Annotated in this window: 39 protein-coding genes (2 of these 39 cut by a window edge); 31 read left to right on the top strand and 8 right to left on the bottom strand. The window is 52.1% G+C overall.

Going from position 1 to position 57671, the window contains the following annotated elements:
* From J3P35_RS21110 to J3P35_RS21045, 14 genes are all read left to right on the top strand, one after another.
* A protein-coding gene (locus tag J3P35_RS21110) for a RagB/SusD family nutrient uptake outer membrane protein (protein WP_210466696.1) crosses the window boundary here: on the top strand, nt 1-369 show its final stretch. Its footprint begins 1188 nt before the window's first position; 369 of the gene's 1557 nt are visible here — the last part of the coding sequence; its start codon lies off the left edge, out of view; it ends in the stop codon at nt 367-369.
* A 93-nt stretch (nt 370-462) separates the two neighbouring features.
* A complete protein-coding gene (locus J3P35_RS21105) occupies nt 463-1944 on the top strand; it encodes an arabinan endo-1,5-alpha-L-arabinosidase (protein ID WP_210466695.1) in 1482 nt (493 codons plus the stop codon).
* Between the two features lie 157 nt (nt 1945-2101).
* Entirely contained in the window at nt 2102-4465 is a 2364-nt protein-coding gene (locus J3P35_RS21100) for a glycoside hydrolase family 127 protein (RefSeq protein WP_210466694.1), read from the top strand.
* Between the two features lie 72 nt (nt 4466-4537).
* A complete protein-coding gene (locus J3P35_RS21095) occupies nt 4538-6574 on the top strand; it encodes an alpha-L-arabinofuranosidase C-terminal domain-containing protein (RefSeq protein ID WP_210466693.1) in 2037 nt (678 codons plus the stop codon).
* Between the two features lie 286 nt (nt 6575-6860).
* Complete coding sequence (locus tag J3P35_RS21090; RefSeq protein WP_210466692.1) at nt 6861-8861, top strand: glycoside hydrolase family 97 protein; 2001 nt, start codon at nt 6861-6863, stop codon at nt 8859-8861.
* 97 nt (nt 8862-8958) lie between these two features.
* Nucleotides 8959-10017 carry an arabinan endo-1,5-alpha-L-arabinosidase gene (locus tag J3P35_RS21085; RefSeq protein ID WP_246850399.1) on the top strand — a complete coding sequence of 353 codons (1059 nt, stop codon included), beginning with the start codon at nt 8959-8961 and terminating at the stop codon, nt 10015-10017.
* A 124-nt stretch (nt 10018-10141) separates the two neighbouring features.
* Complete coding sequence (locus J3P35_RS21080) at nt 10142-11296, top strand: aldose epimerase family protein (RefSeq protein WP_246850397.1); 1155 nt, start codon at nt 10142-10144, stop codon at nt 11294-11296.
* 362 nt (nt 11297-11658) lie between these two features.
* Nucleotides 11659-12366: an NUDIX hydrolase gene (locus J3P35_RS21075; RefSeq protein WP_210466690.1), complete on the top strand. Its 708-nt coding sequence runs from the start codon at nt 11659-11661 to the stop codon at nt 12364-12366.
* Between the two features lie 367 nt (nt 12367-12733).
* A complete protein-coding gene (locus tag J3P35_RS21070) occupies nt 12734-14521 on the top strand; it encodes a ribulokinase (RefSeq protein ID WP_210466689.1) in 1788 nt (595 codons plus the stop codon).
* 6 nt (nt 14522-14527) lie between these two features.
* On the top strand, nt 14528-15226 hold the full coding sequence (locus tag J3P35_RS21065) for an L-ribulose-5-phosphate 4-epimerase (protein ID WP_123127855.1): 699 nt from the start codon (nt 14528-14530) through the stop codon (nt 15224-15226).
* Nucleotides 15227-15299: 73 nt separating this feature from the next.
* On the top strand, nt 15300-16799 hold the full coding sequence (araA, locus tag J3P35_RS21060; protein WP_210466688.1) for an L-arabinose isomerase: 1500 nt from the start codon (nt 15300-15302) through the stop codon (nt 16797-16799).
* Nucleotides 16800-16885: 86 nt separating this feature from the next.
* Nucleotides 16886-18583 carry a sodium:solute symporter family transporter gene (locus tag J3P35_RS21055; RefSeq protein WP_210466687.1) on the top strand — a complete coding sequence of 566 codons (1698 nt, stop codon included), beginning with the start codon at nt 16886-16888 and terminating at the stop codon, nt 18581-18583.
* 259 nt (nt 18584-18842) lie between these two features.
* A complete protein-coding gene (locus tag J3P35_RS21050; protein WP_210466686.1) occupies nt 18843-19562 on the top strand; it encodes a 3'-5' exonuclease in 720 nt (239 codons plus the stop codon).
* Nucleotides 19559-21466: a DUF294 nucleotidyltransferase-like domain-containing protein gene (locus tag J3P35_RS21045; protein ID WP_210466685.1), complete on the top strand. Its 1908-nt coding sequence runs from the start codon at nt 19559-19561 to the stop codon at nt 21464-21466. Before J3P35_RS21050 ends, J3P35_RS21045 begins: the two co-directional genes overlap by 4 nt.
* 473 nt (nt 21467-21939) lie before the next feature.
* On the opposite strand, the gene J3P35_RS21040 is transcribed toward J3P35_RS21045, so the two are convergent.
* The 3 genes from J3P35_RS21040 to J3P35_RS21030 all read right to left on the bottom strand — a co-directional run bounded on the left by J3P35_RS21040 (nt 21940) and on the right by J3P35_RS21030 (nt 24730).
* Nucleotides 21940-22617: an HAD family hydrolase gene (locus J3P35_RS21040; RefSeq protein ID WP_210466684.1), complete on the bottom strand. Its 678-nt coding sequence runs from the start codon at nt 22615-22617 to the stop codon at nt 21940-21942.
* Between the two features lie 125 nt (nt 22618-22742).
* Nucleotides 22743-23711 carry a transketolase family protein gene (locus tag J3P35_RS21035; RefSeq protein WP_210466683.1) on the bottom strand — a complete coding sequence of 323 codons (969 nt, stop codon included), beginning with the start codon at nt 23709-23711 and terminating at the stop codon, nt 22743-22745.
* 155 nt (nt 23712-23866) lie between these two features.
* Nucleotides 23867-24730 (bottom strand): transketolase, encoded by an 864-nt coding sequence (locus J3P35_RS21030; RefSeq protein ID WP_210466682.1) that lies wholly within the window; start codon nt 24728-24730, stop codon nt 23867-23869.
* Between the two features lie 257 nt (nt 24731-24987).
* Between J3P35_RS21030 and J3P35_RS21025 the strand changes: the two genes are divergently transcribed.
* A complete protein-coding gene (locus J3P35_RS21025) occupies nt 24988-25443 on the top strand; it encodes a GNAT family N-acetyltransferase (RefSeq protein WP_210466681.1) in 456 nt (151 codons plus the stop codon).
* 162 nt (nt 25444-25605) lie between these two features.
* On the opposite strand, the gene J3P35_RS21020 is transcribed toward J3P35_RS21025, so the two are convergent.
* Nucleotides 25606-26991, bottom strand: a complete 1386-nt coding sequence (locus tag J3P35_RS21020) for an aldehyde dehydrogenase (RefSeq protein ID WP_210466680.1) — start codon at nt 26989-26991, stop codon at nt 25606-25608.
* A 281-nt stretch (nt 26992-27272) separates the two neighbouring features.
* On the opposite strand from J3P35_RS21020, the gene J3P35_RS21015 reads away from it, so the two are divergent.
* Nucleotides 27273-27749 (top strand): hypothetical protein, encoded by a 477-nt coding sequence (locus J3P35_RS21015; protein ID WP_210466679.1) that lies wholly within the window; start codon nt 27273-27275, stop codon nt 27747-27749.
* A gap of 224 nt (nt 27750-27973) precedes the next feature.
* On the opposite strand, the gene J3P35_RS21010 is transcribed toward J3P35_RS21015, so the two are convergent.
* Together J3P35_RS21010 and J3P35_RS21005 are read right to left on the bottom strand one after the other, a co-directional pair.
* Nucleotides 27974-32272, bottom strand: a complete 4299-nt coding sequence (locus J3P35_RS21010) for a YDG domain-containing protein (protein WP_210466678.1) — start codon at nt 32270-32272, stop codon at nt 27974-27976.
* An 811-nt stretch (nt 32273-33083) separates the two neighbouring features.
* A complete protein-coding gene (locus J3P35_RS21005; RefSeq protein ID WP_210466677.1) occupies nt 33084-39425 on the bottom strand; it encodes a T9SS type A sorting domain-containing protein in 6342 nt (2113 codons plus the stop codon).
* A gap of 639 nt (nt 39426-40064) precedes the next feature.
* Between J3P35_RS21005 and J3P35_RS21000 the strand changes: the two genes are divergently transcribed.
* From J3P35_RS21000 to J3P35_RS20990, 3 genes are all read left to right on the top strand, one after another.
* The gene (locus tag J3P35_RS21000) at nt 40065-40436 is read left to right on the top strand and encodes a DMT family protein (protein ID WP_149092063.1); all 372 of its coding nucleotides are present in this window, start codon (nt 40065-40067) and stop codon (nt 40434-40436) included.
* 55 nt (nt 40437-40491) lie between these two features.
* The gene (locus J3P35_RS20995) at nt 40492-41484 is read left to right on the top strand and encodes an AAA family ATPase (RefSeq protein WP_210466676.1); all 993 of its coding nucleotides are present in this window, start codon (nt 40492-40494) and stop codon (nt 41482-41484) included.
* A gap of 282 nt (nt 41485-41766) precedes the next feature.
* Nucleotides 41767-42108 carry a hypothetical protein gene (locus tag J3P35_RS20990; protein ID WP_210466675.1) on the top strand — a complete coding sequence of 114 codons (342 nt, stop codon included), beginning with the start codon at nt 41767-41769 and terminating at the stop codon, nt 42106-42108.
* A gap of 233 nt (nt 42109-42341) precedes the next feature.
* On the opposite strand, the gene J3P35_RS20985 is transcribed toward J3P35_RS20990, so the two are convergent.
* Both J3P35_RS20985 and J3P35_RS20980 read right to left on the bottom strand, forming a co-directional pair.
* Nucleotides 42342-43676: a T9SS C-terminal target domain-containing protein gene (locus tag J3P35_RS20985; protein ID WP_210466674.1), complete on the bottom strand. Its 1335-nt coding sequence runs from the start codon at nt 43674-43676 to the stop codon at nt 42342-42344.
* A gap of 59 nt (nt 43677-43735) precedes the next feature.
* A complete protein-coding gene (locus J3P35_RS20980) occupies nt 43736-46549 on the bottom strand; it encodes a TonB-dependent receptor (protein WP_210466673.1) in 2814 nt (937 codons plus the stop codon).
* A 498-nt stretch (nt 46550-47047) separates the two neighbouring features.
* Here J3P35_RS20980 and J3P35_RS20975 point away from each other — a divergent pair, with 498 nt between their 5' ends.
* The 12 genes from J3P35_RS20975 to porZ all read left to right on the top strand — a co-directional run.
* On the top strand, nt 47048-47689 hold the full coding sequence (locus J3P35_RS20975; protein WP_210466672.1) for a heme exporter protein CcmB: 642 nt from the start codon (nt 47048-47050) through the stop codon (nt 47687-47689).
* The gene (gene ccsA, locus J3P35_RS20970; protein WP_317195412.1) at nt 47677-48387 is read left to right on the top strand and encodes a cytochrome c biogenesis protein CcsA; all 711 of its coding nucleotides are present in this window, start codon (nt 47677-47679) and stop codon (nt 48385-48387) included. The genes J3P35_RS20975 and ccsA (J3P35_RS20970) overlap by 13 nt, the downstream gene beginning before the upstream one ends.
* Nucleotides 48374-48652: a CcmD family protein gene (locus tag J3P35_RS20965; RefSeq protein ID WP_210466670.1), complete on the top strand. Its 279-nt coding sequence runs from the start codon at nt 48374-48376 to the stop codon at nt 48650-48652. Before ccsA (J3P35_RS20970) ends, J3P35_RS20965 begins: the two co-directional genes overlap by 14 nt.
* Nucleotides 48653-48792: 140 nt before the next feature.
* A complete protein-coding gene (locus tag J3P35_RS20960; protein WP_210466669.1) occupies nt 48793-49218 on the top strand; it encodes a cytochrome c maturation protein CcmE domain-containing protein in 426 nt (141 codons plus the stop codon).
* A 149-nt stretch (nt 49219-49367) separates the two neighbouring features.
* The gene (gene ccsA / locus J3P35_RS20955; protein ID WP_210466668.1) at nt 49368-51974 is read left to right on the top strand and encodes a cytochrome c biogenesis protein CcsA; all 2607 of its coding nucleotides are present in this window, start codon (nt 49368-49370) and stop codon (nt 51972-51974) included.
* Between the two features lie 118 nt (nt 51975-52092).
* Nucleotides 52093-52947, top strand: coding sequence for a Rossmann-like and DUF2520 domain-containing protein (locus J3P35_RS20950; RefSeq protein ID WP_262897574.1), 855 nt, complete (start codon nt 52093-52095; stop codon nt 52945-52947).
* Between the two features lie 95 nt (nt 52948-53042).
* Nucleotides 53043-53372 carry a 2Fe-2S iron-sulfur cluster-binding protein gene (locus J3P35_RS20945; RefSeq protein ID WP_210466666.1) on the top strand — a complete coding sequence of 110 codons (330 nt, stop codon included), beginning with the start codon at nt 53043-53045 and terminating at the stop codon, nt 53370-53372.
* A gap of 147 nt (nt 53373-53519) precedes the next feature.
* Nucleotides 53520-53759, top strand: coding sequence for a Fe-S cluster assembly protein IscX (iscX, locus tag J3P35_RS20940; RefSeq protein WP_210466665.1), 240 nt, complete (start codon nt 53520-53522; stop codon nt 53757-53759).
* 79 nt (nt 53760-53838) lie between these two features.
* Nucleotides 53839-54333, top strand: a complete 495-nt coding sequence (locus tag J3P35_RS20935; RefSeq protein ID WP_210466664.1) for a KdsC family phosphatase — start codon at nt 53839-53841, stop codon at nt 54331-54333.
* Between the two features lie 110 nt (nt 54334-54443).
* Entirely contained in the window at nt 54444-54638 is a 195-nt protein-coding gene (locus J3P35_RS20930; RefSeq protein ID WP_062543874.1) for a cold-shock protein, read from the top strand.
* A gap of 112 nt (nt 54639-54750) precedes the next feature.
* Nucleotides 54751-55596 (top strand): geranylgeranylglycerol-phosphate geranylgeranyltransferase, encoded by an 846-nt coding sequence (locus J3P35_RS20925; protein ID WP_210466663.1) that lies wholly within the window; start codon nt 54751-54753, stop codon nt 55594-55596.
* A 100-nt stretch (nt 55597-55696) separates the two neighbouring features.
* Nucleotides 55697-57671, top strand: the 5' portion of a protein-coding gene (gene porZ, locus J3P35_RS20920) for a type IX secretion system anionic LPS delivery protein PorZ (RefSeq protein WP_210466662.1). Its footprint extends 341 nt past the window's final position; the window shows 1975 of its 2316 coding nt (coding positions 1-1975); it begins with the start codon at nt 55697-55699; the stop codon falls past the right edge of the window.

Here is a 57671-nt window from a genome sequence, read left to right as displayed (position 1 = left end):
GCCGATATCCTGTTGATGTACGCCGAAACGCTGAACGAATTGAACCGCACAGCCGAGGCTTACCCTTACATCCAGCAGGTGAGATCAAGAGCCAAGCTTCCAGATCTGGCCACCGTGAAGCCTAACATGAGCAAAGAGCAGATGCGCGACCAGATTGCCCACGAGCGGGCCCTGGAGTTTGCCATTGAAGGTCAGCGAATCCATGACATCATCCGTTGGGGTTGGTTGTATGATCCGGCCAAACTGGCCATGTTGAAAGAGCATGACAGTGACTTCAACACTTGGACCCCGGGCAACGAGTACCTGCCTATTCCGCAGTCTGAGTTGGATAACAACGCGAACCTGCTTCCAAATTCTGCTAATAAATAAATTAATTCCGCCGCCGCAGGGGCTTTGCAAAAGAAGCTCCTGCGGCAGCGGATTGAAGCTTGGTTGAAAAAAAACAGTTTAAAAACTGGTATTATGATGAACATCTTCAGAAGAGTTTTAACCTTTACGCTGCTGTCAGCGACCCTGCTCACCTCCTGCCAAGAGGATGATGAGCCATTGACAGAAATAGACCCGGAGATTTTCGCGCCCAAGCCGTTCAGTCTTGATGCGCTCAATGATACTTATCCGCAGCTGGCCTCCAACGCCTTCGCGCTGCAGTGGGGCCCCTATAACCTCCATGATCCTTCTATTGTGAAGGACGGGGATTGGTATTACTGCTACAGCACGGATGTGGCTTACGGCGGAACCGCCCGGGTAGGAATCATGGTGCGCCGGTCCAGAGACCTGGTAGACTGGCAGTACGTGGGCTGGGCCGTGAATAGCCTGCCTGCTTTGGGCGCGCAGCACATCACCTCTAACGGAGGTACCCCGGTACAGGGTCTTTGGGCTCCTTACATCATGAAAGTAGGCAGCGAGTTCAGGCTTTATTATTCCCTGGCGGCTACCCAGGGCCGGGTGAGCGCCATCGGGTTGCTGACCTCCAGCTCTCCTGAAGGGCCCTGGACCGAGAAAGGCCTGGTGGTCACCTCGGTGAACGAAGGCCCCGGAACCAATGCCATCGACCCATCGGTGGTAGTGACCCCGGCAGGGCAGCACTGGATGGTGTACGGATCTTCCTGGGACGGTCTGTTTGAGTTGCAGCTGAATCCTGCCACTGGTCTGCCCCTGAACTCTGGTGACAAAGGAGCCCGCATTGCCAGGAGAGGAAACACCGGCGGCCAGCCCAACGGTAACCTGGAAGGCGCCGAGATTGTCTACAATGCGCAAACCAATATGTACTACCTGTTTGCCTCCTATGACTGGCTTTCCACGAAGTACAACGTGCGGGTATTCCGGTCTTCCAGCCCCAACGGTCCTTTCCTGGACTGGAATGGCGTGGACGTGGATAACCTTGCTGACAATGGCCCGATGATCTTATCCCCTTACAAATTCCAAAACCATGGCGGCTGGCAAGGAGTGGCACACCCATCGGTGTTCCAGAGCACCGGTAAGTTTTTCATGGCACACCAGGGCAGACCAGGCGTGAACCCCGGCTTTATGGTGATGCACGTGCGTGAGATTTTCTGGACCCCGGAAGGATGGCCCATGGTTTCTCCCGAGCGTTTCGCCAACGTGGAGCAGACCCCAATCACTACTGAGCAACTGGCCGGCGAATACGAGCAGATCGTGCTTACCCAAACCGTGGTGCCTGGTTTTGGGAACGAGCAAACTGATCCTAACTTCTCTGTGGCTTTCAACACCACCTTAATGGCCAACGGAACCATCAACGGTGATCCTAACAATACCTGGGTCTATGATGCGCCGTGGCTGACTTTAAGATGGGCCGGCGGCATGTTCCTTGATAAAATGCACGTGTCCAGGGAACGGGACTGGGAGAATAAGAAACCATCCACCATCGTGATGACCGGTCTTAACGGCGGTGGCTTGGCGATCTGGATGAAAAAGAAACAATAGTCAAAACAGGGAATTGCCCAGAGACACAAAGAAGAAAAACTTCTGGATGGTGTCTCTGGGCAAACCCCGTTTTAGCCGTATTTTAGAAAAAAGAGGGCTAAAACAACTTGTAAGATTAAGCAGGCCAAGTGGCCCGAGATTAAAAAAACGAGTTCTGATGATTTCAAAGGCGTTAAAAGTTCTGGTATTGGCTCTGGTTCCGGCGGTGACGTTTGCCCAGGCTGGTAAACTGCAAAGCTTCCCATTGTCTTCTGTGCGGCTGCTGGAAAGTCCTTTCCGGCAAGCGCAACAGACCGATCTGGCGTATATGCTGTCTCTGAACCCAGACCGTTTATTGGCCCCTTTTCAAAAAGAGGCCGGAATCCAGCCCAAGGCACAGAACTACGGCAACTGGGAAAACACTGGCTTAGACGGGCACATCGGGGGGCACTACCTGTCGGCGCTGGCGCTCATGTACGCGGCCACCGGAAACCAGGAAGTCTTGCAGCGCCTCAACTACATGGTAGATGCGCTGGAGGCCTGCCAACAAAAAAGCGGTGATGGTTACCTGGGCGGCACGCCCGGCGGCAGGCAGATGTGGCAGGACATCAAGGCCGGCAAGATAGAGGCCGGCAGTTTCTCCCTGAACAAGAAATGGGTTCCTCTTTACAACATCCATAAAACCTATTCGGGGCTGCGGGATGCTTACCTGTTTGCCGGAAACGAGAAGGCGAAGCAAATGCTCATCAAGCTTTCTGATTGGGCAGTGGACCTGACCGCCAACCTCTCCGATGCTCAGATTCAGGATATGCTGCGCAGCGAGCACGGCGGCATGAACGAGGTCTTCGCGGATGTGGCGGAAATCACCGGTGATGCCAAATATCTGACGCTGGCCAAGCGGTTCTCCCAGACCTCGGTGCTCAATCCTTTGCTGCAGGGCAAGGATGCCTTGAACGGCATGCACGCCAATACCCAGATCCCAAAGGTGATAGGTTACCAACGGGTGGCGGAACTCACTAAGGACCAGACCTGGAGCAACGCGGCGGCTTTCTTCTGGAAAACGGTGGTGGATAACCGCACGGTGTCCATTGGCGGCAACAGCGTGAGCGAGCACTTCCATCCGGCCAACAATTTCACGTCCATGCTGGAAAGCAAGGAGGGGCCCGAGACCTGTAATACCTACAACATGCTCAAACTCACGAAGCAGTTGTACCTGTCCAGCGCCTCGGCAGATTACCTCAATTACTATGAGCGGGCCATGTACAACCACATCCTCTCTTCGCAGCACCCCGAGAAAGGCGGTTTTGTGTATTTCACCTCCATGCGGCCGCGGCACTATCGCGTGTACTCCCAGCCCCAGGAAGATTTCTGGTGCTGTGTGGGTTCGGGGTTAGAAAACCACGGCAAGTACGGCGAGTTGGTGTACGCCCATTCAGACAAAGACCTGTACGTGAACCTGTTTCTGCCCTCCACCCTGGACTGGCAGGAGAAAGGCCTGACCGTAACGCAGAATACCAAATTCCCTTTTGAGGAAACCTCGGCTATAAGCCTGAAATTGAAAAAAGCGCAGAAATTCACCCTCTACATCCGTCAGCCAAAATGGGTGCAGCAAGGCAAGTTCACTGTGCAGGTAAACGGCAAAGAGGTAGAAACCACCGCGGCCAATGGCTACATGGGCATCAATCGGAAATGGAAATCAGGGGACGTAGTGACCGTGTCATTGCCCATGACTACCAAAGCCGAGTCCCTGCCCGATGGCTCGCCCTGGGTTTCTTTTGTGCGGGGCCCTATTGTGCTGGCCGCCGTAACGGATTCCACTGATCTCACCGGCCTCCTAGCCGATGGAAGCCGGATGGGGCACGTCGCCAACGGGCCGCTCTATTCTTTGGACGAGGCGCCGGTGCTGGTGTCAACCAGTAAAGACGTGGTGAGTGGCCTGCAGCCGGTGGCCGGCAAGCCGTTTACCTTTACAGCCTCGGGTTTGATCCAGCCGCAGAAATACAAGGGGGTGCAGCTCGTGCCTTTTTACCAGATCCACGATGCGCGCTACATGGTTTACTGGCCCGTGACTACGCCCGAAGGCCTGGAGGCGAGAAATGCCGCTCTCAAGGAAATGGAAAAAGCGAAACTGGCCTTGGAAGCTCAGACGGTGGACCAGGTAGCGCCCGGTGAACAGCAACCAGAATCGGACCACGGTTTTGCGGGTGAGAAGACCGAGACCGGCGTGCACAGAGACCGGCACTGGCGGCTGGCCCGCGGCTGGTTCAGCTATAACCTCAAAAACAAAGGGCAAGGCCCCCGCAAACTGCGCCTCACTTACTTCGGTGCTGACCGCGACCGGAACTTCACCATCTCCGTGAACGGCACCGTGCTGCAGACCGTGCGACAGGACGGCAGTCTGGGAGATAAATTCGTGGAGGTAGACTATGAGATACCCGCGGCGGTGCTGGCAAAAGCGAAAGACAACACTCTGAAACTTACCTTCACGGCACTGGAGAACTCCTCCACGGCGGGCATCTATTACGTGCGCCTCCTGAAATAGAAAAGCAAACGGCCGGCCTACCAATCCGGTTTTGAGATAACCATTTGTAGTACCTGATTTTTTGTAGAACCCATGACACACAAACCCTTTTCCTTTGCTGCGTTGGTTGCAGGATGCCTCCTGTCCTGGAACGTATCTGGGCAGACGGCTGCCTCCACCAAGACCTTTACGGTAAAAGCAGATAAAATCTACGGCGAGATTGCCCCCACCATGTACGGCGTCTTCTTTGAAGACATCAACCTGGGCGCCGATGGCGGTATCTACGCCGAACTGGTGAAAAACCGCTCTTTTGAGTTCGATACGCCTATGATGGGCTGGGTAGAGCAGAAGCAGAACAATGAGCAGGGCAGCCTGCTGGTGATCAACCAATCCAGCGTGACCAGTAGCCCCAACCGCCGGTACCTGCGCCTCACCTCCAAAGTAGACGCGGGCTACGGCTTGCTCAACGAGGGCTTCCGCGGCATGGGCATCAAGAAAGGCGAGCAGTACAACTTCTCTGTGTTAGCGCGTCAAGGAGCCGGTAGTAACCTGCCACTGGTGGTGGAACTGGTCACCGTTAAAGGGGAGAAGCTGGGTTCGGCTACTTTTACCCCGTCCGGCCAAGAATGGAAAAAGTACGAGGTAAGCCTCACCGCCAATGCAACTGACCCCAAAGCCCGCCTGCGGGTGCTGGCCCAGGGCAAAGGCGTGGTGGATTTGGACATGATTTCCCTGTTCCCTAAAAACACCTGGAAGCAGCGCCCCAACGGCCTGCGCGCCGATATGGTACAGTTGCTCGCCGATATGAAACCCGGCTTCCTGCGTTTCCCGGGCGGCTGTATTGTGGAGGGCCGTACCCTGGATGAGCGTTTCCAGTGGAAGAAAACCATTGGCGACGTGGCCAACCGGGCTACCCTGGTGAACCGCTGGAACACCGAATTCAAGCATCGTCATACCCCAGATTACTTCCAGACCTTCGGGTTGGGCTTCTTTGAGTACTTCCAGTTAGCCGAGGACATTGGGGCCGCGCCGCTTCCTATCCTGAACTGTGGCATGGCTTGCCAGTTCAACACCGGTGAGGTAGTGCCGCTGGACCAATTGGACCCGTACATCCAGGATGCGTTGGACCTGGTGGAGTTTGCGAATGGTCCGGTTACTTCTGAGTGGGGTAAAATAAGGGCAGAGATGGGCCACCCTGCACCGTTCAACCTCAAGTATCTGGGCGTGGGCAACGAGCAGTGGGGCGAACAGTACGTGGAGCGTTACAAGATTTTCGAGAAAGCGCTACGCAGCAAATACCCAGACCTGAAACTGATCACTACCACCGGTCCTTTCCCCGATGGCCCTGAGTTCGATTACCTGAACAAAACCATGCGCAGCCTCAATGCCGATATCATTGATGAGCACTACTACCGTGCGCCTGAGTGGTTCCAGGAGAATGCCACCCGCTATGACAACTATGACCGCAAAGGACCAAAGATCTTCGCCGGTGAATATGCCGCCCAGACGGTAGCCATCGCCAGCCCTGAGAACAAGAACAACTGGAAAGGCGCCCTTTCTGAGGCCGCTTTCATGACCGGTCTGGAGCGCAACGCCGACGTAGTGGCCATGGCTTCTTACGCGCCTTTGTTCGCCCACGAGGAAGGCTGGCAGTGGACCCCAGACATGATCTGGGTTAACAACCTGCAGTCTTACGGCACGCCTAACTACTACGTGCAGAAACTGTTCTCCACCAACGTGGGAACGCACCTGGTGCCGATCGAGCGTAACAATACCAAGGTGACCGGACAGGATAACCTGTTCGCCTCGGCCAGCATTAACCAGAAAACCAATGAGCTGATCCTGAAAGTGGTGAACACCTCAGGCAAGGCACAGGACGGCGAGTTTGTGCTGGAAGGCGTGAAGAGCGTGCAAGGCAAAGGCACCCTGCAGAAAATGAGAAGCAACAACCTGGAGCAGATGAACTCCTTCAAAGAACCCATGGCGTTGACCCCGGTGCAGCAGTCTATCTCGGTGAAGAACAACCGCGTGAAACTGTCTTTGGAGCCTTATTCTGTGAACGTTATCAAGGTGAAGGCTTCTTCCTTGGGTTCTGTGGTGTCTAAGTACGCAGCCAACCCAGGAAAATAATCAGGGATAGTAAGGGGTAGGTCGTTTCGGGGTTGTTTTTACAGAAACAGCCCCAAAACGTTTCCTGCTTTTCCCTCAGGAGGAAAGTTTGCCCAGGAAGAATATGTTGGTTTGTGGGGTAGTTCTTTCCTGTTTGTCGGTTTGAATAAAATTGCCGGGTTGCTCCGTTCAGGCGCGCATCCGGTCTCAATCAATGTTATACAACTTCTGCGGTGCGTGTTTCAAAGCCGTTTTCCTGAAAACAGCCCCCAAATGCCTGACGCAGAAAATCGCTTAACTAACCAACATGCCATCACTTTCTAAACAAAGCAATCTGCGGACTGGGGTTTACCGGTCCCTCATCTTTATGGTAGGAATCTTGGGTTTGGGTGCCTGCGCCCAGAAAACCAAAGTCAGCAGCAGTTCTGCTATGGAAAAAGAGTATACCGTTGAAAGCCCCGATCAAAGCATCAAGGTGCGGTTCAGCCTCACGCCGGGGCAAAGCGCCACATATGCCGTTTCCCGAGGCGGAACCACCGTGCTGCAGGATTCCCGCTTGGGCGTGATCATGGAAGACGCGGACCTTTCGCAGGGTTTGACGCTGGCGTCTGTTTCTGGCGTGGAGTCGGTGAAAGACAGCTACGAAATCCTTACAGCCAAGCGCAAGGAGAATACCTACCGTGCAAACAAGCGCACTTTCCACCTCAAGAATGCCCAGGGGCAACAGTTGGACGTTATTTTCCAGGTGTCTAATGACGGGGTGGCTTTCCGGTACTATTTCCCGGGGCAGGCGTCGGGGAAGAAGGCCATTACCCGGGAAGTGACTTCCTTCAAATTGCCCGAGGGCACCAAAGGTTGGATGCAGCCCATGTCTGATGCCAAAACCGGTTGGGAGCGCACCAATCCTTCGTATGAAGAATACTACCTCAAAGGCATCCCGGTAGGTACGCCTTCACCCATCAAAGCAGGCTGGGTTTTCCCGGCTTTGTTCCAGACCACGGGCGACAACTGGGTGCTGCTCTCCGAGACCGCGTCTTACGGCGATTACTGCGCCTCGCGCCTGGGGCAGAACTCGCCGGGCGGAGAATACAGTCTCGCGTTTCCGCAGGACGTGGAGCATAATCCCGGCGGCGGCGTGAACCCAACCTCAGAATTGCCTTTCTACTCGCCTTGGCGCCTGGTGGCCGTGGGCCCCCTTAAAACTATCGCGGAGTCAACCTTGGGTATTGACCTGGCCAAACCTGCCGTTGACATGGACAAAGGCTTCATCAAGCCGGGTAAATCGTCGTGGAGCTGGGCTATTCTCAAAGACGATTCCACGGTGTACGATGTGCAGAAGCGGTTCATTGACTACGCCTCCCGCATGAAATGGAGCTACACCCTCATTGACGCCGACTGGGACAAGAAGATCGGGTACGAGAAAGTGAAGGAGCTGGCAGACTACGCCAAAACCAAGAACGTAGGGCTGCTGCTGTGGTACAACTCGGCTGGTCCCTGGAACGGTGCGCCTTACACGCCCAGAGACAAAATGCTCACCCACGAAAGCCGCATGCAGGAGTTCAAGCGCCTGCATGACATGGGCATCAAAGGCGTGAAGATAGATTTCTTCGGGGGCGATGGCCAGAGCGTGATGCAGTACTACAATGACATCCTGAAAGACGCCGCTGAGCACAAACTGCTGGTGAACTTCCACGGCTGTACCTTGCCGCGCGGCTGGCAAAGGACTTATCCCAACCTCATGACCATGGAGTCTATCAAGGGTTTTGAGTTCATCACCTTTGAGCAGCAGAACGCCGATGAGGAGCCTGCCCACGCCACGGTGATCCCGTTCACCCGCAACGTCTTCGACCCCATGGACTTCACGCCTGTAAACCTGACCAAGATCCCCAGAATCACCCGGAGAACCACGCCAGCGTTTGAGTTAGCCTTGTCAGTGCTGTTTACCTCAGGGGTGCAGCATTACGTGGAGATTCCTTCGGGCATGGCCAAAATGCCGGCCTACGTGCAGGATTTCCTGAAGGAGGTGCCCAGCGTGTGGGAAGAGGTTAAGTTCATAGACGGCTACCCGGGCAAAGAAGTGGTGATGGCCCGCAAGGCGAACGGCAAATGGTACGTGGCCGGCATCAACGGCGAGAAAACCGCCAAAACCCTGCAACTGGACCTTTCCTTCCTTGATGGTAAAAAAGGCGCTTACATCACAGACGGCACTGATGCCGCAGGCATGCAGCATCAGACCATTGACCCGGCCAAAGGCGGCAAGACCACGGTGGAGCTGAAACCCAACGGCGGGTTTGTGATGGTGTTCTAGAACCCTGGGGCCAGGTTTCTAGCCTTTGGCTGGGCCGCTCTGTTTCAGGTTCATTTTGGCCAAAACGGCTACAAAACGAAAGACTATAAAGATTGATATGATGGTAAGAAGCTTCATCTTAGGTATACTCTTGCTCACGGGCATTGGTTTTGTGCAGGCGCAGCAACCACAGGGGCAACAGGTAGGGGAGGTACGGCCGATGAGTAACATAACGGTGCATGATCCGGTGATGGCCAGGCAAGGCAACACGTACTACCTGTTCAGCACGGGCCATGGCATCTCAGTGTGGTCTTCCACGGATATGCAGAACTGGAAAAAGGAAAAGCCGGTGTTCGCTACCGCGCCGGAGTGGGCGGGGAAGGACGTAGCCGGCTTCAAAGACAACCACATCTGGGCCCCGGATATCAGCTTCTATAAAGGGAAGTATTACCTGTATTACTCTATCTCGGCCTTTGGGAAAAACACCTCGGCCATCGGCCTAGCCACCAACGCCACGCTGGACCCTAACAGCAAAGACTTCAAGTGGGTGGACCACGGCAAGATCATCGGCTCAGTGCCGGGCGTCACCAACTGGAACGCCATTGACCCCAACTTGGTAACGGACAAAAACGGGACGCCGTGGATGGCCTTCGGGTCTTTCTGGGGCGGACTGCAACTGGTGAAACTGAGCAAAGACCGTCTGTCGGTAGCCCAGGACATCAACAAACTTTCCACCATCGCCAGCCGCAAAAAAGGCCTTACCATCAAGACCAATCCGGAGCCCTTGCCGGGCAATCCGGCCGAGGCCGGAGGAAATGCGATAGAGGCGCCTTTTGTTTTCAAAAAAAACGGTTATTATTACCTGTTCGCTTCCATTGATTATTGCTGCAAAGGGGCCAAAAGTGATTACAAGATGATTGTGGGTCGCGCCAAAAACGTGCAGGGACCTTACCTGGACAAGAACGGGGTCGCCATGGACGCCGGCGGCGGCACCATTCTGCTGGAGGGCAATGAAAAATGGAATGGTGTGGGCCACAATGCGGTCTACACCTTTGACAAAACTGATTACATTATTTTCCATGGCTATGACGCGGCGGAGAACGGACGCCCTAAGTTGCGCCTGGAGAAACTGACCTGGGACAAAGACCAGTGGCCGGTGGTGGCAGTGGCCCAGTAAACCCAGGAAAGAAAGAGTAGCGTTGCGCAGCAGAAAAGGAGTAACCTAAAATATTCAGTTAAAAACTAATAACCTGTCCATGAAATACGTATTTAGGCCTGTTTGTACCTTATTGATGAGCTCTATGATGTTAGCCAGCTCCTGCAGCCAGAACTCTGGTAACCAGGAAAACACCACCACCCAAACCGAGAACGCCTCTGAGGGCAACACTGCTTCTGCTGAGGCGAAGTTACCGGCCCGCGCCAGTTTCCAGAAGACTATTGACGGCAAGCAAACCGACCTGTTCGTACTCAAGAACAAGAACAACGTGCAGGCGGCCATTACCAACTACGGCGGCCGTCTGGTGAGCCTGCTGGTGCCGGACAAAAACGGTAAACTCACCGATGTCTCCATCGGGTTTGGGAACGTAGAGGATTATACCAAAGGATCAGACACCTTCTTCGGGGCCACCATCGGGCGCTACGGCAACCGTATTGCTAAGGGCAAGTTCAAGCTGGAAGGCAAGGAGTACACCTTGGTCACCAATAACGGCGCCAACCACCTGCACGGCGGAAACAAAGGTTTCTCACGCGTGGTATGGGATGCCAAACAGGTGGACGACAAAACCCTGGAGTTGACTTACGTGTCTAAAGACATGGAAGAAGGCTACCCCGGCAACCTGAACGTAAAGGTGACCTACACCCTCACCGATGATAATGAGTTGAGAATCGGGTACGAGGCCACCACAGATAAAACCACCATCGTGAACCTCACAAACCACACGTTCTTCAACCTGAACGGCGAGGGCAGCGGCGACATCCTGGGCCACCAACTGCAGGTGAGCGCCGACAGATACAACCCGGTTGACTCTACCCTGATCCCTACCGGCATTGAGCCCGTGAAAGGTACGCCTTTTGACTTCAACCAGTCTACCGCCATCGGAGCCAGAATTAAAGATGAGCATCAGCAATTGAAGTACGGCGGCGGCTACGACCACAACTTCGTACTGACTGGCGGCGGCGGAAAAGAATTGAAGAAAGTTGCCACCGCGGTGGGCGACAAGAGCGGTATTGCCATGGATGTGCTCACCATGGAGCCAGGCCTGCAGTTCTACAGCGGTAACTTCATGGAGGCCGGCCACACCCTGAAAAACGGAAGCAAAGATGCCTACAGAACGGCCTTCTGCCTGGAGACCCAGCACTTCCCGGATTCTCCTAACCAACCTGCTTTCCCTAGCACTACCCTGAAGCCAGGGCAGACGTACGCCACCACCACAGTGTACAAATTCTCTGCAAAGTAGGCGCTAGCCGCATCGGGAAAAAGCATCTTCGGGAACGTTTGGCAAGATCAGTTTCCGGGGATGCTTTTTCCTGTGTTAGGCGTTTCGGGGCTGATTTGGTTAAACCTGGTCCTAAACGCGGGATTGGCTATATCAAAGCCTAAATTTTTCCTGTGGCGCTGCCATCCAATTGTTTTAAAATGGATTTGTATTCCTTTATTTGCTTTGTCTTTAGGCCGGTTTATATTTTTCTTCGGACCTGTTTAAACACTTGACTTAAAAGCGGGTCAAAGCAAAAGCCAAAGGAGCGCCTTTGAACTCAAAATAATCTTGGTTCTTGTTAAGCCATCGTTGGCAGCAGGATTACTAAATATATCAGCGGAATGATGAAGTATTCGGGCCAGACAAGAATTCTTGTTGCGGTGGATTGTATCATATTTGGTTTTGACGGAGAGAACTTCAAGCTGCTGCTGATTCAGCGGGGCTTCGCGCCCCAGAAGCAGAAGTGGAGCCTCATGGGCGGTTTCGTGCAGCCGCAGGAGAGCCTGGAAGCGGGTGCCCAACGCGTTCTGAAACAGCTCACCGGCCTGGAGGGCGTGTACCTGGAGCAGATCCCGGCGTTCAGTGAACCCAATCGTGACCCCGTGGAGCGGACCATCGCGGTGCCGTATTTCGCCCTAATCGATATCCAGAAATATGAGGCCCAGCTGAGCTCTGAGTACCACGCCGAGTGGTTCCTCTTAAGCGAGATGCCCAGCCTGATCTTTGACCACGAGGAGATGGTGGAAATGGCCAAGATGCGCCTGCGCTACAAAGCCGCCCTGCACCCCATCCTGTTTGAGCTGTTGCCCGAGAAGTTCACCCTGCCCAAACTCCAGACCCTCTACGAGAAACTCTACGACACCACCTTTGACAAGCGGAACTTCAGCCGTAAGGTTCTTTCCACGGGCCTGCTGGTACGCCAGGAAGAGAAAGACAAAGAGAGCTCCCGCAAAGGCGCCTTCTACTTCAAGCTGGACAGGGAGAAGTACTATGACAACTTTGAGGCCTTCCTGAAGTTTATCCCCAAGCCCGAGAAGTTCCTGGTTTAAACCAGTTCTTTCTGCCAAACCGGAGATAGAAAGCAGGTTGGTAAGTGACGCTGCAGCTGCAGTTTGATAGGTGTAAAAGGGAGCTCCCGTTTCTTGACTGATTTTACGAAACCAGCCTTGAAGCGGGAGCTCCTTTTGGTTTAGGTGTGATTTAGAGTAGGGGAGAAGCACGCCTACAGTCATAGGCAGGAAAGCAGGAGTATTCTCCTAAAAAATTAAGTGTCAAAACAACATTTTTAGAAACTTTTTGCTATACTTGTAATAGAATACGCTGAGACGAAGCTTTAATTTTTAAATCTGTAAAAGTTGGAGGCCAAATTTTGGTGATAGTGGGAATAAACGTTAATTTGACAACAATAAGTCGACTATGGCACAAGATGTATATGTGATTGGCGTGGACTATGGCTCTGACTCTGTGCGGTCTGTCCTGGTTAATGCCTTAAACGGTGAGGAAGTAGCTTCTTCTGTTTTCAACTATCCCCGCTGGAACAAAGGGGCTTACTGCGTACCCGCGGAAAACCAATTCCGGCAGCACCCTCTGGACTACATTGAGGGTCTGGAGAAAACCATCAAAGACTGTCTGCAGAAAGCGGGCGGCGCGGCCATTGCGGGCGCGGTGAAAGGTATCTCCGTGGATACTACCGGTTCTACGCCGGTGGCCGTGAACCAGCAGGGCACGCCTTTGGCCTTGTTGCCTGAGTTCGCGGAAAACCCCAATGCCATGTTCGTGCTCTGGAAAGACCACACCGGCGTGCAGGAAGCCGCCGAGATCAACGAGCATGCCACTAAGTTCGAGACTAATTACCTGCAGTTTGTGGGCGGCATCTACTCCTCTGAGTGGTTCTGGGCCAAACTGCTGCACGTGCTGCGCGAAGACGCCCAAGTGCGGGAGGCCTGCTACTCTTGGGTAGAGCACTGCGACTGGATTCCGTTCCTGCTTACCGGCGGCTCCAACGTAGACCAAATGAAACGTAGCGTCTGCTCGGCAGGCCATAAATCTCTCTGGGCCGCTGAGTTCGGCGGACTGCCTCCCAATGATTTCTTCGCTTCCCTGGACCCGGTGCTGGACGGATTCACTTCCCGCCTGTTCCAGGATACCTATACCTCAGACCAAGCCGCTGGCCAGTTAAGCGCCGAGTGGGCTGAGCGTCTGGGCTTGTCTACCGATGTAGTGGTGGGCGTAGGTGCCTTCGATTGCCATATGGGCGCCGTAGGCGGCCAAATTGAGCCGTATCATCTGAGCAAAGTGATGGGAACCTCTACCTGCGACATGCTGGTAGCCCCTGTTGAGGAATTCGGGGATACCTTGGTGAACGGAATCTGCGGTCAGGTGCCTGGTTCCATCATCCCGGGCATGATGGGTCTGGAGGCCGGTCAATCTGCCTTCGGGGATACCTACGCCTGGTTCAAAAGAATCTTACTATGGCCTTTGCAGAACCTGCTGGCCAATTCACAGGTCATTGATGCCGCTACCGCCGAGGCACTGGTAGAAGAGGTGTCTAACAGAATCATACCTGAGCTGAGCAAAGCCGCAGACCAGATTCCATTATCAGAGAATAACGAGTTCGCCATTGACTGGTTCAACGGTCGCCGTACGCCAGATGCGAACCAGGTACTGAAAGGCGCCATCTCCGGTTTAGGCCTGGGCAGTGATGCACCGCGCGTTTTCCGGGCCTTGGTAGAGGCTACCTGCTTCGGGGCAAAGAAAATCGTGGACCGTTTCAATGAGCAGGGCGTTCCGGTAAAAGGCCTCATCGGTCTGGGCGGCGTGGCCAGAAAATCGCCGTTCATCATGCAGATGATGGCCGATGTCATGAACATGCCCATCCGGATCCATAAGTCAGAGCAAACCTGCGCCATTGGGGCAGCAATGTTCGCGGCCACTGCGGCCGGTATTTACGCCAAAGTAGAAGATGCCATGGAAGCTATGGGGCAGGGTTTTGACCTGGAGTATTTCCCTAACCAGGAGCGGGTTGCCTTGTATGCCAAGCGTTACCAGAAATACACCGAGCTGGGCGGCTTCCTGGAAATCCACAGTGCGCCGGCTAAACTTACTACTCTGTCTGACCTGCCCGAAACCGGCAGCCCGGCCCAGGAGGGCCAAACCAGACCTGTTACTTCAGCGCAGACGGAGCTGCAGGGCCTTACCAGATAAGCATTCATGAGTTCTTTTCAACACATCAAAGAAGAGGCCTACCAGGCCAATATGCAGTTGCCCAAGTTAGGGCTGGTATTATTCACCTTCGGGAACGTGAGCGCCGTGGATCGGTCGCAGGGCGTTTTTGCTATCAAACCCAGCGGCGTGCCTTACGAGGACCTATCGCCGGAGAAAATGGTGATCGTGGATTTTGACGGCAACACCGTGGAGGGTTCTCTGCGGCCGTCGTCAGACACCAAAACGCATGCTGTGCTGTACAAACACTGGGAAAACATCGGCGGCATTGTGCACACGCACTCTACCTACGCCACCGCCTGGGCCCAGGCTCAACGCGATATTCCCATCTACGGTACTACCCACGCCGATCACCTCACTACCGATGTGCCTTGCGCCCCGCCCATGGACGATGCCATGATCCAGGGAAACTACGAGTACGAGACCGGCTTCCAGATCATGAACTACCTGCAGGAGAAAGGCATGAGCTACGAGGAGGTGGAGATGGTGTTGGTAGGCAATCACGCGCCGTTTACCTGGGGCAAAGACGCCAAGAAAGCGGTGTACAACAGCGCCGTGGTGGAGGAGATTGCCCGCATGGCGTTCCTAACCGAGCAGATCAGGCCGCAGGTACCCCGCTTGCAGGACTCGCTCATCAAGAAACACTTTGAAAGAAAGCACGGACCTGATTCTTATTACGGCCAATAACAAATAAAACAATAGCAGATAACAACGGATCTGGCTGTATTACCAGCGGGTTCCGCCCTTAACCCTCACATCCATGATTGATTTAAAACAATTTGAAGTCTGGTTCCTCACCGGAAGCCAGCATCTATACGGCGAGGAAACCCTAAACCAGGTGGCCGCCCACTCGCAGGAAATTGTAAAAGGTTTAGACGGTGCTGACCAGATTCCGGTGCGCATTGTGTTCAAACCAACCGTTAAAACCACGGAAGAAATCTTCAAGGTTTGCCAGGAAGCCAATGTGGCCGAAAACTGTATTGGCGTGATCACCTGGATGCACACGTTCTCACCCGCTAAAATGTGGATCAGAGGGCTGAAGGTATTGCAGAAGCCTTTGCTGCACCTGCACACCCAGTTCAACCGCGATATTCCGTGGAACTCTATTGACATGGATTTCATGAACCTGAACCAGAGTGCCCACGGTGACCGTGAGTTCGGATTTATGGTGTCGCGCATGCGCATTGAGCGCAAAGTGGTGGTGGGTCACTGGCAGGACCCAGAGGTGATCCAGGAGATCAACAACTGGTGCCGCGTGGCCGCCGGCTGGTATGACTGGCAAGGCGCCAAGTTCGTGCGTTTTGGCGATAACATGCGCTACGTAGCCGTAACCGAGGGTGACAAAGTGGAGGCCGAGCTGAAGTTCGGTTTCGCAGTGAACACCCACGGCATAGGAGACCTGGTAGCGGTGATCAACGAGGTTTCTGAGCAAGCCATTGACCAACTGGTGCAGGAATACGAAACAAAGTACAACGTAGCCGAAGGCCTGCGCGAAGGTGGTGCCCTGCGCGCTTCTCTTAGAGAGGCGGCCAAAATCGAAATCGGTTTACGCACCTTTTTGGAAAAAGGAGGCTATAAAGGCTTCTCAGATACGTTTGAAGACCTGCACGGCATGGTGCAGTTACCGGGTATTGCGGTGCAGCGGCTCATGGCAGACGGTTACGGTTTCGCCGGCGAAGGCGACTGGAAAACGGCTGCTTTGGTGCGCGCCATGAAAGTGATGGGCAGCGGTCTGCCGGGCGCCAACGCCTTCATGGAAGACTACACTTACCACTTTGACCCGAACAACGCCTTGGTGCTTGGTTCGCACATGCTGGAGGTAGATGAATCCCTAGCCGTAGACAAACCTTCCTGCGAGATCCACCCGCTGGGAATCGGCGGCAAAGCCGATCCGGTACGTCTGGTGTTCAACGCTGGCTCTGGTCCGGCCCTGAACGCCTCGGTAGTAGACATGGGTAACCGCTTCAGACTTATCGTGAACGAAGTGGAGGCCGTGGAGCCGCAGAACGAACTGCCTAACCTACCAGTAGCCCGTGTGCTGTGGAAACCGCTTCCAGATATGAAAACAGGCTGTGCCGCCTGGATTCTGGCCGGTGGCGCCCACCATACCTGCTACAGCCAGAACATCAGCGCAGAGCAGCTGCAGGACTTTGCAGAAATGGCCGGCATTGAGTGCGTGGTCATTGGCCGCGACACCAAACTGAGCCAGCTGAAGAACGAACTTCGCTGGAGTGAGATGTATTATCAGAAGAATTGCTAATTTTAAGGGCCTCAATGCTATCGTTGGCATTGGGGCCTTTTCTTTTCCAAACAGACAAACTTTCACTTTCAGGCTAACCCCTTTCCATGAACAAATTTACCACCATTGACTATACCATCTTTATAGTCTACTTCATCATTGTATCTGGGTACGGATACTGGATTTACCGCAAAAAGAAAACCGTTGAGTCAGATAGTAAAGATTACTTCTTAGCCGAAGGGTCCCTTACCTGGTGGGCCATCGGGGCCTCGCTTATCGCCTCCAACATCTCCGCCGAGCAGTTTATAGGTATGAGCGGGAACGGCTTTGTGGTAGGGGTAGCCGTGGCAGCCTACGAGTGGATTGCCGCCGTTGCGTTGATCATTGTGGCTGTCTGGTTTATTCCGGTGTACCTGAAGAATAAGATCTTCACCATGCCGCAGTTCCTGCAGAATCGGTACAACCAGACCACCAGTTTGATCATGGCTATCTTCTGGCTGTTTTTGTACGTGTTCGTGAACCTTACCTCTATCCTGTTCCTGGGGGCACTGGCCATCAGTAACCTGGCCGGGGGCGAGAACTTCCACCTGATCATGGTGTTGCTGGCTATTTTCGCGGTAATCATTACCCTGGGCGGTATGAAGGTAATCGGGTTTACTGACGTGATCCAGGTAACCGTTCTGATTTTGGGTGGTTTGGCTACTACGTACACCGCGTTAACCCTGGTGAGTAACCACTTTGGCCTGGGCAACGACATGATTGCCGGTTTCAACAAACTGCTGCAGGATTCACCGGATCACTTCCACCTGATCTTTGACAAACCGGGTCCGGGAGCAACCCAGCAGGAAATCAATAAATACCTCATGGTGCCGGGCATTGCCATGTACTTTGGCGGTATGTGGATTGTGAACCTGAATTACTGGGGCTGTAACCAGTACATCACCCAGCGTGCCTTGGGCGCCGACCTGCACACTGCTCGTACGGGTATCCTGTTCGCCGGTATCCTGAAACTGATGATGCCAATCATTGTAATGTTGCCGGGTATTGCCGCGTATGTGCTGTACAAGAACGGCGCTTTGCAGGAAGAAATGGCTCCGGGCGGACATTTCAACGCTGATAACGCTTACTCCGCTATTCTGGGCTTCTTGCCGACCGGGATGAAAGGTCTTTCTCTGGCAGCTTTGACTGCGGCCATTGTAGCTTCTTTGGCCGGTAAAGCCAACAGTATCTCCACCATCTTCACCCTGGATATTTACCAGAAATACATCAACAAAGGTGCCGATGAGAAGAAGCTTATCTGGGTGGGTAAAATCACCATTGTGGCGGCCATGTTGTTCTCTATCTTCCTTACCTGGGATGACTTGCTGGGTATAGGTGGCGAGGGTGGATTTACCTTCATCCAGAAATACACCGGTTTTATTAGTCCGGGTGTGTTTGCCATGTTCTTCCTGGGTATGTTCTGGAAGCGCACCACCGGTACAGCCGCTATTGCGGGTCTTTTCACCGGTTTCATCCTGTCTGTAGTATTCAACAACTACGCGCCAACCTGGTTCGGGAATGAGACCTTCCTGTACACAGCGTACCCTAACGGCAAAGGCGGTTATGAGATTCCGTTCCTGATCTGTATGGGATTGGCCTTCATGTTCACCATGATTGTGATGATCTTGTTAAGCCTTGCCGGCCCTAGAGTGAACCCTAAAGCATTTGAGCTGGATACTACCATGTTCAGAGTGTCAAACTCTACTTTGGCTCTTATTGTGGTAACGCTCTTACTTGTAACAGCCCTATATGTGCGGTTCTGGTAGTACAAGATAAAACCTTATAGAACATAAGAAGCGGGCCTGAAACGTCCGCTTTTTATGTTTTTACCGTCTGTTGCAGTACCTTTTGGCCTTTAAGCCGAAGCGGGTTGGCGGGAGTTCTCGTGTACTTATTTGCTTTGCTGTTGATGTATGCCTAGAGATCTGGTAGTTACCCGCTTCTCGTTTTAAAGCCAATTATCTAAAAGCAGCCCTTAAACGCCAGGCGTAACAGACCCGCCTTTACCAAAGTATACCCAACCAAGTGAAAGACCACCTGCTGTTCATAGACATAGAGGCCTCGGGGCTGCCCCTGCAATGGGACGTGCCTTATTCTCAGGATGCCAACTGGCCGCACACGGTGCAGGTGGCCTGGTTTGTCTATACCAAAGAAGGGCATGAGGTAAAGGCTGCGAACCACTACATCCGGCCCGAGGGTTTCGAGGTGAGCCCCTCTTCCATAGAGGTCCACCGGCTTACGCCCGAGTTCCTGCATGCGCACGGCCAAAGCAGCCGCGAAGTGCTGCTGCACCTGCAGGAAGACCTGCAACGCTACACGCCCATGGTCATCGGGCATTTCATGCAGTTTGACTTCCACGTGCTCTCCGCGGATTTCTACCGTGAGAACCTGCCCAGTCCGTTTGACAACCTGCCGGTTTTCTGCACCATGATCGCTTCCTCGGGACTTACCCATTTGCCGCGCAAGAAATACTTGCGCCTGGGCGAGCTCTACAGTCACCTATTCCACCAATCGCTGGAGAACCAGCACAACGCCGTGGTTGATGCGCGGGCCGCCGCCGAGAGTTACTTTGAGTTGCGCAAGCGCCGCGTGATCACAGACAGCACCATATCCCGGCAGCAGGAAAACCGGTATAACACCCAGAAGCAACCGCAGCCCAAGCCTACGCGCCTGCACCTCCCCCTGTGGCTGTTGCTGGCGCTGGGTGCTTTATTTTTAATATTCTTACTTTTCTTTTGGCTATGAACGACCGTCTGCAATTCCTGAAAAGCGTAAAGCCGTTCCATTTGTTAGGAGACGATGTGCTGTTGGAGGTCCTGGACCTGCTGGAGGAAGTTTCCTATTCCAAAGACACGCTCATCTACCACCAGGAAGCCACCAAACTCCGGGGCGTGGACCTCATCGCCGCCGGCGAATATGAGTCGTTTTTCTATGATTCGGCCCAAAACAAACGGGTGCTGGAGCGCCATGGGCCGGGCTATTGCTATGGCGGCATCTCCATGCTGCTCAACCGTAAGAAATCGCTGCGCACGGTCATCGCTAAGAAAGGAACGGTGGTGTATTTTCTGCACCGAAGACATTTCCGGGCCCTGGCCAAAGCCAACGAAGGGTTTCTGCACTACTTCTCGCAGGAGTTTGGTATGCGGATGCTCAACGAGGAGTTCGCCCATTTTGTGAAGCGGCCCACCTCTTTTGAGGAAAACTACATCGCCACGGACCAACTCTATTCCCGGCGCATTGAGAGCGTGGAGTACCGTGACATTGTCACCTGCAGCAGCACCACGCCCATCTACACGGCGGCCCGCATCATGGCCGAGCACAAGACCAGCTGTCTTTTCGTGAAGAATGAGGTGGGGCAGATCTCCGGCTACATCACCGATATCACGCTCCGCGACAACGTGGTGGCGGCCCAGGAAGACGTGCGCGGCCAGGCGAAGGAAATCATGGACAACCCCATCGTTTCCATCCGGAAAGACGCTTACGTGTATGAGGCCATCCTGCTCATGTTCCGCACCAAAACCCGCTACCTGCTTATTGAAGACCAGGGGCAGTACATTGGCATGATCAGCCGGAGCAAGCTGTTGAGTGACCAGGCCCAGTCTCCGTTCGTGTTCATCCAGAGTGTGAAGCTGGCGCGCTCGGGCCATGAGCTGCGTGATAAGTGGAAGCGGGTGCCTGAGATTGTGATGCAACTGTTGCTGCGCGGCGCTAAGCCCGAGATCATCAACCAGGTGGTTACCACCGTGGCCGATACCATCGCGCAGAAAGTCATTGAGGAAGTCATTGCCATCTGCGGACCGGCGCCGGCCAAGTTTGTGTTCATGGTGCTGGGCAGCGAGGGCCGCAAAGAGCAGACCCTCAAAACCGATCAGGACAACGCCATCGTCTACGAGGACAAAGCCAACGAACAGCGTGAACTGGTGCGCGAGTATTTCCTGAAGTTCGCCGATATGGTTTCCGAGAAGCTGGATTTCATCGGGTTCAGTTTCTGCACCGGCGGCTACATGGCCAAGAACCCCAAATGGACGCACTCGCTCTCGCACTGGAAACGCAACTACCACGAGTGGATGCAGGAGATCGTGCCCGAGACCGCCATTCAGTTTTCCACCTTCTTTGACTGCCGCTTCATCTACGGTGACGGCGCCATCATGAAAGAGCTGGTGGCTTTCCTGGACGAGGAACTGCAGAAACCCATGCCGCGCCTGTTCTTCCACATGGCCAACAACGCCCTGCAGTACGAGCCGCCGCTCACGTTTTTCAAGAACATCAGAACGTTCACGGTAGGCTCGCAGCAGGTGTTTGACATCAAGAAAGCCATGACGCCCATTGTGGACCTGGTGCGGGTGTACGCCCTCAAGAACCGTATCTTCAAGACCAATACCGGCGAGCGGATTGAAGCCCTGACGGAGATGGGCGTCTTCAGCGAGAAACAAAGCCAGGAACTCATGCAGTCTTACTACTACCTCATGGGACTTAGGTTGCGCAAACAGGCCAGCCAGATCATGCATGACAAGAGCGAGCCAGACAACTACCTGGATATCCAGAGCCTCACCAAAATAGAGCAGGTCACTCTTAAGGAAATCTTCAAAACCATCAGCGACTTCCAACTGGGCATCAAAGTACAGTTCACCAATAACCTGTTCGGGTAAAATAAGCGTCATCTGTTTTAGGCCTGTTTTTACAAAAACGGCCCTAAAACAGGAAAGGCTATTTGTTGGTGTAAACCACCGCTGGCGCGAGCGTCCCGCTCGTGTTCGCACGCATTTCTGATCCTCTTTGATGAGTTTTGCAATGTGTATTCAGCAAGGGAAGGCATGCGTGCGGACACGAGCGGGACGCTCGCGCCAGCGGAGGAATGTTGCTCAAGAATCCTTTCAATAGGCTAATGCGCTTTCAGTAGGCCGTTAACCAATGCATTTGCCAGTCATTCACCTCCTATTTGTCCTCTTGGTAAGGATCTTGGTAGCGGACAGTAGTAGCGTTTAGTAAGAGCCTTTCTAATTAGCCCACAAGATCTTTCCAAAATGACAAAAGGAGGGGGAGAGCGGCTCATGAGATATTATGGCGCGGAAGTCACATCTGCTTCAAACCTGTTTTCCTAAAAACAGGCCCAAAACAGGTTTTACTTCTGTCCGGTGAAAAGTTGCTCCAGCATAGGATCTGTGTAATCTTTCACAAACCCGATGATGTTTTTGTACTGGGAGAACTCTTCAGGGCCGTGCATGGTGGTGATGACCAGGCAGTCCATGCCGGCATTCTGGGCGGCTTCCACGCCTTTGGGCGCGTCTTCAAACACCAGGCAATCTTTGGGGTCTACGCCCAGTTCCTCTGCAGATTTCAGGAAAGTCTCGGGGTGCGGTTTGCTTTTGGACACTTCATCCGCAGAGATCAGGGCCTGGAAGTAGTGCCTCAGGTTTAGGTTATCCACCACAAAGTCAATGTTGAACATAATGGCCGCGGTGGCAATGGCCATCTTGATGTCGTTTTCGGCGGCCTTTTTAAGAAAGTTGTCTAAACCGTTGATGAGCCGCAGCTGCGAGATGTATTCCTTCTGATAGATTTTCTCTTTCTCAATGGAGAGCCGGTCGGCTTCTTCCTGGGAGAAGCGGTCCTCCCCGAAGAACCGGGCCAGCACTTCGCTGTTCTTGCCGTACATCTGGGCCTTCACCTCGTCCCAGGAAAGGGACGTCTGCAGTTCCTCCTTCAGGATCTTCTGCCACGCGGTGGTGTGGTAATCCATGTCGTCAATCATGGTGCCGTTCATGTCAAACAGAAAGGCTTTGTATTTGGGGGTATTCATGTACGCGTAAGGGTTAGGGGTAAGTAAAGGCATACGGGGAAAACAAAAAAACGGGCTCCAAAAGAGCCCGCCTTTCCCTATATCCTATTTATTTTCTTCTATCGGCAAAGCCGAGGCTGATCAATTTATTTGGCCAGGGCCTTCTTGCGCTCCAATACTTTCTGCACGGCAGCCACAATGTGCTCATCATCCAAACCGTACTTTTTCATGAGCTGCTCCGGCGTGCCGCTCTCCCCGAAGGAGTCGTTCACGGCCACGTACTCCATAGGCAGCGGCGTGTTTTTGGCCAGCAACTGCGCGATGCTGTCGCCCAGACCGCCCAGGCGGTTGTGCTCTTCGGCACTTACCACACAGCCGGTTTTGGCCACTGATTTCAGGATGGCTTCCTCGTCCAGCGGTTTAATGGTGTGGATGTTGATGATCTCGGCGGAGATGCCCAACTCAGCCAGTTTCTCGCCGGCTTTGATGGCTTCCCACACCAGGTGACCCGTCGCGAAGATGCTCACGTCGGTTCCTTCGTTCACCATCCAGGCTTTCCCGATCACGAATTCCTGATCTGCCGGCGTGAACACCGGAATCACCGGCCGCCCGAAACGCAGGTACACCGGGCCTTCGTACTCAGCGATGGCCACAGTAGCGGCTTTGGTCTGGTTGTAATCGCAGGGGTTGATGACGGTCATGCCAGGCAGCATTTTCATCATGCCGATGTCTTCCAGGATCTGGTGCGTAGCTCCGTCCTCACCCAAGGTCAAGCCCGCATGCGAAGCGCAGATCTTCACGTTTTTGTCTGAGTAGGCAATAGACTGACGGATTTGGTCATACACGCGGCCAGTGGAGAAGTTGGCGAACGTGCCGGTGAACGGGATCTTGCCGCCTATGGTCATACCCGCCGCAATGCCCATCATGTTGGCCTCGGCAATGCCCACCTGCACAAAGCGCTCAGGAAATTCCTTGATGAAATCGCCCATTTTCAGGGAGCCCACCAGGTCGGCGCACAAGGCCACTACGTCTTTGTTTTTTCTGCCGGCCTCTACCAGCCCCGCCCCGAAACCAGAGCGGGTGTCTTTAGATTCTGTATAGGTATATTTTTTCATTTGAATGATTCTCAACGGTTATGGATGATTTTTAGCCTCGGCGTTTTAGGCCTGTTTTGTAGAAAATGGCCTCTAAACAGCTGGGCTTTTGATTGGATTAAGCTTAAGGTGACAAGTGCTGTGTAGGTGAAATCCTGGAGACTTGCCGCCTGCTGCTAGTAATCCTGCATGTTGCTGGTCAACTGGTTGAGCGCCAGGGAAAGCTGCTCATCATTAGGTGCCACGCCGTGCCACTTGTGCGAGCCCATCATGAAATCCACGCCGTGGCCCATGTTGGTTTGCATCAGAATCATGATTGGCTTGCCTTTGCGCGTTTTGGCCTTGGCCAGTTCCAAAGTCTGGATCACGTTGCCCAGGTCATTGCCGTTCATTTCCATAACATCCCAGCCGAAGGCTTCCCATTTGGCGCGCAGATTCCCTAAATCCAGGACTTTGTTGGTAGGGCCGTCAATTTGCTGGCCGTTCACGTCAATGGTAGAGATGAGGTTGTCTACTTTGTTGTGCGGCGCGAACAGGGCCGCTTCCCAGATCTGGCCTTCCTGCAGTTCGCCGTCGCCGTGGAGCGTGAACACCAGGCCGGGATCATTGTTCAGTTTCTTGGTCAATGCGGCCCCGATAGCTACCGACAAGCCCTGCCCCAGAGAACCGGAGGCGATGCGCACGCCCGGCAGTTCCTCGTGGGTGGTAGGGTGACCCTGCAGACGCGAATCCAGCTTGCGGAAAGTCTTCAGCTCGCTCACGTCAAAATAACCGGCTCTGGCCAGCACGCTGTACCAAACCGGCGAGATATGGCCGTTGGAAAGGAAGAACAGGTCTTCGCCTTCGCCGTCCATGTTAAACTCCGGGGAGTGGGTCATGACCTTGAAATAGAGGGCCACCAGAAAATCGGTGCAGCCCAAAGAACCGCCCGGGTGCCCCGACTGGCAACCATGCACCATTCTCACAATATCGCGGCGCACTTGCTTGGCCACCTGCTCCAGCTCCTCTAGCTGTAATGTCTCTTTTTCTTCTGTTTGCATATAGATTAATAGTCTGTTGCTTTCAAAAGCCTGGTTCCTGAAGGAGAGCGCAGGCTACCGATAAGGTCTTAACGGATAATAAGTGTAAAATTAACAATTAATTTAGCCATTCAGATTCTTGTTCGCAAAATAAATATATAGACTTTTATGCAAACGTTGGCATAAAAAAGAGGTTTTGTCTTGAGCCGAAGCAGAAAATGGGCGCCAGCGAAGAATAATTGGCGGTTCTGGCAGGGAAAAGGTAGTTTCGCAGCATTATGGAGTTTACTACTATTACCAAAGCTTTTGCAAACCTGTCTCCAAAAGAACTTTATGATCTGTTGCAACTGCGCAGTGCCGTGTTTGTGGTGGAGCAGAACTGCGTTTTCCTGGACCCCGATGGCTTGGATGACCAATGCCATCACCTGCTTTTCTACCGCGGCACCACGCTGGAGGCCTATGCCCGGCTGCTACCGGCCGGCGTCTCTTACCCCGAGCTTTCCATTGGCCGGATCATCACCAGCGCTGCCGTACGCGGTTCCGGCGTAGGCCAGCAGTTGGTGCAGAAAGCCATTGACGAAACGTACCGGCTCTTCGGCAATGGCCCTATCAAGATTGGGGCGCAACTGTACGCAAAGAAATTCTATGAGCGGTTTGGGTTTGTGCAGTCCAGCGAGGTCTATGACGAGGACGGCATTGACCACATCAAGATGATAAAGCCTGCCGTGGTTTAAGCGACCCCGCGTAGTTGAACAGAAAGCCGTTTCGGGGCTGCTTTACAGAAAGCAGCCCCGAAACGGCTTTCGGCTTTTTTCATCCATCAGGTTAATCCTTTGCCTGATTTTGGGCCTGCTTTCTAAAATGGAGATTGAAACGGGGTTCGCCAACGCAATCCGCTACAGCCATTTGAACGCTTTCCGCATCCAGCTGAATTTGTTCTGGTACGGCGGATATCTGAGCGGCACATCGGGTTTGGAGGGCTTCATGAGTACGCTTTTCTGGTGCGAGAAAGCCTCGAAGCTGGCTTTTCCGTGGTAATTGCCCTGACCGCTGGTACCCACGCCCCCGAACGGCAGAAACGGGTTGGCCAAGTGCGAAACGGTGTCATTGACACAAGCCCCGCCCGAGGAAGTCTGCGTCAAGACCATCTCTTTGGCTTTTTTGCTTTTGGAAAACAGATAAAGTGCCAGCGGCTTAGGGCGCGCGTTCACCTGCCGGATGGCCTCGGGCAGCGTTTTGTAGGTGAGCACCGGCAACAGCGGTCCGAAGATTTCTTCCTGCATGATGGGCTGGTCCCAGGTGACGTTGGCGAGCAGGGTAGGGGCAATGTACAGGGAACTGGCATCGGATTGGCCGCCAGCGTAAACGGGAGAACTGTCCAGCAAGCCTTTCAGCCGCTGGAAATGACGTTCGTTGATAATGCGGGCGAAATCGGGGCTTTGGGCCGGATTGGTACCGTAGAACTCCTGGATGGTAGAGGCCAGTTCCTTCAGCAGCGGTTCTTTTACTTTCTCCTGCACCAAGAGGTAATCGGGGGCCACGCAGGTCTGGCCCGCGTTGATGAATTTGCCCCAAATGATGCGTTTGGCCGCTACTGCTAGATCAGCGGTTTCGTCTATGAGGCAGGGGCTCTTACCACCCAGTTCCAAGGTGACCGGAATCAATTGTCTGGCCGCCGCCTGCGCCACAATCCTGCCCACCGGCACGCTGCCCGTGAAGAATATCTTGTCAAAAGGCTGCTCCAGCAAGGCCTGGCTTACCTCGGGGCCGCCCTGCACCACCGTCAGATACTCCGGCGGAAAATGCTCTTTGATCAGGCGGGCCAGGAGTTGGCTTGTGGCGGGTGTGAGTTCTGAGGGTTTCAGGATGGCGCAGCAACCTGCGGCAATGGCCCCCAACACCGGCGACAGGGTGAGTTGGAACGGATAGTTCCAGGCGCCAATGACCAGCGAAACGCCGTAGGGCTCGGGGTAGATATAGTCTTTGGACGGGAAATTCAGAAAGCTGGATTTCACCCGGTACGGCTGTATCCAGCGGCGCAGGTGCTTGAGCAGGAACTTGATCTCGGCCTCCAGAATGGCAATCTCCGTGGCGAAAGTCTCAAAAGGCGGCTTCCTGAAATCGGCGGAAAGTGCCGCGATGATGGCTTTTTCTTCTTTCTGGATGGCTTTCTGCAGACGGCGCAGCATCTTTGTCCGGAAAGCGAGCGGGCGGGTCTGCCCGCTGTTGAAAAATTCCTTCTGGCGTTGCACCAGCGTCTCCGGTTCCTGTGGCGAGGTCATAGTTTTAAGTCCTTGGGATTACCTGCATATACTCTGCTCCCCGCAAAATGGCTGCAGACGGTACAGGAAGTGAAAATAAAAATTTAGGCCATAGCCGCAGGTCCAAGGCAAAAAATAGCATAAATACGATTTTGGGCTATTTTTGCGGAAGCGGCTCCAAAACGCAAATAATAAAGAAAGTTTTACCCAATTGGCGGATACTTTTTAAAACGCACTCGTAAAAAGGAGACCAACCCAAAACAGGCAAACAACATTTTTGACAGCATTTAAAACAAACTGATATGGCACCACGCGGCAGTTACGATGACGAGTATGGCTACGATGACGAGGATTTCAACAACAGCCATTTTGATGATGAGTTCTCCTTTGACGACGACGATGATGACGTTTTAGGGGGCAGAGGCGGCTTTGGCGCAGATGATGACGAGGAAGTGAACCTTCCGTACGAGGGTGAGCTTTTCAACGAGATGCTGAGCAAACTGCACGGTACGCTCATCATGTACGGCGAGGACGACCCCAAACTGATGGATCTCCAGACCGAACTGCTGCAGGTGGACGCCGACAAACTGGGTACCGCCACTGATGACATGTTCTACCTGGAAGAAGCCAGCAACATTGCCAAAATCCTGAAAAAGCACGTGGGCGAGTCACCCAAGATCAAGCAGATCCACGACAACTTTATGAAAGACATCACCCGTTTCAGCGACGACTCGGCCGAGGGCCACGTAGGCGATTACTACCTGGATGACGAGGAGTAAAAACCATTGCTTAACGGTTGCATTATAAAAAAAAGGTGGCTCCTGGCGTTAGGAGCCACCTTTTTTTATTTATTGCTGGAAGTGTGCAAGCCTTTTATGTTAAGAGAAGTAAAGCTATGTTTCTAAAGCATCAATCTGAATTAGGGCGGTTTTGCAGAAAACGGCCTTAAAAAGAAAGGGCGCTTCGTGGGCGCCCTTTCTTTTGCTTGTTGTGTTCGTCCAGGTTACTGTCTCACCACCCGAATAACGGTCTCGATATTATCTCCGGCTACCTTCACTAGGTACGTGCCTACCGCTACATCGGTAAGGTCCAGACGCTGCAGCTTGCCTCCTGTGAGGGTCAACGTTTTCACCAACCGGCCATTCAGGGCAAACACTGCTACTTTCACCTCAGATGAAGTAACTTGCGTCAGATCCAGGTTCACCTCATCAGGAGTTGGGTTGGGGTAAGCATTCACCGTTACTTGTGCGGCGGAAGAGGCCTTAGTCTGAACCGCTACGGTCTTGCTGTACTCGAACTTGCCGTCATAGTCCACCTGCTTGAGGCGGTAGTAGGCGGTGCCCACTGGGGCCTTGCCGTCTAAGAAGCTGTATTCCACCCGCACGTTGCTGTTGCCGTTGCCCTTCACCTGCCCGATGGCGCTGAAGTTCCTGCCGTCCATGCTGCGCTCTATTTGGAAGTAGTCGTTGTCTTTCTCTGCGGCCGTGGTCCAGTTCAGTTGCACACCCTCTTTCTGCGCCTTGGCCGTGAAGCTGGTCAGGCTGACAGGGAGAGGTTGCTCATCAATGTTAGCGAAAGTGAATGGAAGTACCGGTAATAAGTAATTGTTACGGTCGGTGCCTGCCAAACTAGCGTCCCGCAAAGTTACTTTTTTGTTAGTTCCGGGATTAGGGTTGTCAAAAGTAGCTGTGACTCCTGTTAAAGTTAAATCATCTCCATCTATTTTCCCGATTACAGCACGGCTGTTTGGTGTTATGGTTGCATCTGTTGTGCCATCATACTTTTTGTTTTCTGCTCTGAACTCTCCAACAATAGATTTAGGAGTGATGCTGGCCCGAAGCTCTGTTGGCTGGTTTAGGGTATAGTTGGCAGCAGCCGTACCATCCAGACCTGTTTGAGAGAAGTTGATGATTTTGTTTGTGCCAACGTTTTTGTCCGTGAAGTTGTATGTTCCTTTAAGGGTAACGTTGTCAGAGCCAATCACTCCAGTCAAAGACACGGTAGCACTTGTAGTACCATCATAGACTTTGTTTGCAGTGGCAGGGTTGATACTAAGTGCTTTGGGAGTAATGGTGATTTTGGAAGTAGCAGTGGTAAAGGCAAGTTCATAGTTGTCTTTATCTGTAGCACCTATGGATAGCGTTAAAGTTGCGTTCTCATAAACTCCAGCATTTGATGCACCATTAATATATAGTTCTACGTGATCTGGCGGAACAATCCCCTGCAACCCGCCTGATGTTACCAGAAATGTGGTAGTGCCATCATATTCTTTTGTGTAAGAGGTTGCAATAACTGGAGTAAGCGTTTTAGGGGTGATTTTAGCAGAAAGTGCAGGCATGGGGCTGGGTAGAGTAAAGGTATAGTTTCCAGCATTTGCTCCTGCTAAAGCGCTACCATTGTAAGTGACACTAATTGGTAACACTGTACGTGTTCCATTTTGCCGATTCACATCTTCAGAGGCAAATGTGCCCAAGCCGTTCCAAGTAACTACATCCCCAGATATTATGCCATTCAAGGTGCCATCAATTGTAGCGTTTCTGTTGCCATCATAAACTTTGTCGTTTGCGGCAATATTGCTAAGGGTTAAGGCTCTGGCTGTGATGTTCGCTCTGAGCCCTGTTGGTTGGATGAGGGTGTAGTTGCCGGCTGCGGTCCCGCTCAATGTGCTGGTGGATGTCACGGCAATGTTGGTGCCCACATTCTTGGTAGCGAAGATGCCCGTTCTGGTAAATGTGACGTTGCCTATGTCATTAGAGATAACTCCACTCAGGGTGCCAGTAATGGTTGCGGCATCATTTCCATCATAAACCTTGCTGTTTGCTGCAGCATTAGCAATAGTAAGTGCTTTGGCTGTAATGGTTGCAGTCAAGCCTGTGGGTTGGGTAAGGGTGTAATTATTTTTGGCGGTTCCATCTAAGAAACTAGTGGAGGTAACGGTGTGTGTACCTACATCACGAGATGCGAAGGTGCCGCTTCTAGTTAATGTAACATTGTCATTGCCCAAAACTCCAACCAGATCTCCGGTGATGGTCGCGTCTCTTGAGCCATCATATTCTTTATCATTTGCCCGTGCATTTGCTACAGTCAGTTCTTTGGGTTTAATGGTGGCTCTCAATCCCGTGGGCTGAGTTAGCGTATAGTTCACTGCATCTGCTCCGGATATTGTGCTTGTGGAGGTAACTGCAATATTGATTCCTGCATTTGCTGAGGCAAAAGTTCCTGATGTAGTTAATGTAACGACATCTTCTCCTTCGATACCTGCCAAGGTGCCATTCACAGTGGCAGTGTTTGTTCTATCGTAAACCTTGTCACTTGCAGAGGCGTTTGCGATGGTGAGAGCTTTCTTGGTGATGGAAGCCGTTGTGGTGAGGGAGGTTGCATCTGGTAGGTTATAGTTGCCTATATCAGTTCCACTAAAGGAGATACCGGTTACAGTTACTGTTTTACCTGTGCCTACATTCTTGTCTGCGAATGTAGCGGAGGTATATGTTGCCACTACATCATCACTAGAAATCTTGTTGGTGGTTAATGTAACGGTAGCAGTTGCATTACCATCGTATGTTTTGTCCTGACCGGTGGCAGAAACGGTAAGTGTTCTGGCAGATATTGTGGCGGAGAGGCCATCTGGTATAGTAAGTGTGTAATTGCCGGCTCCTGCTCCTGTTAGGGAGATAGAGGTTACGGCGTGAGTGCCCACGTTTTTAGAGGCCAAGATGCCGGAGCCTAATGTAACCGCATCCGGTGAGATAATCCCCTCCAAATTTCCTGTAATTACGACATTAGCTGTGCCGTCATACTCCTTATCCTTTGCACTTGCGCTTGAGAGGGTAAGTGCTTTGGCTGAAATGGTGGCGTTAAGACCTGAAGGTACTATGACGATGTAATTGCCAGCATCATCTCCTGTCAAGCCGATAGAAGTTACTGCATGCGTACCTACGTTTTGGGAAGCCAACGTACCTTTACCGGTTAGAAAGACGTTGTCTGGAGAAACTATCCCGTTTAAAGAGCCTGTAACGTCAACCACATTGGTGCCATCGTACACTCTACTTGTTGCCGTAGCATCCGTTATGGTAAGTGGTTTGGCTGTAATGGTGGCGGTAGTAGTTGCAGTAGCATTTGTATTTGCTAAAGTATAGTTGCCTGCATCGGTTCCACTAATGGTGATTCCACTAACCGTAACAGTTTTAGTTCCTGCGTTTTTGTCGGCGAAGGTAGCAGAGGTAAAAGAAGGTGTTACAATGTCACTGCCAATCTTATCCGTAGTCAAAGTCACAGAAGCATTGGCAGTACCATCGTAAACTTTGTTCTGGGCAGTTGCGGTAACAGTTAGTGGTCTTGCTGTGATAGTGGCAGATGTAGTGGCAGTAGTATTTAATAGATTGTAATTTCCTGCATCTGTTCCGCTGATAGTAATCCCACTTACTGTTATGGTCTTCGTTCCAATGTTTTTATCAGCAAAAGTAGCGGAAGTGTAAGTAGCTGTTACGTTGTCATTCGTTAATTTATCTGTTGTTAAGGTAACGGTAGCGGCTGTTGTACCATTATATACTTTGTCTTGGCCTATTGCTGAAACCGTGAGGTTTTTCTTAGTTATGGTAAGGGACACAGCTGTTCTGGATGCGCTCGTGCAACCCGTCGTGGTATTCCTAGCCTCTGCATAATAAGTGTAAGGACCACCTACAGCTGTTTGGGAGGGTGTATAAGTGGTAACGCCTGTCGCCACTTTTGTTCCACCGGTTGAAGCAGTATACCAGTCAATTGTTTGTCCTGAAGGTACTGTTGCAGATAGACTGCGGTCACCACCGTAAGTAATGGTCTTATTACCTCCGCTAGTAGGAGAAGTCGGAGAGGCATTGATTGTGAAGCTTGGGGAGGCACCTGCTCCGGTACTCCCGTTGAATGCAGGACTTGAGGAGCTTAGCGAGATTTTATATGTACCAGTTGGTAAACTGCTAGGAATGATGATAGTTCCTGTTAGGTTAGATGTGCCTCCATTAGAATTATTAAAACTGTTTGATGCACTTAGAGTTAGGCTACTGTTGTTGATTGTGCCATTTATAGGAGTGTAAGGCGTTGCTCCACCAATAGTGCTTATATACACTGTAAATCCAGAGGATGAACTGTATCTACTGTTACTGCCAGTCCCATTTATTGCATCAAATGTGATTGTTGCAGTTGATCCCGTGCAAATAGGATTTGTAACAGTTTTAACTAGGATAGATTGTGCTTCGGCTGAAAAGCTTGTGATAAGTAAGAAGAAGAAAAGCCAAAAGCTTTTGCCGGGGTGTAGAGAGTTTCCCATACCTGTGCTTATAAAATGGTGTTAATTATAATTTTTTATTGTAAATGTTATATATAATAAGCTTGGTTATAGGGTAGAACCAAGGTTGTAACTCAACTAATAAGGTTTACTTAGATTGCTATCTAAAAACTAAGCCTAGGGGAGGCTTTGATAGTATCCTGTTTATATATTTTATAAATGTTTGCTAATGAATAACAAACTTAGAATTTTAAATTAAAGTTTCCAAGTAAATAATTATATTATAATTAAGTATAGGTAAATTTTAGGTTAATAAATTCATATATGAATAAATAATGAAATTAAATGTGCTTAGAAAAGTATTTTTTAGGCGTATGTTGTTGATTGTGAGAATTTTTAGAGATGGTCTCGCCTGTAGCGCAATGTACAGAGGCGCAGATACAGGGAAGGTGAACCAAGTTTTAAGCCCAGATTTTCTCGAAGCTGTCAAACACACTTTGTGGTAAGCTCCTTATGTATGGCTAGGCAATCGCAAGCAGAAGAAAGAACCAGTAACAGTAGTTCCAGTCTAATCAAACGAACGGGGCGGATACTAATATTACGGTCAACCTTATGAAGCAAGTCACTCCATTGTAGAGTCAAAAAAGATAGGGTCAAGTACTAATTGAGAAAGTAGGGTAAAGAACTGCTGGGCCTACAGCAAGACAAAACGGGAAGCCTCTTAAGAGGCTTCCCGTTTTGTCTTGCTGTAGGGAAAGAAGCCCTGAAACGAAAAGGTAATCCATAAACTACTAAAGAAAAGAAGCGGCTCCTGTTGGGCCGCTTCTTAAGGTAACTGGTCTGAAAAGTTTGCTTACCGCTTCACTACTCTAGTGACTACGTCTACTTCTGCTCCCTTGATTTTGAGGAGGTAAGTGCCCGCTGCGAACTTCGTCAGATCAAGTATTTGCACAACTCCGCCTTCCACTTGCTGGGTTTTCACCAAGTGACCATCCAAAGCATATACACTAATGGTTACTGTTGAACTTGACAAGGAAGTCAGGTCAAGGGACACCATATCGGCGGTTGGGTTCGGGTAAGCTTTCATTGTCACCTGAGTGGCAGCTACTGCTTTGGTCTGCACGACTACGATCTTGCTGTACTCATGCTTGCCGTCATAATCCACCTGCTTGAGGCGGTAGTAGGCGGTGCCGCTAGGGGCTTTGCCGTCCAGGAAGCTGTAGTCCACCCGCACGTTGCTGTTGCCGTTACCCTTCACCTGCCCGATGGCGCTGAAGTTCTTGCCGTCCATACTGCGCTCCACCTGGAAGAAGTCGTTGTCCTTCTCGGCGGCCGTGGTCCAGTTCAACAGCACGTCCTCTTTCTGCGCTTTGGCCGTGAAACTGGTCAGGGTTACCGGCAGTGGGGTTACCATAGAGGCTGAACGGTAAGAGTATTCCCCATTGGTGGTTTGTAAGGAGGCGGCGCGTCCACCGTTTTCCGTGTCAAAAAGGTCTACCATACCATCCTGGTCTGTATCATGGTAATATGCACTACTTGGTGTGAGATAAGCCGGAGAGCCATTGTTAGAGGCCATCCATTTAGGAGTGCCAGTAGCGTCTTTGTCTGAGTTTACGTACCAGCCTTTCTGGTTCACTTCTTCAAAGATCCGGGCGCGCTCCAGTAAGTCATCCATGGAGGTACCATCATTATTGTCATCAAAGGCCTCTACATAGTCTGGGGTGAAATCACCGTCGCTGTCTCTGTCAAGGTAATCGGGCTTGCTGTCTTTGTCAGTGTCTACCGGAGTAATGGCCTTGCCGCCTGATTCAGGATCATGCCCATCTTTTAAGCCGTCAAAGTCGCTGTCTGTTCCCAAGCCGTTCGCAAAAGCCTGGGTAGCCTGGGCCTCGTACACATCCAGGATGCCGTCATCGTCTGAGTCGATGTCCTCGATGTCACGGAATCCGTCTTTATCAGTATCGGGGTTGGGCAGGATGTTCTTGCCATTGGTGTCTAAGATAGCCAGCGGAATACCCTGTGCATTCACCCCACCAGTAAAGGTTCCGGTGGATGGATTGTAGCCAGCTGGTGCGGTGCCCCCGTTTGCCTCAATGGCATTGGTGATGCCGTCTCCGTCAATGTCAATGTCAAATCCTCTGATCAAACCATCCAGATCCAGGTCAAAGGCGTCATTAATATCGTCATGGTTTTTGTCCTGGAAGGCGCCATACACCGGGTGCACAAAGGTTTTGTCCAGGTAGTTGGGGATACCATCTTTATTGTCGTCACCAGTTGGGTCTACCGCGCCTGGTTCCGTGATCACCCCATCATTGTTGTCGTCTAAATCATAGATATCGTCTATCCCGTCTTTATCCCAGTCACCGGAAATTTTGTAGGTGAAGGTGTTCACTGAGATATCACCTTGGGCGTCGGTTGTCTCAATGGTGAGGGTGTACGTGCCTGGTACCAGATGAAATCTATAGTCTACTTCCAGGGTTCCGTCATGCTCTAGGCGCGTTCCGGCCGGTAAGGTGCCGTTCAGGATCCTGGCGTTTTCAATAAGGCCATCTGGGTCTGTGAACTCTACAATATGGTCACCGGTTTTGAACAGGAACATGTGCTTGTCTGTGTTGACCACCTTTGCAATCGCTGGCCGGTCTTCTACATTAAAGCTTACCACGGTACTGTTGTTGCCGTTAGGAGTACTGCCGCCGTTAGGGTCAAATTCGGTTTGGGCTGATTTGTAACCCAAACTGTTGAGGGTACCCGTGGTAAGAGGCTCCACCAGGAAGGTGAATGTCTTTGTTTCACCAACTCCAAGGTCGCCAACGGTCCAAACACCCTGGGCATAGCTTGTGCCAGGGTCTGCTTTTCCGCTGCCTGCTATTGGTCTTAAACCGGCTCCTCCACTTGCGGAAACCGCTACGCCTGTAGCAGGGTCGGGGCCTGCGTTGGTAGCCGTAATGGTTACCTGGTATTGTCCTCCTACATAGTAAGGACCTGCTGCAATAGAACTACCTACCACAATGTCAGCGGTTTTCTGTACGGTTATCTGGGTGGTAGCAGAATTGTTGGTTGAATTGCTTTCGTACTCATTCACAGCTTTCACAAAAGCTGTAGTTGTGAAAGTGCTGCCGGAGGTTGGCTTCACGGTTAAAACCAGGGTCTCGGTGGAGCCAGCCAGTAAGTCGGTGCCCAAAGTCCAGATGCCAGAAGTAGCATCATAAGTACCTACTGAAGGAGCCACGCTCACCAATGTAAGGCCTGCGGGCAGCACATCTTCAATCTTCACTCCGGTAGCGGCATCTGTGCTGTTGTTCTTGACAGAAACGTTGAAGGTAGTATTCTCACCGTTGTAGTAAGGTCCGGCAGCAGCGGTGTTGGTAACCTGTAAATCCACCGCAGGCACCACGTTGATCAGGGCTACCGCTTTGTTGTTTTCCGGGTTCAGGTCCTTCTGGTCAGCAGAAATAATTTCGCCGCCCAGGTTCAGGCGTCCGGTGGTGTTAGGAATGCCTTTCACTACCAATGTTATAGATTGACCAGGTTCTAAGGCATCAATGATCCATTCGCCAGTGTCCGGATTGTAGCCTTTGCCTGGTTCGGCGTAGGTGAATTTGATGGTGCCGGTACGAGTATCGCTTCCTAATAAGTTAGTGATTCTATCGGGACCATTGTTGGTGACTTTCAGGGTGAAAGTAGCTTCCGTCACGCCTTTGTAGTAAACGCTATTCACATCTCCTGTAACGGATATGCTTACGGCAGCATCGGCTGCCTTTTGTACCGTAAAGGTGGTAGAGGCAGTGTTGTTGCCTGGGTTGCCGTCGTATTCGTTTTCTGTCCGTTTGGCAACGGTGAAGGTGTAGTCTTTGTTGCCATTTGTTGAATTATCCACGTTGGGCACTACCACCAGATTCATGCCGGTGTAACTGCCCGCGGCCAAGTTGCCCAGGTTCCAGATGCCGGTAGCCGCATCATAAGTGCCTGCCTTAGGAGAGGCGCTTACCAAGGTGAAACCGGCGGGCACCAATGCGTTAATAGAAACTCCGGTAGCGGCATCAGGGCCGGTGTTGTCTACCCTTACGCCCAAGGTAAGTTGTTTGCCTGTGTAATATGGACCTGCAGACATTCCCGTAGTTACTTTGATGTCGGCTGTGATGGTGCCGGTACCAGAGGTAATGGAGTTAGAGGCGCTGTTGTTGCCGTTGGTGTTGTCGTACTCGGTATGGGTTTGGGTAGCCGTAGTAGTGATGATCGCGCTTTGGTTTACCTTGGCTACTAACGTAAGCGTGGCAGAGGCGCCGTTGGCTAAAGTGCCCACCGACCAGGTGCCTGCTGAGGCATCATAGGCTCCGGTGCCGCTGGAGTTGGTGGCGCTCACAAACGTCAGGGCGGTAGGAAGCTTGTCTGTTACTACTACAATGGTGGCGGCGCTTGGTCCGATGTTGGTTGCCGTTACCGTGTAGGTTACTTCATCGCCATTGGCATAGGTGGTCTTCACTGGGGAGGTGATCACGTTGGTCACGGCTACATCAGCGGTTGCCCTAACAGTGATGGTGCTGCTGGCCGTGTTGTTGCTGCTCTGCCCGTCAAATTCTGAGTGTGACTGGGTAGAGGAAAGAGTCAAGGCACCCGTTGCCGTAGGTTTTGCCGTGATGGTCAGCGTCTGAGAGCCGTTCGTTACGATTGTTCCCACCGACCAGGTGCCAGAAGCCGCATCAAAGGTGCCGGAGCTTGCGGAAGATCCAATGATAGTCAATCCGGCCGGTAACTGGTTCGCTACCGAAACGTTGGTGGCGTTGTTAGGTCCGTTGTTCACTGCCTTGATGGTGTACGTAACCGTTTCGCCCTGGGCAGGAGTAAGATTGGATACCACATTGGTTACCGCGATATCTGCGGCCGGTGCCACCGTGACAGTGTTAGAGGAAGTGTTGTTGCTGCCGTTATTATCAAGTTCATAGCCGGTGCGGCTACCCAAGATGGCCGTACTGGTATATGTGCCAATTTTGGTAACCTGCGCCTGAAGCGTGATGGTTTTGGTTTCATTCAAGGCCAGATTCCCAACATTCCAGGTACCGGTAGAGGCATCGAAACCGGGGGTGGTAGTAGCATTAAGAGGCACAAAGCCATCGGGCAGGTTTGTGGAGACCGTTACCCCGGTAGCCGCATTAGGGCCCAGGTTTTTGGCAGTCAGAGTATAGGAGACAATCTCGCCATTGCTGTAGGTTGATTTGTCTGAGGAATTCAGCACCTGGATGTCTGCAGAAGGCTGTACCTGAATAGTGGCAGTGGCGCTGTTGTTAGAGGTGACGTTATCGGACTCGGTGTGGGTTTGGGAAGCAGTTGTGGAAATGGTGCCTGCCGCCAGTGGTTTAACCGTAATGGTGAGGGTCTTGGAGGCGCCTACCGCCAAAGTACCCACGTTCCAGGCGCCGGTACTGCTGTTGTAACCCGCATCTGACGCGCTAATGAACTGAAGAAGCGAAGCGTCCAGTTTGTCTGTCACGATCACGTTGGTAGCTGGTAGCGGACCGTTGTTGGTTGCCGTAACGGTATAAGTGAATTCTTTACCCACGCCAAAGGGGGCAGTGGAGGCTATGTTGGTAACCGCTACATCTGCGCTGCAGTCATAGGTAAAGGTGGAGGACTGCTGGCTGGAGGAAGTGTAGCCGTACGTCCAGGTGTTCACGGTCTTCAAGTCTCCGGCTGTAGTAGTGGCAGAGCCCCAGGTGTGTACGCCGGTACTGGAAACAGCCCCGAAGAGCTCAGAGCGGGAAGGGAAGGAGCTAGTGGGAAGGTTGTTGTCATCCCAGTAAAGCAATGAATACTCAGGAGACGTTGTGCCGGGAGCAAGCGGGCGTACATCCATCACCCTGAAGCCATCGTTCCATTCCGCATCCCATACCGGGAAGTTCACCGGCATGCTACCGTTCCGGAACATGTAATTGAGGGTGGTATTTTTGGCCACAGGCTGTCCTAAGCCGTTCAAGCCGTTCCATTCCACCGACCGGGTTCCTTTGTCGCCGGAAGATTCCAGTAGTACGTCGGCACCATTGGTTTGGTAACCGGGGGTGCCGTCCAGGTTGATGAGCACCAGGAAGGTGCTGCGCTCTGAGGTGTTGAGGTTGAATAAGGTCTTGCCGCCGCCGGTGGTGGTGTTGCAACTAGAGGCCAGGCTCACGGAGAAGGTGGGAGCCGTAGCGCTGGGCCAGATGGCAGGGTCTGGGTCATTCACAAAGTTGAAGTACTCTGGGTAATCGGTTTGGCTTGTCTGGCTTTTCCGTCTCTCGCTGGCAGTGGCTCCGGCCGTAGTGTTGGACCCGAAACTGTTGGTCACGAACCGGAAAAAGTTCTGGGGCGCAATGCCAGCCAGTTCTATTTTCTTCACGAAGAATTTCCCCGGTTGGTCTTCGCTGGGGACAAGTGGGAACAAGTTGAAGTCCTTGGAGAAAACGTTGGCCGTGCCGCCCGCAGAGAAAGACCACAGCTTGCTGCGCATGCGGCCTTGTCTTTCGGTGCCCGTGGCATCTATCACGGTGAAGTCCCAAAGATCATACACCGAAAAGCGCCGTCCGTCATCGGTCCAGGTGCTTTCCCCGGCTTGGGTGAATTCTACGTAATAATCGTAGTCAGTTCCGGTGTTATTGGTGATAGACAGAGGTGTATAACCATTGGTGACGGCCGCTTTTCCGCCAAGGGCGGGTCTGTTAGGGCCGTTCTCCGCCTCGGTGGCATCATCAATCACCCCGTTCTGGTTGGCCACCAGCAGCATGTCTCTGGTAGATTTTGTGTTGGCCTCTAAGGTGTTGGCTTGCGACCAGGATGCATCATCTATGCCAGTGGCTACATTGGTGCGCCGCAGGGTAAGAGTTAAATCCGCCTGGTTGGCAGAGGTTTGGTCATGGATGGCGCGGTGCACGCCATAGTAAAGCGTTTCGCCGGCCTTTAATCTTATATACAGGCGGTGGTCTTTGGAGTACGTGGCGCCGTTGCGGCTGAATCCGGCCGGTTTCAGGAAACTGAGCGAGGTGATGGCCACCCCAGAGGCGCTGGGTAAGTTGGCGTCATGTGCCAGATACCCGACCTTGTCGTTGAGGGGACTGGTGAGGGCTGAAGAAGATTTGTTGGGGGTAAGCTGCTTTGATCCTTCGGCAAACAAGGTGAGCGGGAAGAAAGCAAAGGCAAAAACCAGAAGGCGTAAAACTTGTGCCATATAGGGGAATGAAATGGAATAATCTGGAGCGTTATTCTGCTAATACTTTATTGAAAACTTGACGAAATCAATATTGCTATAAGCTTCTGCTTTTCTTGTTGTGAATTTTGCTTCAAAATTATGCAATTTTATCCAGGTTGTTCTTGATTTCGATAAAATGCCTGTTTTAACCGATGAATTGATCCTGAATTAGTTGTGAATGGGTTTATTGGCGTTTATTGAGCTTTTTAAACAGGTTTAGCTTGTTGAATTTGTATCTTTTTAGAGGGTGTTTATTCATTGATTTGGATGTGTGTTTATGGGTAGTCTTTTAGTGAATTGAAATAATTATATTTAATTATGAAAATGCTTTAATGTAATTAATTATATATCTTGAAAGGTATATTGTTCTTATATAATGTAATTTATGGTTAATCCCGTAAGAAGCTTTTGATAATGGAAGTGGAAATTTGTCCAGATTAGTATTGTATTGAGGCAGACAGATAGCAACTTTGTTTTCGGGCCGTTTTTAGGAAAACAGGCGCTAAACCATTCGTCCTGGAGCAGGGCCAGCAATAGTTTGCAGGCTGCTGTATCCTGGTTAACCGCAGATCAGAATTGGCGCTCCAGGCGCTTATTGGTTGTTTTAAGTAAAATCACATGAAAGCATTCTATACCATTTTTCTGCTGTGTCTGTCTAACCTCTTTATGACCTTTGCGTGGTATGGGCACCTGTACTTCAAAAGATTCACGGCGCTGCAGAAACTGGGTTTGGTGAGCGTTATACTCATCAGCTGGGGATTGGCGTTCTTTGAGTACATATTCCAGGTGCCGGCCAACAAACTGGGGTATCGTGAGAACGGAGGACCTTTCTCCCTCTTTGAACTCAAGACCCTGCAGGAAGTCATTTCCCTGTCTGTTTTCACGCTGGTGACGGTGTATGTGTTTAAATCAGAGAAGCTGGCATGGAACCATTTGGTGGGTTTTGCCCTGTTGGTACTGGCGGTTTTCTTTGTCTTTAAGAAGTGGTAGACCAAGAGTATCCAACAGAATGGTTACCTTAGCCGATTAGTAATTAAAAGAGTAGATGCAGACCGAAGAACTCTCATACCAGGAAAAGATTCGCGAACACCAGCTGAAGATAAAGCAGGTCTTCAGGGAGATGAGCAAAGTGGTAGTGGGCCAGCAATACATGGTGAACCGACTGCTCATTGGCCTGTTCACGAACGGGCACATCTTGCTAGAGGGCGTACCGGGCCTGGCCAAGACTTTGACCATCAATACGCTGGCCAAAGTGCTGCACCTGAACTTCCAGCGCATCCAGTTTACCCCAGACTTATTGCCCTCAGACCTGGTGGGCACCATGATCTATAACCAGAGTTCCTCAGCATTTGAGGTAAAGAAAGGTCCCATTTTCGCCAACCTGATCTTAGCTGATGAGGTGAATCGCTCGCCGGCCAAGGTGCAGTCGGCGCTGCTGGAGGCTATGCAGGAGAAGCAGGTGACCATCGGCGAGAAGACCTATCGGCTGGATCTGCCTTTCCTGGTGCTGGCCACCCAGAACCCGGTGGAGCAGGAGGGAACCTACCCGCTACCCGAGGCTCAGGTAGACCGTTTCATGATGAAAGTCTACGTGGACTACCTTTCCAAGGCCGATGAACTGGAGGTGATGCGCCGCATGTCTAACCTGTCTTACAGCAGCACGGTCAACACCATCCTCACCAAGCAGGACATCTTCGACATCCGGAACGAGATAAACCAGGTGCAGATCTCCGAGACCCTGGAGCGTTACATCATTGAGCTGGTCTTTGCCACCCGCCGTCCCGCCGATTATGACCTCAATGATTTCGCCCAGTACCTGCAGTTCGGGGTATCACCGCGGGCTAGTATTGCCCTGAACCTGGCGGCCAAAGCCGTGGCCTTCTTTGACGAGCGCGACTACGTACTGCCCGAGGATATCAAAGAAATCGCCTCAGACGTCTTGAGCCACCGCGTGATCCTGAACTACGAGGCCGAGGCTGACAACGTGCAGACGAAGGATTTCGTGGAGGCCATCCTCCGGAAGGTGCCGATCAGTTAAGAAGGAAATGGTATAAGAATAAAGGAAGGCAGTCTGAAAAGATTGCCTTTTCTGTTTTAGGTCTAATTTAGGAAAATCGGCTTTAAAACAGCTCTGAACTCTTTTGTCCGGCTGATCAGGGTATTCAACCTGTACTTCGCGATTTCCAGGAAGAGCGAAGCCTGCTAATCGGGAGAATTTACCCTTTAAACTCTGGTTTGAGGAGGTTGGCCTAATTTAAGAATCCGGCCTGGTTAAGACCGCTACCTTTGAATCAGAAATACAAACAGCAGTCTTTTACCAGTGAAAAATTTAGTACTCATCTTCGCCTTTATCCTCTCTTTCTCTGCCATGGCATCGGCAGATTCATTCACAACCAAGAAAAACGCGCTTAAAACAGGAATGCGTGCGCTACACACCAAACTCAAGTTAAGCGAGACGCAGTTTGTGAAGCTCAAAGCACTGGAAAAGGAAAGGCTGCGCGAAATAGGAGAAGTACAGAACATCGCTTCGGGTACCCGGCTGGAGGAGCTGAATGCTGAAATCAACAGCCGTCATGAAGACGCCGTGCTGCAGCACCTGACCCCGTTGCAACAGAAGAAATACCTTGTTTACAAATACAAAGGCATTACCAAAAGAAACTAAAGCTTTTACTACCTCACCCTTTATTGATCGGCACCTCGCTCTTTATTAACAAACAAAACGAACGGGCCTCCAGTGGAGGCCCGTTCTGTTTCTGCTCTTTCTCTCATGAAAGATAAAGCCCGCCATCTCTGGCGGGCCCCCTGCGCCTGGGAGACTAAGCCACGCGCAAAGTGATTGTACCACCTCTATTTCTCACCCATATTGATGGCCAATCTTGTCTTTAAAATCTTTGATTAATAATCTGTGTTCTGTGGGTCCCAGTTGGTCCAGCCGGCGGTCCAGTCTGTAGTACCGAAGGCGCCAATGTAGGTAGTGGTCTCAAACCCGTTGATTCCCGCAAAAGACGCGCCGCTCAAAACCATGGAACCCGTCTGTGGCAAGTAAGGGGCAGTAGTGGCCAGACCCAGTTGGTTCAGGGCTTTGATGCTGTTGCCGTTGCCGCTGGCGTTAAACCAAGTGGTGGCATTGAACTCTGACGTAGAAGAAGAGGCTTTGTTGATGGCGGTGTTCTCGCCGGCACCCGCTACTACGGTGTTCATGATCTTGATGCCGCCGTTCTGGGCGTAGCCTTCCACCACTGATCCGTCCAAAGTAATGCCTTTGTTATAGCCGCTGATGATAGAGTTGCGGATAGAAAGGCTGGTTCCTTTTTTCAGGTGTGCCCCCTGACCGAACTGGGCGCCGGTTGGCAAGTTGCTGCCCGGACCTACAATGGTCACGTTGGAGAAAGTAGCGGTGGTCAGGGGAGTTAAAGTGGAGCCGTTGCCGTCGTTGTCTGACTCAAAGCCGTTAGAGGCACCGCCGGTAGCCACGTCCCACATGTTGGGGTCGCTGATGCCTAAAGCGTACTGCACTCTTCCGCTGTAGCCAAAGTCAGTGTCAAACATATCATCGGTGTTTCTGTAGGCTACCAGGTGCGTCGCATTCACGGTGCCGCCAAACCACTCAAACGCATCGTCCCCGCCAAAAGAAACCTGCACGTGGTCAATCTTGGTGCCTGATCCTACAGAACCCAAGGTAAGACCGTTCAATTCTTTGTTTGGCTGCAAAGGATAACCGGCATATTCAATGCGTACATAACTGAATACCCCAGAGTTATCGGCGTCATTTTCCCCTCCGTAGTAGGCTAACGGACCACCTTCTACTTGTACGTTCTGTGATTGGTTGTTTTTTGCTTTCCCTAAGATCACTACCCCACCCCAGTCTCCTGGAGCGCGGCTGCCTTTGGCTTGGTTGGAGGTGAATACAATTGGTTTCTCGGCTGTGCCCTGAGCCATGATCTTGGCTCCACGCTGGATCAGAAGCGTGCCTTGGGTAGCTTTCTCGCCTTTGATGATGGTGCCGGGTTCTATGGTTAAGGTGGCGTTGTTGTCTACATATACAAAGCCTTTCAGGGTGTACACGGTATCGGCATCCAGCGTTCTGTTGGCGGTAATGGAGCCTTGCAGGTTCGCGTTGCCTTTCACGGTTGGCGTAGGGGTGTCATCGTCCTCGCTGTCTGAGCAGGAGGTGAAGCCCAGGGCCAGGCCGGCTAAAAGCATCAGTGATAATTTACCTAAGTCTTTCATACTCTTTTTTAAGAAATGGTTTAGTTTAATTGATATGTAGGTCTGTTTTAAGTCCGTTTTTAGAAAGTGTACCCTAAGGTGATAGTGCTGTACATGCCCCGGTTGAAGAGGTAGATGGGCAGGTCTGCTGACCCGATCTCGCTGTCTAGGTTGGTGTCTTCCTTGAAGCGGAATTTCTGGTTGAACAGGTCGGTCACGCCGGCTTTTAGCTGCATTCTGTTCTTGAAGTTCTTGGTGAGGGTCACATCCACCACGTGGCGGGGTAATTCATAGATTGACGGGTTCTGTTCATCGCCCACGCGGTAGATTCTGGTGCCCAGTACGTTGTACATGATGGAGTACTGCCAGCCGGTCTCTTCATCCTGGTAGTAGAGGCCCGTGTTCACGATGTAAGGCGATTGACCCATCATAGGACGCTCCAAAGCCTCTTCTGAAGATGTACCCTTTAGGCTCACTCGGCTGTGGATCAAGGAAGCGTTCAAGACCAGAGAGTGGTTTTGAATGAATTTGCTGCCGGAAAGCTCTCTGAAAGACTTGCGGGCCTCTGCCTCAATCCCGATGCTGTTGGCATAATCTCCGTTCACGAAGGTGTAGTTGGTACCGGTACCGGCCTCCAGTTTGGTCTCAATGGGGTTTATGAACCGTTTGTAGAAAACTCCCAGAGAAAGAAGCTCAGCGGAGGAGGGGTAGAATTCATAGCGCATGTCCACGTTGTGGATGGTAGCGGTTTTGAGTTCGTTGTTACCGCGTACCGAGGCGTTCTCATTGAAGTCATAGAAGCTGAAGCGGGCCTGCTCTCTGAACTCGGGGCGGTTCACGGTCATGCCGTAGGCCACGCGCAGCAGGGAACGGAGGCTGAAGTTGTAGGCCACGTTCACCGATGGTAGCAGGTAAAGTTTCTTCTCGTCTACCTCGTAAGTACCAGATTGGTCAGCGGTGGTCACCTGGCGCCAGTTGTACTCAGCTCTAACCCCGCCGTAGAAGTTAACCTTTTGGAAGAATTTCTTCGCGATACCAGCGTAAGCGGCTCCCAAAGTGTTGGAGGCATCATACTTATCGGCAATGGTGGTTCCTTCGTCAAAGATCAATCCGTTAGGGAAAGAGATGTTCTGCGGGGCGAAGATCTGGTCCAAGGGCAGGTTCAGGATGTTTTCATCGGTTCTGCCGCCAATGCCAGCGTTGCGCTTGTAGTTGAGGGTGCGGGCGTTGAAGTCGCGGTCCTTTCTCTCGGCGTAGAACCCGATGTTCAATTTGGGGGCGTTCTCCACATCAGCTGAATCTGCGGCGTTGAAGAGGTGCTGCCACTGGCCTTCGGCGATGTAGGCGCTCTCGTTCAGGTCTGAGAAGAAGCGGGCGGCATCATAAGGCGTAGACAAAGTGGAAACCTGTACCCTGAACGGGCCTTCAGATCCGGCATCGCGTTGGGTGCGCACTCTTCTTAAATCCGGTTCCTGGCGGTTGATGAAGTTGTAGCCCGCTGACCAGGTGAAGGTGTTCTTTTGGTCTGGGGAAGAGTGCGTACCCTGCAACTGACCGGTGTAAATGCTGCGGCTTTCGTAACGCAGGGCGTAGTTCTGCTCTTCTTTCACGCCCCCGGTCTCATAGTTGAAGCCCTGGCGCACCGTGGTCTGGGAAATGCCTATCTGGTTGAACAGGTTCCGGAATTCTATCTTGTTGTTCTCGTTCAGGCGGAGCGAGAAGTTCTGCAGCAAACCCACCCGGATGGTATTGCCCGAGAGTTGGTCTGTGTAGTTCCAGTTGGTGTCTACTTTGCCGTCGGCCTGCTGTTGCTGGTAATCGCTGCGGAAAGTGTTCTGGCGCAGCCGGGAATTAGAGTAAGTGACGGCCGTGATGCTGGAAATCCGGTTGCCGGCTACGTCAAAAACGCGGTTCAGCCCAAAATTCAATCTCATATCTGGCGAGGCGGTGGCTTTCTCTGGTTTCCAGGTGTTGGGCAGGTCCAGGTTCTGACCGTACTGGGCGCGCTCGGCGTAGCTCAGGTTCTGGAATCTGGCGGTGGAAGGGAAGTTGCCGGGCAGTTGGCGGGTTCCGCTGTCAAACCCCAGGAAATCCGTTTTGCTGCCTTTGTAGGAATAGTAGTTGTTGTTGAACGTGGTGCCCGTGCGGTAGCCCGTACCTATGCTGAAGGTGGCGCTGTTCTCCGTCACTGCGTTTCTAGTGGTGACTTTGATGGCCCCACCAGCGAAATCTCCGGGTAATTCGGGGGCCGGTGACTTATAGATCAGGATTCTGTCTATAACGCTGGTGGGCAAGACATCAAAAGAAAAGGCGCGTACGTCCACTTCAGAGCTGGGCGTGAGCACGTTGTTCAGCATTACGGAGTTGTAGCGCTCGCTCAAGCCCCGCACAATAATAAAGCGGTTGTCCTGGATGGTAACGCCCGGGATTCTGCGCACCGCCTCGGCCGCATCGCGGTCCTGCGCTTTCACAATCTGCTCGTTAGACATCCCGCTCACTACAATGTTGCTCTGCTTGATGTCTTTGATAAGCGAAATGTCATTGTTTACCTGGCGCTCGGCTACCACGGTCACTTCGCCCAGGCTGTGGGCATCGTCTTCCAAGGAAGAGTTCAGGTTAGTGGTCTTGCCCGCTTCTATGGTCACGCCCTCAAGCGTGAGCGGTTTATAGGAAACATAGGTGATGGTGACTTTGTAGGTGCCCGGGGCCAATGAAAGGGAGTAGTTACCTTCCAGGTCGGTGGCGGCTACGCTGGAGCTGGTAGCCGATACGGTGGCGCCGATAATGGCTTCGCCGGTTTTCTTGTCTTTTACTTTGCCGGTGAGGGTTCCTGTTTGCGCAAAGCCTGTTAAGGCCGTGCAGATAAAAGAGAGGGTGAGTAAAAACGATCTCATGTGGTTAGTATTAGTCTCGCTGCAAAACTAGAGCGGTCACTTTACCCCATGATTAACCCGATATTACCCTATCGTTAAGTTGGAATAGTGAATGTTAAGCGGAGGTTAACACGTCTTGTTTCCTGTTTCCAAACAGGCCTGCAGAAGCCGGATAGCTGTTTCTAGCCTCTTTTCTGAAAAACAGAGGCTAAATGGGACGGCCTTCTTCCACAACAAAACAGCCTTCAAACTGAACCTGCATAGCCCTGGCCCGGTGCAGGGTGCCTGGTTGAAAAGGGGTAAGATTTACAGAAGGGGAGAGGCAACGGAACGGAGGTTTGGTATCGTTCTGGGAAAGGATGTAATGGTGTCCGTTTCAGGTCTGATTTCCTGAAAGTAACTCCAAAACAAGCTCCTGCGCGCGTGAATAATGACGGAAATCATCCGTCAGCATTCATTTGTGTTGTACCTTTGTGGAAAAGTTAAGAAGAAGTGCTGCTGAAAGAGGTTGTTTACCTGATGCAAAAGGATTTTGTGCTGGAATGGCGGCAGAAGTATGCGTTCAACGGCATGCTGCTGTACGTGGGAAGTACGGTTTTCATTTGCTACCTCAGTTTCAGTCTGCGCTTTGGAGGGCTGGAGGTGCCAGTCTGGAATGCCTTGTACTGGATCATTCTGCTGTTCACTGCCGTGAACGCCATCGCCAAGGGATTTGCCCAGGAAAGCCGCGGACGGCTGCTCTATTATTATAGTGTGGTGAGTCCGCAGGGAGTGATTCTGGCTAAGATGGTGTACAACGCGGCGCTCATGCTGGTGCTGTCCCTGCTTTGCTTCGGGTTCTATGCCATTGTGATCGGGAACCCGGTGCAGGACGTGGGCATGTTCCTGGTAACGATTGTCTTAGGAGCGATTGGGTTTGCCTCGTCGCTGACCATGATCTCGGGCATCGCAGCCAAGGCGGCGAATACCGGTACTCTCATGGCGGTGCTCAGTTTCCCGGTGATGGTGCCCATGCTGCTCATGCTCATGAAGATGTCCAAGAACGCCATTGACGGGCTGGACCCCTCGGTGAGCCTTGACGAGGCGCTGGTGCTGCTGGCAATTAATATGATTGTGGTGACCGTGTCCTACATCCTGTTCCCTTATTTGTGGCGCAGTTAAGGCCCGGAAATAAAAAACAAAGTCAAAAACGAATGAAACTAACCTGGTGGAAATGGCTGACGATTGCCCTGCTGCTGTACACAGTGGTGATGGGCATGCTGAGCGAGGTGCCCCGTCTGGCTATTCTCAATGAAACCATCCGGAACCTGTACTTCCACGTGCCTATGTGGTTTGGCATGATCCTGATTTTGCTCGTTTCAGTGGTGTATTCCATAAAATACCTCAGAAACCCACTTACCAGAAACGATATCATTGCCTACGAGTCTGCCAAAGTAGGCATCCTGTTTGGGGTGCTGGGCATTATCACGGGCATGGAGTGGGCACGTTTCACGTGGGGCGAATTCTGGAGCAACGATCCCAAGCAGAACGCTTCGGCCATTGGCCTACTCATTTACTTCGCTTACCTTATTCTGCGCGGTTCTTTCCAGGACCATCAGCAGCGCGCCCGCATCAGCGCGGTGTACAATGTCTTCGCGTTTGCGGCGCTTATCCCGCTTTTGTTTATTCTGCCGCGCCTCACAGATTCCCTGCACCCGGGCAATGGCGGGAACCCCGGTTTCAACTCCTATGACCTGGACAGCCGCCTGCGCGCCGTGTTCTACCCGGCCGTGATTGGCTGGACGCTGTTAGGGGTTTGGGTGGTGCACCTTCGCACCCGTTTAGAAGTTTTAAAGCAACGATTCTATGAAAATGCATAAGTGGCTCTTGGTGCTGCTCCTGACGTGGGCGGCTGGTTTCTCAATTCCTGCCTCGGCGCAAAACGCTACGGAAGGAGGCTCCACCATTGAATATACCTCACAGGACAAAGCGGCCTCAGACCCGGAGATGGCAGATGTCATGCGCCAGGACGGCAAGATTTATATTGTGGTGGCGGTACTGGTGAGCATTTTGCTGGGCGTCCTGTTTTACCTCATCAGCCTGGATAGAAAGATTGGCAAGTTGGAGCGCGAGCTTCGGCAATAAAACCGTTTCGGGGCTGTTTTACCTTAAGCAGGTCCTAAACGCAAAGTGTTCGTTCCATGCAGAAAAGCGCCTGGTGCGGATTTAATTTTAAATAAGTGTTGTTAAAGAGGCGGGCAGAACTCGCCTAATCTTGAATAACCATGAAAAGAATACACATCATCGGGATTTTAGTTATTGCGGTGGCCATCATGATCATCATGTCAACGGCTTCAGACGCGAGTGTTTACGTGCCGTTCTCTGAAGCGCAGGCCCGCGCTAAAGAAGGGGATGACACCAAGGTGCACGTGGTAGGCCGCCTGAAAAAAGACGCCCGGGGCCACATTGTAGGCATGAAGTATGATCCGACACTGGACCCCAATTACTTCTCATTTGTGCTGGTAGACACCAACCGCGTAGAGCAGCAAGTGGTGTACTACAGCCCCAAACCCCAGGATTTTGACCGCTCTGAGCAGGTGGTAATTACCGGCAACATGAAAGAGAACGTCTTCGTGGCCGACAAGATTTTGCTCAAATGTCCTTCTAAGTACACCGAGAACGAGGTGAAGGTAGAAACGGCAAGCCTATAAATTAGTTCTGAGTCTTGAGTTCTGAGTCCTGAGTTAATTACTTAAGGCGAAGCCAAGTCTCTCATGGTTGTTATCATTTATAAGAGTTTTGGGGCGTGTTTTGAGTTTTTGACTCAGAACTCAAGACTCAGGACTCATAACTACTAGAAATGGTTAATACTTTAATTGGTGATTTAGGTCATTACAGTGTCATCCTCGCTTTCGTGACGGCGCTGGTTTCAGCGATCGCGTTTGCGTTTGCCTCCAATGCCAAAGAGCTTACCCCTGAGCAGAAAGACTGGAAGAAACTGGCCAGAGGTGCCTTCTTTGTGCACGTTGCGGCGGTTTTCGGTATCATCTTCTGTCTTTTCAACATCATTTACGCGCACCGCTACGAGTACCATTACGCGTGGAGCCACTCTAGTAACCACCTGCCGGTGCATTACATGATCTCCTGTTTCTGGGAAGGTCAGGAAGGGTCATTCCTGCTCTGGATTTTCTGGCATGCGCTGCTGGGTCTGGTGCTCATCAAGTTTGCCGGTAAGAAGTGGGAAAGCCCAGTAATGGCGGTTTTCTCCTTCGTGCAGCTGTTTTTGACGTCCATGATTCTGGGTGTAGTGATCGGTGATCTGAAAATCGGTTCCTCTCCGTTCATCCTGATGCGCGACTTCATGACCGATGCGCCGGTGTTCCAGATGGACCCTAACTTCGTGCCGAAGGATGGTACCGGTCTGAACCCGTTGTTGCAGAATTACTGGATGGTGATTCACCCGCCGGTGCTGTTCCTGGGCTTTGCCGCTACCCTGGTGCCGTTTGCCTTTGCAATTGCCGGTCTCTGGAAAAGAGAGTTCGCTTCCTGGACCAAACCCGCTTTGCCTTGGGGCTTGTTCGCTGCCGTGGTGTTAGGAGTTGGTATCATGATGGGGGCCTACTGGGCCTATGAAACTTTGAACTTTGGTGGTTACTGGAACTGGGACCCTGTAGAGAATGCCGTGTATATCCCGTGGCTTGTGCTGGTGGGCGCTATCCATACCTTGCTGGCCTTCCGCAAAAGCAAAACCGCTTTGCGCGCTACTTTCATCCTGTTCATCACCTCTTTCCTGCTTGTGCTGTACGCTACCTTCTTAACCAGAAGTGGTATCCTGGGTAACGCCTCCGTACACTCTTTTACTGACCTTGGCTTGTCTGGTCAGTTGTTCACCTACCTGGCGGCCTTTGTGGTGCTGGCTATTGGTTTGCTGGTGTACCGCTGGAAACATATCCCGGCCACGGCCAAAGAGATTGCCACTTACTCCGGGGAGTTCTGGGTGTTCATTGGCGCCGCGGTGCTTTGTCTGGGTGCTTTCCAGGTGTTGGTGACTACGTCCATTCCGGTGTACAATGCGTTTATGGGCTTCATTGGGGTGAAAACCAATGTGGCCCTGCCTGCCGACCAGATTGCCCACTATACCAAGTTCCAGATGTGGATGGGGATTGCCATTGCCATGCTGTCTGGTACCGGGCAGTTGCTGTGGTGGCGGAAGCAGAACGACGGTACCAAGCTGTCTGAAGTGTTCATGCTGCCGCTCATCTTTACCGCTTTGTTTGCCGCCCTTATCTTGCTGGTAAGCAAAATGGGTTACATTGAGCGTATTGACAACCCGTCTTATATTTTGTTGCTGCTGGCGTCTCTGTACGCGGTGTTCAGTAACCTGGCCATTGTGTTCGGTCTGCTCAAAAAGAAAGTCTCTATTGCCGGTGGGGCGGTGTCACACATTGGGGTGGCCTTGATGCTCATCGGGATTCTGTTCTCCTCTGGTTACTCCAACATTATCTCCAAGAACATGTCTGGTATGGTGTACGCCCGTGAGTTTGGCGATGACATCAACCGCGACAACGTGCTGCTGTGGCGCAACGCCGGGACTGATATGGGACCTTACAAGGTGACCTACAAAGGTCAGTACCTGGAAGTGAAAGACCTGCCGGATTACGTGAACAAGCAGCAGCTTTTCCGCCTGGAAGATGAGTTCAGAGCCGTAGCCCGCGGGCCGCTGAAAGACGGAGACCAGATCAAGTACAAAGCCGGCGATACGGTGGACATCTACCCCGAGAATACCTATTACGAGGTGGAGTTCAAGAATCGTGAGTCTGGCAAATCTTTCACACTGTACCCAAGAGCGCAAGTGAACCCGCAGATGGGATTACTGGCCTCACCAGACATCAAAATGTTTGGCACCAAAGACCTTTACACGCACGTTTCCACTATTCCAGATCCTAACGAGGAGAAGGAGTGGGGCGAGTTGAAAGAATACCAGGTGAAAATCGGGGATACGCTGTATCTCAATGACTATGTAGCCGTGCTGCACGGGATTGAGCCCGCCAAAGACACCCTCATGCTGAACCTGAAGCCCGGTGATGTGGCCGTACAAGCCGACATGCAGGTATTGGGTGAGCGCCGGACTTACCACGCGCACCCGATCTACGCCATCAGAGACCGCATGGTGGGCCGCGTGCCGGAGGAGATTGAAGACCTGGGTCTCCGGATTATGCTCATGAGCATTGACCCAGACAAAGGCGAGTTCACCATTGGCATCAACACCACCCAGAAAGACTACATCATCCTGAAAGCGATGGAGAAACCTTTCATCAGCATTCTCTGGATTGGTACCATCATCATGAGTTTGGGCTTTGTGATGGCCATTGTGCGCCATTACAACGACGGCAAACGCGGGAACGCCGCTTCGCCAAAGGGCCCGGCCGGAAAAGAAGCCGTAAAACGCAGAAAGCAAATGGCCTAAATTCCAGAACCATTTAAAGCCGCGGAAGAATTCATTTTCTTCCGCGGCTTTTTTGTTTATAGGCTGTTTGGGTAAAAAGGGCCCGAAAAGGGTTTTGCTGGATGATCGGTCTACCGAGATGTTAAAGCGGAAAGCTGCTAACTTCGCCCTCTCCAAACAGGTGAAAAAAATGAAGGTTGCAATTATAGGGGCCGGTAACGTGGCCACGCACTTGGTGAAGGGTCTCCAGGAGGCAGGTATAGAGATACCCGTCATCTACAGCCGTACGCTGGCCTCGGCGCAGAAATTAGCAGAAGAAGTTCCGGGTGCCGTAGCCACTGACGCCACAGACTTCCGGCAATTGCCGAATGCCCAGGTCTATCTTTTGGCTATTCCGGACGGAGCGCTGCCGCAGTACGTGCAAAACGCTGTTTTCCCGGAGGGTGCCTTGGTGGCCCATACGTCCGGGGCGCAGCCGATGGAACTGCTGACCTCACTGGCAGGGGTAGAAACCGGCGTCTTCTATCCGGTGCAGACTTTCAGCAAGGAAAAGGAGCTGGACTGGCGCAGAATTCCCATCTGTGTGGAAGGTGCTTCCCCAAAGGCAGAAGAAACTCTATTGAATCTGGGGAAGCTGCTCAGCGATCAGGTGGTTCTGATGCATGGGCAGGCCAGAAAGCAGCTACACGTGGCGGCGGTGTTTGCCTGCAACTTCACCAACCATCTGTGGGGCGTGGCGCAGGAACTGTTACAGAAAGCAGAACTGCCGGTGAATCTTTTGGAGCCGCTGGTGCTAGAGACGGTGCAGAAAGCTTTTCAGTTTCCGCCGTTCACGGTGCAGACAGGGCCAGCCCGCCGCGGAGACGCTAACACGTTGCAGGCGCATCTGCAACTATTGCAAACCCAGCCCCACTACCAACATTTATATCAGGTACTCACAGAAAGTATTCAAAGGGCGGCAGAAAATGAGCCGTTTTTTGGGAAACAGGCGTAAAACGACTGGTGTCTTCTCGGTAACCCCGCCAAGCGGCAATGGTTTTGATTAGGGCGGCTGTATGCCTACCTTTGCACCTTTATTAATCCACAGGAATGAAAGTCGTTAATATTACTTATAAGTTCGAGGACGGAAAGCCCGACGAAACCCATTTGGGAGCCGAAGGAGAGTCTGTTCTGGACGTCGCCCTTAACAACGGGATTCAGCTGCAGCACAACTGCGGTGGTGTTTGTGGCTGCAGTACGTGCCATGTTTACGTAGAGACCGGCATGGATGATCTGCCGGAAATCACCGACAAAGAGGAAGATTACATTGACCGCGCGGTGAACCCCCGCATCAACTCAAGACTGGCCTGCCAGTGCGTGGTGCAAGGCGGCCAGGACCTGGTGATCACTATTCCCAAGCAGGATTTCCTGGGTCACTAATTAGTTATCAGTGGTTTGTTGTGAGAGATTAGGGCAGGTGTAAACCACCATAACAGGCCTTATGCAAGGTTTGATTCCCTGCTTTATTCCCTGACCGAACCCAGAAAACTAACAACCATCAACTAAACACTATCAACTAAGCAAGATATGAGTAATTTGTATGAGCCACCCATGAAGTGGAGCGACCATGAAGACATTGCCATGGCCCTCTATGAGAAGTTTGGCGATGATTTCACCGAGAACAAGATCTATCGCATCCGGTTCACCGATTTGCTGGAGTGGGTTTTAAGTTTACCTAACTTTGAAGGTACCCGCGAGCAGGCCACTGAGGGCCACCTGGAGCAGATCCAGGCCAAGTGGGTGTACGAGTGGCGCGATAACCAATAGTCTTTCTCCGTTTGGAGCTTGTTTTCACCAAAACAGGCCCCAAACGTAAATTGCAGTTCCTATCCCTGATGTCCTAACCATGCAAGCACTTCCTGATTTCAAGAATATCACCACCTTCATTTTTGACGTGGATGGCGTTTTGACAGACGGCAACCTGTTGTGTTTCTCTACCGGAGAGCAGGCGCGGGCGTTCAACATCAAAGACGGCTACGCCATCAGGCATGCCCTCCGGAAAGGCTACCGCGTGGCCATCATCTCAGGGCGCAATGAGCCTGGGGTGCGCAAGCGGCTGGAGTCACTGGATGTGAAGGATATTTACCTGGGCTCAGAGAATAAGCTGGATACCTTCCAGAATTACGTATATTACTATGGCATTGACCCAGAGACCGTGGTGTTTATGGGTGATGACATGCCTGATCTGGAAGTGATGCAGCACTGCGGCATCTCGGCCTGCCCCGCCGATGCGGCCATTGACATCTGTGACATCTCGCAGTACGTGGCTACCGCCGAGGGTGGCAAAGGCGCGGTGCGCGAACTCATTGAAATGGTCATGAAGCTGCAGAAGAAATGGTAGCCTACGTTAACCGTTTTCCTTGGTTTTCAAATTTTTATAAATAAAGTTTGCTTTTTGTATAATAATCATATATTTACAGAATCATTCATTATTTCAATTTTTAAATTTTTATGAAAACAGGAACTGTTAAATTTTTCAACGAGTCCAAAGGCTACGGTTTCATTACAGAGGAAGCCACTAACGAGGATTTCTTTGTTCACATTACAGGCCTCAACGGTATCCAAATCCAACAGCACGACAAAGTAGAGTTCGACACCAAAGAAGGTAAAAAAGGCATCAACGCGGTTAACGTGAAGAAAATCTAACACTTCTACGATTCATACTCATTTTGCATTCTCAACAAAAAGCCCCTGGTCCCAGGGGCTTTTTTCATAGGTGGATTTTATACCGTAACTTACGTTTTCCTTTCCAGCACCTGTGAAGCAATTTCTGGCCCTTGTTCGGTTTCCCAACCTCCTCATCATGCTGTTGGCACAGCTCATGGTGCGGAAGTTCCTGGTTTTCCCGGAGCGCTCTTTCCAGGAGGCGCTTTCCTGGCCTTTCGCCATTCTCATGGTGGCCACCATCTGCATTGCGGCCGCGGGCTACATCATCAATGATTACTATGACATTAAGATAGACCGTATCAATAAGCCAGACCGGGTGGTGGTGGGTAAGTTCCTTACCCGGCGCAAAGCCATGATGATTCACCTGTATTTGTCGGCGGCTGGGGTTTTGCTGGGGCTTTTGTTGGGCTGGCGCATAGGCGGGGTTTTGCTGGGCGTGGCTTTTCTGCTGTGGGGCTACTCGGCGCAGTTCAAGAAACGGCCCTTTGTGGGGAACTTCACTATTGCCCTGCTGTCGGCGGTGATGGTGCTGGTGGTGCCGCTGCAGGCCGGACAGCCCTCCTTGGCAGCCTGGGCCTATGGCGTGTTCGCCTTTATGATTTCTCTCGTGCGGGAAATCATCAAAGACATGGAAGACGTGCAGGGCGATGCCTCTTTCCGGTGCCGTACTTTGCCCATTGTACTGGGGCTGCCGCAAACCAAATGGGTTTTGTACCTGCTGGTGGGCTTTTTCCTGCTGTATACGGGATTTATCATGGCGCACCGGTGGCACGAACCTTTGTTTGTGGCCTATCTTTTCCTGGGGGTGGTGGTGCCCACTTTTCTGCTGTTGCGGCAGATCTTCCACGCCGACCGAAAAAAGGAATATGCCCGGCTGAGCTGGCTTTGTAAAATGATCATGGTAGCCGGCATCTGTTCCATGATGGTGCTGCGTTAAAGCCCGGGTACTGACTAAAATGAAAACCGGTGCGATGCGTTTTAACTCTGTTTTAGGTAAATAAGGCCCAAAACAACCTTGATTCTGTGTAACTTTGGATATGACGCCTTCAGGTTTATTTAGGTGGGTAACGTTTCTGATTGCTCTGGTCTGGAGCCTGGCTTCCAGTGCCCAAACAAGCCAGTTGCCGCTGGGCGGATGGCAGGTGCACGTGCCTAACCACCGCGCCAAATCCATCGCCGAGACTCCTTCTTCGGTCTACTGCGCCACCGAGGATGGCTTCTTCCGGTACATCAAAGAAGAGCACACCCTCCAGAAACTCTCCCGCACCGATGGCTTCAGTGACGTGAACCTAAGCGCCGTTAGCTATGATTCGGCCTCGGCTACGCTGGTAGTGGCCTATGAAAACACCAACCTGGATTTGTTGAAAGACGGCAAGGTGCAGAACCTAACTGAGCTGCTGCGCAAGTCCATGACGGGCGCCAAGATCATCCACCATCTGGCTACTCACAACAAAAAGGCTTACGTTTCCACTTCCTTCGGGCTGGTGGTGGTGGACCTGGTGAAGCTGGAAATCAAAGACACCTACAGTAACCTGGGCGCGCAGGGCGAGGCCGTGCAGGTCTATTCCTCGGCGGTTTGGAAAGACAGTCTCTATATCGCTTCCTCGGGCGGGCTGATGGCTGCCAGCCTCAACAACGCCAACCTGCTTGATTTTCGGAGCTGGCGCCGCTTCGGCTCCGCCGAGGGAATTCCCTTCGGGATTGCCTCCGATGCTTTCCGGACCATTTCGGCTTTTGAGGGTGGGGTTTACGCCGGCATTAACGGTGTTGGCCTTTTCCGGTTCAACGGAAGTTCCTGGAGTAAAGCAGCTTTCTCCACGGCAGACAATCAATACAGGTCCATAGAAACCAACGGCAGAAGGCTTCTGGTAACGGGCACGCAGGAAGTGCTGCAAGTTCTTGCCTCAGGGCAGGCCTCCCGCTTCGTTGATCCTTTGTTTCAGGATTTGCGCATGGCCATTCCCGCCAGAGAGGGTGGCATTTGGGCCGCGAGTTATGAGAAAGGATTGGTGCAGGTGACGTCTGCCGGAGCCATCGCGCTGGTGCCCAACGGGCCCGCTTATGTGGATGTGTTTGGTGTATACGCCGAACCCGGGTTATTCACGGTGCTGGGCGGTGGCTACAGCCAGGGATACCTGCAACGCTCCTCCGGGGCCGGGTTTTACCAGTACCAGAACGGCCAGTGGACGAGCTACAATTTCGCCAGCGGGGGCCAGTTTCCTACCAATGCCCGCGACCTGGTCATGGCGCGCCGCAACCCGGTGAATGGCAAACTGTACATTGCCAGCTACGGCGCCGGTTTGCTGGAATGGGACGGCCTTGACAACGTGAAACTGTACAACAATACCAACAGCCCACTGCTCAGCGCCATAGATGCCAATGACCGCAACTACATCAGGGTGCCTGGTATTGCCATTGATGCGGCCGGAAGCGTGTGGGTCACCAACCGAAACCAGTTCGCCAACTCACCTGGTTTGTATGAGCTGAAGCTGGACGGCACCTGGAAATCGCACCCTTTTAACGGCTATGGCTTAGGCAGTGGTCTTGATAAGGTGGTGGTGGATGAAAGCGGCTACAAGTGGGTCACCATCAGCACCAACGGTACCGATGCCGGCATTATAGTTTACGATGACCTCACCGGGCAGTACGCGTACATCGGCGGTGCCGGGCAGGGCGGTTTGCCGGGCAAGCAGGTCTTTGCGCTGGCGGTAGACCAGCAGGGTGAAGTCTGGGCCGGCACGAACAACGGGATAGCCGTATTTTCCAGTACGCCGGATATTTTCACTTCGGCTTACAGCGGGGCTTATTTACCAATTTATGAGCGCCGTCCACTGTTGCAGGGGCAGGTGATCAGGAGCATTGCCGTGGACGGCGGCAACCGCAAATGGATCGGGACGGATACCGGGCTTTGGCTCTTCAATGAAACCGGCGAGCAGATGATCCATAACTTCACCACCAGGAACAGTCCTTTGCCCTCAGATAAGATACGGGATATCTCCGTGGACCCATCTA

Source organism: Rufibacter roseolus (genome assembly GCF_017916365.1).
GTDB classification, from domain to species: domain Bacteria; phylum Bacteroidota; class Bacteroidia; order Cytophagales; family Hymenobacteraceae; genus Nibribacter; species Nibribacter roseolus.
Note: the sequence above shows the minus strand (reverse complement) of the source record. Positions and strands in the feature narration are given on the sequence as shown.

Bases quoted from the DNA above. Each gene is read 5' to 3' on its own strand.
- J3P35_RS20965 (WP_210466670.1), top strand. From the start codon at position 48,374: ATGAAAATGCATAAGTGGCTCTTGGTGCTGCTCCTGACGTGGGCGGCT.
- J3P35_RS21085 (WP_246850399.1), top strand. From the start codon at position 8,959: ATGATGGTAAGAAGCTTCATCTTAGGTATACTCTTGCTCACGGGCATT.
- J3P35_RS21090 (WP_210466692.1), top strand. From the start codon at position 6,861: ATGCCATCACTTTCTAAACAAAGCAATCTGCGGACTGGGGTTTACCGG.
- J3P35_RS20945 (WP_210466666.1), top strand. From the start codon at position 53,043: ATGAAAGTCGTTAATATTACTTATAAGTTCGAGGACGGAAAGCCCGAC.
- J3P35_RS21055 (WP_210466687.1), top strand. From the start codon at position 16,886: ATGAACAAATTTACCACCATTGACTATACCATCTTTATAGTCTACTTC.
- J3P35_RS20960 (WP_210466669.1), top strand. From the start codon at position 48,793: ATGAAAAGAATACACATCATCGGGATTTTAGTTATTGCGGTGGCCATC.
- J3P35_RS21010 (WP_210466678.1), bottom strand. From the start codon at position 32,272: ATGGGAAACTCTCTACACCCCGGCAAAAGCTTTTGGCTTTTCTTCTTC.
- J3P35_RS21035 (WP_210466683.1), bottom strand. From the start codon at position 23,711: ATGAAAAAATATACCTATACAGAATCTAAAGACACCCGCTCTGGTTTC.
- J3P35_RS20985 (WP_210466674.1), bottom strand. From the start codon at position 43,676: ATGAAAGACTTAGGTAAATTATCACTGATGCTTTTAGCCGGCCTGGCC.
- J3P35_RS21005 (WP_210466677.1), bottom strand. From the start codon at position 39,425: ATGGCACAAGTTTTACGCCTTCTGGTTTTTGCCTTTGCTTTCTTCCCG.
- J3P35_RS21065 (WP_123127855.1), top strand. From the start codon at position 14,528: ATGAGTTCTTTTCAACACATCAAAGAAGAGGCCTACCAGGCCAATATG.
- J3P35_RS21015 (WP_210466679.1), top strand. From the start codon at position 27,273: ATGGCACCACGCGGCAGTTACGATGACGAGTATGGCTACGATGACGAG.
- J3P35_RS21075 (WP_210466690.1), top strand. From the start codon at position 11,659: ATGATGAAGTATTCGGGCCAGACAAGAATTCTTGTTGCGGTGGATTGT.
- J3P35_RS21020 (WP_210466680.1), bottom strand. From the start codon at position 26,991: ATGACCTCGCCACAGGAACCGGAGACGCTGGTGCAACGCCAGAAGGAA.
- J3P35_RS21070 (WP_210466689.1), top strand. From the start codon at position 12,734: ATGGCACAAGATGTATATGTGATTGGCGTGGACTATGGCTCTGACTCT.
- J3P35_RS20930 (WP_062543874.1), top strand. From the start codon at position 54,444: ATGAAAACAGGAACTGTTAAATTTTTCAACGAGTCCAAAGGCTACGGT.
- J3P35_RS21080 (WP_246850397.1), top strand. From the start codon at position 10,142: ATGATGTTAGCCAGCTCCTGCAGCCAGAACTCTGGTAACCAGGAAAAC.
- J3P35_RS21030 (WP_210466682.1), bottom strand. From the start codon at position 24,730: ATGCAAACAGAAGAAAAAGAGACATTACAGCTAGAGGAGCTGGAGCAG.
- J3P35_RS21045 (WP_210466685.1), top strand. From the start codon at position 19,559: ATGAACGACCGTCTGCAATTCCTGAAAAGCGTAAAGCCGTTCCATTTG.
- J3P35_RS20975 (WP_210466672.1), top strand. From the start codon at position 47,048: ATGCAAAAGGATTTTGTGCTGGAATGGCGGCAGAAGTATGCGTTCAAC.
- J3P35_RS20935 (WP_210466664.1), top strand. From the start codon at position 53,839: ATGCAAGCACTTCCTGATTTCAAGAATATCACCACCTTCATTTTTGAC.
- J3P35_RS20950 (WP_262897574.1), top strand. From the start codon at position 52,093: ATGTTAAAGCGGAAAGCTGCTAACTTCGCCCTCTCCAAACAGGTGAAA.
- J3P35_RS21105 (WP_210466695.1), top strand. From the start codon at position 463: ATGATGAACATCTTCAGAAGAGTTTTAACCTTTACGCTGCTGTCAGCG.
- J3P35_RS20980 (WP_210466673.1), bottom strand. From the start codon at position 46,549: ATGAGATCGTTTTTACTCACCCTCTCTTTTATCTGCACGGCCTTAACA.
- araA (WP_210466688.1), top strand. From the start codon at position 15,300: ATGATTGATTTAAAACAATTTGAAGTCTGGTTCCTCACCGGAAGCCAG.
- ccsA (WP_210466668.1), top strand. From the start codon at position 49,368: ATGGTTAATACTTTAATTGGTGATTTAGGTCATTACAGTGTCATCCTC.
- J3P35_RS21095 (WP_210466693.1), top strand. From the start codon at position 4,538: ATGACACACAAACCCTTTTCCTTTGCTGCGTTGGTTGCAGGATGCCTC.
- J3P35_RS21000 (WP_149092063.1), top strand. From the start codon at position 40,065: ATGAAAGCATTCTATACCATTTTTCTGCTGTGTCTGTCTAACCTCTTT.
- J3P35_RS20995 (WP_210466676.1), top strand. From the start codon at position 40,492: ATGCAGACCGAAGAACTCTCATACCAGGAAAAGATTCGCGAACACCAG.
- J3P35_RS21100 (WP_210466694.1), top strand. From the start codon at position 2,102: ATGATTTCAAAGGCGTTAAAAGTTCTGGTATTGGCTCTGGTTCCGGCG.
- iscX (WP_210466665.1), top strand. From the start codon at position 53,520: ATGAGTAATTTGTATGAGCCACCCATGAAGTGGAGCGACCATGAAGAC.
- J3P35_RS21025 (WP_210466681.1), top strand. From the start codon at position 24,988: ATGGAGTTTACTACTATTACCAAAGCTTTTGCAAACCTGTCTCCAAAA.
- J3P35_RS21040 (WP_210466684.1), bottom strand. From the start codon at position 22,617: ATGAATACCCCCAAATACAAAGCCTTTCTGTTTGACATGAACGGCACC.